Origin of the sequence: Bacillus sp. FSL R5-0585, from assembly GCF_038004545.1 — a bacterium.
In the GTDB taxonomy this organism is placed as follows: domain Bacteria; phylum Bacillota; class Bacilli; order Bacillales; family Bacillaceae_G; genus Bacillus_A; species Bacillus_A cereus.
The window spans coordinates 1,094,963-1,152,004 of record NZ_JBBORJ010000001.1 but is presented as its reverse complement, the minus strand read 5'-3'; the positions used below and the strand labels follow the sequence as shown (position 1 = coordinate 1,152,004).

Here is a 57,042-nt window from a genome sequence, read left to right as displayed (position 1 = left end):
TAATATCATCATATTCCGTTCAGGTTATGGAGATGGATTTTATCCTTCCTATTGGGGAATTGATGAAGCAGGAAAAATCGTTTCACTTGTTACTGATTTTCAAGTGCTACATGAGGAAAATTGAGGACAACATCAATAATGATATAAGAGTAAATATTTTTTCTTTTACAGCGTCAAATATTCCTCGTCTAATATTTGTATATAACTCGTAGAATAATCTCCTTATATACTACTGGTTCTAATAAATAGGGTTATATTCTTAAGTGAATATAACCCGTCATTTTATCATGATAGAGGTGAACTTCAGACACTCTACGCTCCGAAATTACTTTTTCTACGATTTCCTGGCGATTATATTCTACCTGCACCGTTTCACAGTTTCCCCAATGAGTAGGAGCGGATTTTTCGTTTGACTCAAATACATCTAGAAGACGATTCAATATCTCTTCCTCGTTAAATGCTACAGTCGGATACATTGCGATTGTAAAATAATTCAGTTTCATTTTTTTGTTCTACAATATTCCCTTGTTCATCATATTTTTTAAAAGTCATTTCACGTCCCGCAATACATTCAGACTCATGCTTCTTCATTCCGTTTTGAAAAAATTCAACATGGTAGCCTTCAACCGTGCTTCTATTCATATTGCTGATTCTTTTTATATTTCCATTCATATACAACTCCACATACTCTCCTTGTTTAACACCATTTTCTACATAGAAATAACATTCTATATTTCCATTCTCATAAACATCATAAGCTAAGCCAGTAAACAATTTTTCTTTACCATCATCTGCACACTCTACTATTCCTAGCCCATAAGGTCCCCCATATTCTAAACACTCTTCAAACTCAAGGCTATTCTGTATTATATACTCCTTCGTTAACACACCATTTAACATTTTCAATCCTCCTTTACAATATTAGCTAATGGTTAAGCTCTGTTTATCTGTTTATGTAAAAGTAAGTTTTTATCGTAATACACTTCTATTTTTATTGTGTAATTTCTATATACAACGAGCGGGATTTTCTAATATTTTTTTATAACGTATATATCCATCAATATATAATTTTAACTTTTAAATAAATATTTTTTCTAATTTTTAAATTCACTCCTCAATTGCCTAATGAACTAATAAATCCCCTTAGTTATTTTTCATTTTGCACAGTATGTATTAATTACGCACAAATAAAAAAACTACAGTCTAAAAGTATATCACTGTAGATTCTTACATTTACTCTTCTTGATAATGCACTATATCATAGGGATAATGTGGTGTCTCTTTCAAAACTGCATTATCTTAAGTCTATTTATAGTACTTAATGCATCTTTCTTGGAAAGGGATTCTATCATCAAACAGCACTTCTTCTTGCAGAAACTTTATTATATCCTCTATTTTCGCAATGAATAATGCGAAAAAATCGCCCGAATTAGGATATGAAAATAGTCCATACCCCTTTGGTGACAGTATTTTGTTGACCTCCTGGATCTTTTCCGGTAAAAATTCATAATTAAATGCTTCTAATTTCTCGAGTTCTTCTTGTGTCGCTAATTCAATTTGGTGGGCAAATTCATAATCAAGAATAAAATTTACAATTTCTTGGTATTGCTCACCTTTATAGTCAACGTATAAAAACTGTTTCGTCGTCAATCCATATTTTAATAGGTCTTCATGTAAGTCATAACTTCCTTGCTCCTTCAAAAACGTTTCCAAATCCTTGCTATCAGGAAATATAATCTGCGCTATTTCTTGATTAGGCATATTAGCTTCCTCCCTTTTATTGAAATAATTCTCCATGCTTGTTAGGAATATATTCCGGGTAGTTTTTACGATAAAATTGATCAATCATCTGAAGCACAGGGTCCCACTCAGGGTATGGCTCACGTTCTCCAAATACCATTTTCGCTTCTGGAGTATTCATCAGAAAATTATCGAATTGAGTAGGTACTGGCAATCCTAGTTTTTTTCTTACATGGATCAAGAACAAGATTTCATAAGGATAAAATCCGAATCCAAAATCACCAAATTCACCTAGCTGTCCGATTTCAGAAGCTAATGCAGAATGATACTGAGACATGATCGAAATTAGATGTTCTATTTCTTCTAAATCACCAGTCGACCAACGTTCCAGCACTTCATCATAAATGTTTAGGTCTTCAGGGATTAAGTCACATCGCAGTTCAGCTTCCTTAAACTTATTAATCACGGCTAGATGCAATTTTTCATTCGTTCCCATGATGGTTTTATTTTTATACTGCAAGTACAGCTCTAACAAAAACCAAATATATCTATCCTCTTCATTGGCATCTATTAAATGTCCACCGAAGTGATGAGCCATAAAATCATATAATATATTTTCTTCTTTCTCCCATCCATACATTGCAAAATGAACTAATGTGAGGACGACTTCGCTAAACGAATATCCCAAGATCATTCTTGGATACCTTATTGTATAGAGATCCTGTCCCATGCATTGGTAAAATAAGACCTTCTGCATGTTTTTTAATCCTTCTGCATTGTTTCCACCGCTGATCAATACATCGTTTTTCCATAGTGACAAGTGATATGAAGAAATTTTGCTTAGATTTATTAATAGTATGTGATCTTTCTCTGTTTCATTTTGCTCAATAATCTTCTCAATCTTTCTTCTACTGACATTATATTTATCTTTAACATCTTCAAATTTGATTCCATCCACAAAATTTTTGCTATATCTTTTAAAAGCCATTTCTAACTTTTTTTGATTCATAACTGCATCCCTCCTATGAATACATCTATTTTCTTCTTTAGCCTTTCCCCTTAATTCACTCTCACCTTCAACGAGCTCATATATTTCTATACAATTTGTATTATCTATTCATTCATATAACTTATCACCAGACACACTTTTCTGTTCAATCCAAACCTCGCATTTACACAGTGCATCTCTTTCAGTAAATTAAAGCAATAGAAACTATCTTTAGTTTTTTCTTCTTCTCTTATTTTTTACCACAACTGTTTGCTAAGTGAACATGTTCATTAAAAATGTTGTTGTTAATTTGTTTTTCATATTTCTTTAATTCTTCATTGATTTTACTGCCAGTTTTACTTTCAAAACTTTTCTCTAATTCTGCTGCTATATCTCTTAGACTTGTTTGTAATTCATGAAATGCCCCTATGTTTTTTTGAAGAGCATATGTATCTTCTTTTATAATGTCTATTGATTTAAACCCTACTTCTGTTTTTAACACCATACGCTGCATTTCTCTTTCAATCTGTTTTTTAGCAGCTTGTAACTCCTCAACAACCTGATCTGCTAAATCTACTGTAACACTTTCGATTTGCTTTTCTATCTTTTTAATTTCCCCCATAAAATCCATCATATAATTATCTCCTTATCTAAACTGAAAATTCCCCGCTAATTGATTATCTTTATCCCTAAGTGAATTTGCTGCATCACTAATTTTGTCCCCAAATCTACTTAAACTTTTTTGTTCTTTTCTTAAAAGATGAATTAATTCTTCTGCCATGTGTACATCGTGAAAATAGTCATTTCCACCTTCTTTCGTTTTGGCAATTCGTGAGATGGCTTCATCTATTTCATATGCTTCTAATAGATGATATTTCCCACCTGGCCCTGTTTCATATTTTAATTGACTTTTCAACTTTTGAACCGCTTCAGCTTCTCTTCTTTGAAACTCTTCTATTTTTTTTGCTATATCTGATAATCGATTACTGAGCATTTGAATTTTTTGTGCTTGTCTTATAATATCTTCAGGTTCTAATTTTAATATTGGACTTCCATTTGAATGAAATGCTCCTCTAAATGTATCTCTACCGTGTCCTTCCATAGTTAAACGTGTAAAAAAATCTTCTTTTGTATCATTCTGTCTCACTGTAAATTGCTTACCAATTAGAGGCGCACCGAATTGAGTATGGTTACCAATTGGATCATTCTCATGTGTATAATCCGTAGCTTTGTTTTCCATTTCCCCTCTATCTACTCGTTTTTTTGCTTCAGGACTTAGCAAACGATAAGGATTTGGTGCAGCCCATGTAGTTGCATAAAAATTCCGTTCCGAAGCAACATAATCAGCTTCTGCGCCTCCTTTACTATGCCCTGTAGCATGCACATAAGTTGGCTGATATGTTTCATTTACTTTATCTACCCATTCCAATCCGGTATTAAAAGATGTTGCAAAATCTGGTTTTACTGTTTGACTATTACTTGGAGTAATTACTTTAGAACGTGTTTTAATTCCAAACGTAATTTGATCGATATCTGTTTCGAAATCTGCTAATTGCTTAGGCTCTGTTCCACGAAATGCAAATACTATAGTTTCATAGTGAGTTTTATTCTCTTTATAATCATTTTTCGGCACCACTGCAATAGCTTGTAATCCATTTTTCACTTTTTGACAATCTGCATCTATTGATTCTATAACTACCCATCTTTTATTATGTCCTTTTATTTCTGCTCCTTTATGTAAAGTTCGATCATCATAAACGGCATCTGATAAATCGAAATAATCTTCCTCTGTCGCAATTGCATTCTTTTTAAATTCACTCATATGTTTCAACTCATTTCATGGTATATTTTAACTATATTGAAATATAAGGGGATTTTTTATGAAGAAAAAATTGGTAATTATTTTATCCATTATTTGTATTATAGCAGGAGGGTATTTTACAATGGAATACTTAAAACATAAAGAAAAAAAAGAAATTTTTTGGAAAGTACAAGAGGCAAGAGTAACGAAGTATATTCATTATAATGTTAAAGATGTTAAATCTATTACATTTACAGAACGTGAAACTAGTCCTATGGGAATTCCTAGACTAAAAGGGTATATAAATAATAACCAACAATTAGATTTTGTAGCTCGTATTAGTACGACAGAGAATTTCGAAGATAAATTTGACTGTTCCGGGGAATTAGGAAAACTTATAAAAGACCCTGAAAAATCCGTATCCGAAATTGAAAAGGAAGAGAAGGAAGAGAAAGAAAAGAAGTAAGAATAGTCTCTGCACTACTCTTGTCTTCCCTATCCCATTTTAAGAAGAATGTAATGGTAAGTTTTTTATAAGGGGATTTTCTAATGAAGAAAGTAGTTATTTTGATTGTATCTGCTTTGGTGCTCATAGCAGGAGGATTTTTCACTTTGGAATACTTAAAACATAAAGAACAAGAAGAAATTTTTTGGAAGGCACAAAAGGCACGTGTAGAAAAGTATATTCGTTATAATATTCAGGATGTAAAATCTATTACATTTATAGAACATAAAATAAGTCCAATGGGAATTCCTTCTATAGAAGGATATATAAATGATGATAAAGATCTATGGTTTGATGCTAGTATCAGTACTACAGAAAACTTCGAAGATAAATTTTCACGTTCTGGAGAACTGGGAAAACTTATAAAAGACCCTGAAAAATCCGTTTCCGAAATTGAAAAGGAAGAAAAGAAAAAAATCCAAGAGTAGTCTTTACGATTACTCTTTTGTTTTCCTATAAAAAATAAAACAAAAGTTGATTATTTGTAATATAGTAATAGCTATTTAACTATCTATAAGATAATTTTTTTATATTTGATAACCATATGCCTATCAATCCCATTATTTTAGTCTTATTTTTTTTCCAATCTTTATTATCTCTCATCTATCTTACGTTTTATATATGCAGCGATTTCTATTCCCTTGTTTAGCTATGTCTCTTACATTGGCAGAAACATGAATTATTCAACCGAAGATTTATAATCACTCTTTACATTTTTTAACCCTTCTATTACATTATTTATTCTTATCGATAAATCTTTTATTTCCTCTACTGTCAATTCACCTTCTGCCTCTTGAAGATTAAACATACTTAGCCTCTTTGTTATACCTTTAATACGTCCAACAAAAACCATATGATGATTGACTGCTATTTCTCCTATGGCAGTATCAACGATAACATCTTCAATCTTTCCTACATTATTAAATTCATCCGCTAGTTTTGCTATAGCATATCGATACCCTCTCTCTTCATACGCCTCCCGAATTGCATGAAATAATTCATTATACTCCCAATCTTTCATACATCCTCCCTCAAAAAAAAATCCCCACGCTTATGTGAAAATAATCTTTCAACACAAATATGAGGACTTCCTTATTTCATTACTATACTTTACACATTTTATTCGTTAGAATCTTCGTCTTTCAATTTATATACTCTATCTCTTTTCTCATCACTTTTGACAAAAATAAACTTTTCTTCTTTAACAAACCCTTCTAATAGTAAGCATACTTGCCCATATGCTTTAGGCTTATTCGTTGTGAATCTCTCATCTGATATTTTACCAGCTCGTATTAATTGTTCACATAACTCAAGTGCACTTATTTCTTCAGAATTAATTAATTCTAAAATATCCTTTTGTAGGGGCGATAAAGGTACGGGAATCTCAGCTACCTCCACCTTTTCTCGTTTGTTTTCTTCTTCAAATAAATCTTCGAATGAAATTTGATTCATACTTCTTTTCCTTTCTAACGATTGATTTGTATAACATGAACTGAATCCTATAGCGTATGTATTATTATGTTACCTTTTTTCATAAATCCCAAACTCATGTACATCGTTTCATATAGTATATTTTGATTATACCAAATATACGTTCTGTTTTCTATTGTAGAATTCGTTATAATAGGAATGAAAGTAATTATGAACATTTTTCTCGTTGTTAGTTGTATCCCTTCTGTAAAAAAATAGAAATAAAATCTATAAATTTGTATAATAAAATAAGAAGAGTAAAATTTTATTATAGAAAGGTTCTGGTAATATGTTAGGTATTCATGTTGAAAAAACAAAAGATGAACTAATTATTTCATGGCAATTCTCTAAAATTCATATTCCATTATGTGAAATCACTGAGGTAACGGAAGATAATACATATGCTGGTGTTGAAGAAAAAAGCGCAATCCGAATTGGAACAGCATATGGTACAACTGATCGTATTTTAATTAAGACAATAAAGCAAAATTATTTACTATTCACTACTAATAGAGTATCCATTTTAAATAAAATAAAAGCTTAATTGTTTTTCTTCCTATATTTAAACGTTAAACACTTTCATTCTATTATAGGAAACGCTACAAAAGGTTCGTTGATTACTCCTGCTCCTAATTCGGAAGCATATGGTGAAACTATATAACACAAACACCCTAGCTCTTCGCTAGGGTGTTCTTAGTTTTATCTATAATACAGTATTTCTACACTTTTTATTTATTTTTATGAACTCCTTGTAATTGACTAAGAACCTCATTGGCAGTCCTCTCAACTCTTTTAGGGTTATCAGCAATAATTTCATTAAGTAAATTAATTATCGTTAGTTGTATATCATGATTCATTCCTACAAGTACTTTAGCATACTCACTTCTATATAAATCACTATTTAAAATTCTTTTGTTTAGTAGCATTGCCCACTCTTTTGCACTTTCAACCATTGCAAGAATTATATTTTGCTTTTTATAAAAACTTCCACCTTATTTTTCCTCTATCACTATCTGTTAGTTAATTCTTTGGCAATCATTTCAGCTTTATGTAATTCTTCTAATAATGTATGTGGATAATCATTGTGACTGTCCATATATGCACGTACGCCACCCACAATGGTTATTCCCTTAATATCCTCGTTATTCTCTAATATTTCTAACGCTTTCTTATATCTTTTATATATTAATTGTAAAATACCACTATTAATATCTTTCACATAGTCTTTCTCCAACTTATGTATCACGACTTTTACTTGTTGAATTAACTGCCTTTTCTTGTTCACTATGTCCTCCTAATTCTTTAATTCTAATAGTATATATATTACATAATCTTTTTACATTGATTATTAAACTAATTAGATTTAAGTATGAGATCAAATTGTATATTCCCATATTGTCATTCATACAAATTCACCTCTGAAAGATACTCATAATTATAGCCAACTTTACAATTACCATCTATCATCAATAGATATTCTATATTGATAAACTCCAACAAATTCTAATTCGTTACTTTTAAATTTAACCTTTCTTTCCTTAGCATTGTATTCCATATTGTATATTAAAATGGCTGCGTTCAATTTCTTTTCACAGTTTGTATAATTAAATTGTTGAATAAGTTGATCAATGTAAGAAAAATCTTTCAATAAATCCTTTATATTATTTTTTGATTGACTAACCCATTCCTTTTCAACTAAATCGCGGTCGTAATAAATCAAATTAAAGTCCTTTTCAAAATTAGAAGATATACTATCTCCATCTTCTGTATACTCAGTATTTGTATAATTCAAAAATTCATCCTTACTCTCAAAATTTCCAACCCATATGGATACTTTCTCTTTCATCATTCTACTACCTTTCAATTCACATATTCTATTATAGATAAATTACCAAACCATTTGTTAAACTCTCTGTTCCTCATTAGTAGTACTGGAATTCTCCTAAACCGCTTCAAAATCAAAATCAAACGAACCGTCTTTTACAAAAAACTTTTACCTATAGTTAAAAATTTAGCACTCTAACTCTACATATTTCTTAAAATTCTAATTTTTTCACTCATAAATAATTTGATTAATCCCAGCAACACTTCACTTTTTTGATACAGAATTATTATTTATTTCAAACGACTATACGGACACTATTTCTACGATAACCTTTTAATCAATACTAGATATTTTTAAAGTATCCCCTAATTCTCCTAACTGGTTTATTTTTTGTAAAGCTAATTCAACAGGGATACCTTCCATTAATACAAATGGTAATTGTTTTGAGCCTTTTAATAAATCAAACAACCCTTTTTTTATGATGAATACCTCTTGTATTTTCTTTAAATCCATAGCCCCTCTTATTGGTGGTTTAATTAATATAAGATTACAAAACTTCCCCTTACATACTTCCCGCTCTTCATTCATACATTCAACATCTATCGCGCCGTCATTTACCCACTGTATAAAATTCTCACTTACTACAGTAGCATAGTTCAAATCCACAACTCCTGAATCAACTTGTACTAACTTTGTTGCATTTTCATGTGTAGCCATTAACAGTAATTTCCCTCCACCATTACTTCCTATAGCAACATAACCCTTTGCATACTCACGGACTTCATATGTTTTATTTCTTTCATGTATTACATCAACTCCAAACAGAACGACTCCATTATCATTTACAAATCCATTTGTATGCTTTATTAATTTCTTATAAGTATTTGGGAGTACTAATCCCATTTCCTCTTCAACTTTTTTGATCTCAGTTTCATCAACTGGAGAATATAGTTTATATGTCAATAATTTTTTAACATCTATCATATGAATCCTCCTAGTTATTTTATATTAATATTACTAGCTCCTATATTGGTAACTTCACTTTGCGATTTTTTCGAAAAATCTTAAATAACAACTTTTTCAAAAAGCCTTCAATATTACATTCGTAACATGTTAAATTAATCTATCATAATAAACCATTACTTTCTAATAACTGATACCAATCATCCTCTTTGCTTCCTACGGTTTCACTAATTCCTCCAAATTGAACAAACTTATTACCTAATTCACAATATCTTTTTCCTACATAATAATGTTGTAAGAAATTATTAAAATCACCATATAACTCAATAATAAAATTTTGATTAATTAAATCTCCATACAAACAAGAAACTTCTCCATTCACCTTATTAATAACCAATGGATATCTTTCAATTTTCCCTATACAAATCCACTTATCAGCACCACCCGGCATGTCCTCCGTATAAAATTGAATACTTTCGCGTTTTAGATGACCATATATAGTAATTACTCCACCGTTCAACATTTCATATTTTTTTATAATACAATTATAATCTTTCAAAGGGCCTTCTTCTAATCTTTCATCAATCTTTTTTTCTACCTCTATAATTTCACCAAAAAGCAAACAAAATGGATCATTATTTAAAATATCCTTAATTAATTCTATTTTTTCTAATACTGATTTCTCCATTTTCTACTCCCACTCATTATCTATTTCACTAAGATATAACTATTACTGTACCCCTTTTAAAGGTTATTATTTTTCACTTTCTCAAACCACTCATCAGCAAAATCATTAGCCGTTTTTATATCATCGTTTGTATGAATTAAATCATACTCATATTCAGCTTTAAACTTACCACTCTTAGCATCGTATATTAATTTCATCTCAGTTGGCATATCTTTTTCGTATTCTTTGCATAACATTTCAATTCTTTCGATATCTTCACTTATAATTTGTAGAACCTGAAACATTCGTTCTGGAGATACATCATATCTTTTTTCTCCATTTTTCAATGCATCATTAACCTTGTGACACTCTACATACTTATTGTTAATGAAATAAAAGAAACTACTAGAAATCATATCTTCTTCACATGAAACATACACATATACTTTATCAGCTCTATTTTCAACATATTCCATACATATGGATACCATATCAGCTTGCAATTCACTAAACCTTTCCTCAAATTCTTTCATATTACTTTTTCACTCCTTAGATTAAAATTCAAATAGCAACATCTTGATACCCCACTTCAGTTACTTTTTCATTTAGTAAACGTATTCCTAATCCATTCTCTGTATCCCACGTACAATCGAAAGTTATCCCAATATCTCGTTCTTCATGAATATCTCCATATGGGACTACAATTCCAACTAAAGTGATCCTCCTAAGTAATTGGTCAATTGTTTCGATATACGGATAATTTTCATTAAATCCAATATCATACCCTAATTGTTGACGCTCTTGCTTGTAATAGTCTAAAATCGCTTGTAAAAAACCGTGCTGCAATTGTTCCCAATTTTGCAATAATGAATTATAAGCAGTATATTGTCCTTCATCAAACTTACCGTCTTCTTCACCTTTCACTATCAATGCTATTTCAACTTCTTTTCCACAAAATTCAACGTTAATGTCCTTAACCCATCCATATGTATACTCAATCTCACCAAAAACTGCATCATTTATAATCATTTCTAACTCTCCCTATTTACTCCCTTGGATTCATATCGATTTCTCTATTCGTATGAAAGTTACCCTCTGATATTAACTGTTTTTTCCAGTCGTTTCTATACTCAGTATAGTACTATCAATTGCTAATTTTTCAATGAGTTTTTTCGCCTTCCCGTATGGAAATCTCTCTACTAATATATAAGGCAGATTTTTTGAACCCTTTAGCAAATCAATTGCGGAAATCTCAAGCCCTAATATGTTCTTTATTCTTATTAAATCTTTCAAACCTTCACTAGGAGTTTTCACTAACACTATATTACATATATCAGACGACTTATGTATCGCTTTCTGTTCTATTTCACTTACACAACCACTATTCACCCATTTTTTAAAATCAGCGGTAATTACAGTAGCATGGCTTGGATTCATATCCCCAGAATCAATTACTACCACCTCTTTTTCCTCTGCATGTTGAGCCATTAAAAATACATTACCCCCACCGTCATCACCAATTGAGACATATCCCCTCGCATACTCATCTACTTCCCAAACCTCGTTCCTTTCTGCAATATGCTCCGTACCATAAATAAGTAACCCACTACCGATTGAAAAGCCATTTGTACATCTCAATAATTCCTTATATACATTAGGTAATGTAACATTCATACGATTTTCTACTGCTTGAATTTCAATATCACTCGCTGCTGACTTTTCTATCAAATCTGGAATATTAAATAGATTAATCATTTAATAACCCCTCCTAAACTATCAAGATATTTAAACGTATCGCCTGTCATCTCTCTATAATCATTTCGCAATAGATTTCATGAAATTCATAAAGTATGTCGGTATGTAAGCCTTCATTTTTCATTTGGTAAGTAGACAATCATTTTCCCTTTCATGTACTCACCTTTCCATCCACAAGGCCATCCTCCCATTTTATATACCTTAAATACCTTTTCATAAAAATTATCTACTTTTCCATTTACTAAACGATTTATTGCACACATCTCAAGGTCTCTTTCTACTTCTTCGAGAATATTTATATAATCAATAGAAATAAACTCCTGATAATAATTATAGTTATCAGAAAAAACTTCATATAACATATCTTTTTTTGATTCCATATTAGGGTTATAAGTTCCTTCTAATAATTTTGCACTTTCATCCGATTTCATATCATCCCAAACGATTTGGGTAACGTACAAATCTTGAGACCAAGCCAATTCCTGTGCTTTATCAAAATCATGAATCATTTCAATGTCATGTAATAATTCATGTAACTTTATATCATCCCTATCAAATAAGCTTCTTTTTTGTATATACTCGATAACTTCCTCAACTAACTTAGTATTTTCACCATACTTCATCCCTGTAGCCACCTTTCGCGTCCGTCGTCCTTCGTTCCCATTCTCCATACTGTATTCACTTATGGATATTCTTTTGAATTTCATTGATTTTTTATAAGTATCTTTACTCATGCAGAGCTGCCTCGAAACCCCAATGCCCTAAAGTCTAATCAAAAACAACTCTTAATCCTAGGTTTTACGATAAATAAAAAGAATCTATTTTGAAAAAAGATTGATCAAAATGGATTCTTCTCCAGCAGATTTTTTGTTTCGGCTTTATAAGAATTCGAGCATTTTCTGCCTGTATTGCTCCATCATCGTGCCTGATTATTCTCTTAAAAGTGAAGAGTTGCTATTAAACTTTCTTAATATACTCATACACTTCTTTAGGTTTTATATTAAGCATGTGGGCAATTTCCGTTATTTTCTTTCCTTCTTCCTTCATCTTTTTTACTTTTCTCTCCATTGTTTGCTCATATTCTTCTGCAATATCAAATAATGGACTTAATAAAGAGTGCCATATTTCAAAATCAGTAAATTTATTTCTTTCCAAAAACTCATTTAACAATATATCCAATTCTTTAGTTAGTATCATTCTTTTACCTTCTAACACTTGTTTCTCAGTTAGAAAATCACCTATATCTTTCATAAAATTAATAAATGATTCCATGGAATCTGCAAGAAAATCACCACCACTCCAACTATCCATTCCGTGCATGAGGGAAGATATAGGGTATCCTTCTTCACTTAAGTCAATAATAATTGGATCTCCACACATAGTTTCATATGCAATAACAATCCAATTTGCATCCCAAGTATCTTCCTCATCGGTTACAAGGGAGTTTCCATCGGTGTCAATGCTGTATCCTACTTGAAATTCATCTAATTGCTCAAAAGAACATACATCAAAATTCACATACTCTCTAATTTTTTTATGCTCTAAGTTCATAAGTTCTAAATTTCTCTTTACCTCTACTTTTTGATGATAAGAATTAAATTGTATCATTGTCATTTTTACTCCATCCCTATTATTACATTAAACTTCTAATCTTCATAAATTACCGATCCCATATACTTCAGGCTTCTACCATCCAGTTTTGCTTCTTCAACAAGTTCTTCATATTCAAAATCATATAACCGAATGATAGTATTGTATTGTTCTTCTAAATTTTCACCATAAAATTCTATAAGTTCACTTATAATTGATTCAGAATACGAAGCATTCTGTAGTAATTCAGACAAAGAAGATGTAACATGTTCATTATATGTACATTCTAATAAGTCTTGGTTATACTCAATGAAATCTATTTGAAAACCAGTCATAAAACGCGAAGGGATTCTGTTCCCCTCATTATCATATTTTATTTCTACATACTTTTTTAACACCATTTTGCTAGTACAACTTCCAAACCAAAGAGAAACAGCTCCTGGACTTTCCATATTAATCCTCCTTTCCAATTTTTCTATGTTCTAATGGTAATAAATCAGGCATACTGTTTCAGATATAATGTAATCAGCTTCTTAAATTCTTTTTACGCAGCTAAACCTTTAACTTTTTAAAACTTTCAGATACTTAGTATTCTTCGGATTCCCAAAGCATCTACCTTCTGATTTTTTATTGGCAATACTAAAAAATTCTTTTGCGGTTTCTAAATCACCTAATTCAAAAGAAACTTTTCCTGCAATAAATTCCTTATCACCAGAATCTATACGTGCAAATCCAGTTAAAAATATTTTATCTGCCCACTCCTTTGCTTTTTTTAAATCATTTACCATAAAACAAGTGGAGATAATATCCTTAACTAAATGGTAACTCTCTTCACAATAAATACCTTTAGGGTCAGGGATTATATCCCATGCCTCTTCTAATAACACAATAGAGTCATTATAGTTACCATTATTGAATTCTTCATTGCTTTTTCCAAAAGACTTTCGAATTCTTCTTTTATATGTGATTGTAAAATAGCCATATTTACCCTCCTCAAATCATATCCTTAATCAATTCAAAATACTTATCATCCTCATTAAAAAAGAGTTTATAGCCTTCTAAAATATATGCTCTTAGCAAATACTCTCTAGCTTTATCAAGCTCCCCGCACTCGAATAAACTCTCTCCAAGTCTCAGTAAAATAAATGGATTTGAAATACCATCCGGACAGTTTCGTGCATTATATAAATTACTTTTCGCTTTCTCATACTCACGATTTAAAAAATAAGTATCTCCTAATGCTGTATAAATCCATGTACTTGTTTCCCAATCGGTCTTCGGTAACGGAACCAAATCCAGAGCAGCGATATAGCTCTCTATTGCTTTATCATCTTTTCCTTTTTCAACAAAAGCATCTCCTTCGTTACATAACCTCACAATTTGGTCATACACTTGATCGTTGAGTTCCAATATAAATCCTCCCAATAATTATTTATTTGGTGGCAAGTAATTTTCATTTAACTTTGTACCTGCGAATCGATTTAAACTATCATGGTCTAATACATAATTATTGGAGTCTAACATCCATTCTCTAACCTCTGGGGACTCCGCTCCATAATATCTACCTGTATGTACTATTCCACCATGAAACTGAATCAGTTAAATGAGCCAGATCTGCTTGATCTAGAGGATACCATTTATTATCACTTGCCATAAATTCTAGTTCACCATCACTTTTTGTACGGATTTTTGATGAAATTGAATTTTCCATTCTTTCTATTTACTTCTCTACCCATATTGTAGCCATTCCCAGGCGTATTCCTCATTAGGTCGATGCCATTTTCCATTTGCATCTTAATAATAGTCTTTAAGTACATTACTCGTACCCTATGGAGCACACTCATGAAAGTTTACTAAACATGGTAATTTTATAATTTAAACCTTATCACCAAGATGTTTGTCGTTCTCGTGGACAAATACTATAATAAAAACACCTTTACCTAGTTACGCTTCAAAGCCAATTACAATCCATTCATCTACATAACCCCAAAAATCGATATTATATTTAGGCTTTAATTTTGCAGACCAGAAGGTAGCAGTGTTATCAATACAATTATTGTAATCTATAGCTACGTAACTCCCCATACCATTAGTGAAAAAGCCAAACGATGAATCTAGGTTGATTTTTATAGGCTCTTCTAAATCATCAATAATACTCCATTCAATATCCTCGTCCCCAAGATATGTTACTAATTCAAGTGGAACTAAGCCCATTGATTCACTCGCATAGTAATAAAATCCATCATGAACATTTTCATAAAAGCTTCGAATTGAAGCAGGTATTTTATCCCATGCATCCTCTAATTCTATGTTTTTTTGTCCCTTTTGAGGATTACACCCTTCGTAATATAATATGTCTCCTTTGGAATTTCTTATTGTGTATAAAATCGAATAAGCTCCTTCTACATCCAGAATTTCAACATTTGTTAGATGTTTATTTAGATAAGAGATCGTATTCCGTAATTCAGTCCCTACATTTCTCCCCCATATGTTCAGAAGTAAATCAATTCGCCCTTTAATATCGTCATTATAAAACAGTTCTCTCCATTCAATTGGTATCTCATTATCACCCAGTCTACTAATTTCATCGATTGTTAATATTCGAACATTTTTATTGTACCTTTTTAAATAAGTAAGTTTTTGATCCATCTCCCATTTTTCATTGTTTATTAAAGTCGTTAATCTGTTTTTGTATCTTTCTTTCAAGTTCTTTTCCTTTAACCAGCATTTATTTGAGCTAACCGATCCTGCTTTATTTAGATTTTTATACGTTCCTATGTCACCTTCTCTTGGTAACAGTTTTTTGAAGCTACTTCTTTTACAATACTACCTGTTCCCTTAACAACACACCTTTCCAAGTTCGAGGTTCTACTCTGCATACTGAATACCCTCCTTACAGGCCACAAGAACTTCCTTTTACAATTTCATTAATTCATACTTCTACCCCTTTAATGAAAGAAGGTTTATTATCGAAATATTTCGCTAGTTTATTTTTAATTATATAATACTACCAATATATGTTAGCCTTAATTCTTAAAAATAATTAAATTTATAAAATGCCTATGTATAAAAAAAGCACTTGTTGCCTTTCGTAGACAATCAAGTGCTTTAAATTTATATGTTTTTAAGTAGTATTTAATTTGTAAGTTTTTTAGTAACAGTTCGACAGCCTTTACATGTTGTGACAAATACTAGGTAAAACTTACAAGTTTATATAAATGTATTCTACTTGTATTTATTGCTTAATAAATATAGAATACACTATTTTATCCTTCCATTAACTTCTTCCTCATTTTATGTGTTTCTAAATCTGCTAATCTAACAGGAATAGGTAAACGACTTTCATTATTAATACAGTTCATAACAATTTCAGTACTTGTATCTAAATCAATCCAGTTCCCACAAGAAACAAAAATAGGTTTAACATTTTTGGTCGTTCTTAAAGTTCGACCATAGACTTCATTATTTATTACAATATCAGTGTAAGATCCTTTTAGATTCTCTGGCATAATAAAATCTACATCTCGAATTTTAAGATAACTTTTTGCTACACCAATGGTTGGTTTATTTAGAAGAAAGGAAGCATGAGTAGCAATACCCATGTGACGATAATGTAAATATCCATTACCATCAAAAATATATATATCTGGTTGCTTTGTTAGCTTTTTAACTGCCTCTATTATTAAAGGTAACTCTCTAAATGCAAGGAAACCTGGAATATAAGGGATTGGTATTTCTCCATAACTGTATACTTTTTCGACAACTTCCTTTGTACCATAATCAATGATTACAATACAACATGTACCATACTTAGTTTTATTCACATCCCAATAAGCCAAATCTACCCCTGCGATAAATTGTATCTCTTCTATTTGAAAATTATTTTCTAATTTAATTCTAGGTGATAATTCACTTTGGATTTTTGAAAACTCTTGTATTAATTTCTTTTCATCAAAATTATTCATTATCATCACAATCAGATAATCGGGTAATTAGTCCTAATTCCTCTTTTGTTGGAGCAACTTTTTGCCTAATTATATTCCCTTGTTTATCCCATTCAGTATATTTTAAACAAACGCCAAACTTAAACGTTCCTTCATATTTGAGTTCTTCGCTTTCATACCAAATTTTTCTTATACCTCTTGTTTGTCCTTTTATCATGTAATCTATAGATTTAAGTTTCCCATTATGGTGAAATTTAACATAATTACCTTCTTTAAAACCATTCTTATAATAACAGTAATACGCTAGATTCCCATTTTCATATAACTCATAAGCTAATCCAGTAAAAGGTTTTCCATCTTCATCTTCTGGGTTATCCAGCACTTCATCGCTGTAAGAGGTAAACCATAGTTCCTCATCAAAATCTATACCCTGTTCTAATACATATTCTTTACTTAATACACCCATCTTATTTTCCAATTTTTCTCACCTCTGAACTAAATTCAAATCCTTCAGTAATAAAATTACAATGTGGACAGGTTGGCATCATCATACCAGCCGGTTTCAATTTCTTACCAGATCTTACGACGTGGGTAATAAAATCTGTTGGCTGTGCGTTGGGATTCGCAAGTAATGCCATGCCTGATTCAAGGAGTATACCTCTGCGTGGGAACCTGCTCCATACGTAAATTTATAACCATCTCTAACACTACTAGGCATGTTCTCTATCCGATTCCTAATAATTGGGTGCAATGTAACTGGAATATCACCGTCAGTATTGTTAATTCCAAAATAATATTTTCCAGTATTTTTATCAAATGTTCCTGCAACCGCTGAACCCATTTCGTTTTTGGTTAGCCCTAATGTATTTAATCTTTCAACCTCTTTTTCTACAGCACCACGTCAATTAATTCTATGATTTAATTGACGTGGAGTAAATCGACCATATTTATTACGCAAGTATTCTATTCTACTTAATTTTTCACTACTATTAGAAACTTCACCCGTACCCTTAACCCCACCACTCTCCAAATTCGAGATCCTACTCTGAATACTCGCCTTTGAGGCATCATGGGCTTCTTGGAATTTCCCGCTATAGTTCGTTCCAGATCTAACGACACTTCCATCTGGCAGTATTTCTACACCTTTAAAGATTTGGGATACGGAGTCCGCACCTTTTGCTAATGTATTTTCAATTTTATAATACTGGTAATTTCCGTTAGGTTTAATTCATAAAAATAATTTTTAAACATTTATAACATGCCTATCTAATAAAAAAGCGCTTGATTGTCTTTCGTAGACAATCAAGCGCTTTAAGTTCATTTGTTTTTAAGCAGCATAAATTTATAAATTTTGTAGTAACAATATGACACTTGTTATACTTCATAACAAATACTATCTAAAAACTTACGAGTTTGTACGAGTTCGTTAGTTTCATATACATTCCGTGGATTTATATTCATCGCCCAGTAAAATGTCATCTCACCTAAGCTCGCACGTCTTTTTCTATTCTATCATTGCACACAGTACTCCATGATGGTACAACCATCATGGAGTACTTACTTTTTAACAGCCTATTCATTCTTTTTCTTCACTTCTCTTATACATCTTTAACTTTAATACCAAATATTAAGTCTTGTTATATTACTTACAAAGTCATTGTACCAAGTTTTATCGTAGTACCTCTAAAAACTCAGTAAAGTTATCTACTATTTTATAAAACACTGGTTCAAACTCTCCTGACTCTTCATGAGACCATACACACACCGATGGATTCTCTTTATTTTCTCTAAAATCCAAGCATACAAAATCCCCTGCAAATATACTAGCTATTGGTAATACCTCTGCACCTAATAAATCTTCATTATCAGTTAATCTTTCCTCTATCTGTGAAAATACAACATCAATATCATAGATCCCTTTAGGGTTATTTTCAATGTCATCCAGCATACATAAAAACCTTTCTATCGCATAACTACGATTATCACATACAAATGTAGCTTCTTCAACTTCTGCACCATTATACACTTTAATAAAGTCCAAAAATGAACCTGGTAGTTTTAATCTCCAAAAATTTTCATGTTTTTTTATTAACTCTTCTGAAGGTAATGGTTTTACAATAGTATCCTGTTTTATTTTCATGTTTTTACCTCTTTCTTTAGTTTACTATCTAGGAGCATCGGCCCACATTCCGGCCGACCTTCCACCATTGTGAATCGTAATATTGTGTATTCCAAAAGGAACCAACTCCATTTTACCCGGTACTTCAGTATGATGCCATGTCATACCTTCCGGTCGTCCACCTATTGCATTATCGAGCCATTTAAATTGCTCTTCGTCTGACATTAACCATAGTTGCTTTGTCTCTACAACAAGCCCAGCACTCTTAAAATCGGTAAATCCGTATCTCATTCCATCAGCTTTAATAACCTTCACATCAGGAACCAAACCATCTGCAACTGCTTTTTCCTTAATCATTCTTTTTTGACGAGCCGTTAAATTAGCTCCACCGTGAAGTGACTTATTCCATGACCACGTTTTATTTGATATAATTTTTTCACTGTACAACTTTACATAATCATTAATAACATCATCAAATTTCTTAGTCCCATTTATAAATTCATCTATATTATTTAAATTAGCCTTATTGACTATCTTACTGGAATTACCCGTACCCTTAACCCCACCACTCTCCAAATTCGAGATCCTACTCTGAATACTCGCCTTTGAGGCATCATGGGCTTCTTGGGATTTACCGCTATAGTTCGTTCCAGTTCTAACGACACTTCCATCTAGCAGTATTTCTACACCTTTAAAGATTGGGGGTACGGAGGCCACACCTTTTGCTAATGTATTTTCAATTATATAATACTAGTAATTTCTGTTAGCTTTAATTCATAAAAATAACTTTTATAAATTTATAGTATACATTTCAATTAAAAAAGCTCTTGTTGCCTCAAATAGACAATCAAGTGCTTTAAGTTTCATATGTTTTTAAGTAGCATAAATTAGTAAGTTTTGTAGTAACAGTATGACACCTTTTGTACATCATGACAAATACTATGATAAAACTTACGAGTTCGTTAGTTTTATATACATTCCATGTGTTTATATTTATCGCCCGGTAAAATGTCATCTCGCCTAAGCTCGTACTTCGTTTTCTATTCTATCATTGCACACAATACTCCATGATGGTACAACCATCATGGAGTACTTACTTTTTAACAGCTTATTCTTTTTCTTTCCACTTCAAAAATAAATTCTTTTTCGTTTACTTGTCTTATGTGAATTCTTTAATTTCTAACCCTAATTGTCTATACCTTTCAATACTAATTAACCCTCAAATTATAGATTTCCTGCTAACATTAAAAGGATCTACGTTATTTTCCTCTAACAAATCTTCAAATTTTTCTGTTCCGTATTTTACAAAACATTCATATTCCGACTGGGAAATAAAGAATGCTAACAAAATTTTACCATCTTGATCTTCACTTCCAGTACGTACATCACCATATTCTTCTGGAAAAGCGAATGGTTCAGTAAAGTAAACTGCACTTTTATTATATTTTTGAACAAATGATTTATCAATACTTTCAATACCACTAATTGCTGTTCCTCGTCCTATTTCTATTCCATTACCTATACAATAAAATAAAGCACTTGCAAGGATATACCCTGTACTATTAAATGCCCCATCAACTACCATTGAAATTTCAACATTATCCCCTACTATTTCTTCATATTTACTGAGTCCAAGTGTATTAAAAACTAAACATTCTTCAAATACATTTTCATATTTTAAAATTTGCATACTCGGAAGCTCTTCATTATTTTTAAAAACCTCTCGGTCTATTGGATCACCTAAATATTTACTATAATGGTCATAATAAAGCTCTCCGTAATTTATCATTCTTTTATCTCCCCTTTATATGTTCCTTCTATTCCTTCAAATTTATGACTTATATTACATTCATGACATTGAACCCTTAGTCGAGCATTATATTCATCCAATACTTCTTTTCGTGTTGGTTTTACTTCACCTGTTTTCATACTTACAACTCTTTCTGCCCAAGTATCTGGATAATGATCTAAGTCATATCCAATTCTTTTTACTGGTCCATTTTTAGTATTAATGGTAATACTATCTGGAATATCTTTTCCGCACGTGGGACAAATCATTTTTCCTGATGCATTTTTTGGTGCTTCACTTTCTGCTTTAACACGAGTACCTTTTCTAAAACTACTTCTCTTATACAAACTATCAGTTTTTTTAACTTTTGTACTACCTTCACCCGTACCCTTACTAGCAAGAGAAGCCTCTACACCCTTAATCTTATCATCTATAATCTTATTACTTTCTGTATGATGCTTATTCACCCAGCTTTGGAAATCTGTACCACCTTGCTTAGATATTAGTAAGCCATTTCCATCAACTTCAAAACTTGCCGATTTGGCTGTCCTATCATCTATGCTTTTGGCTATTTTTTCGCCAAATTGATACATCTTTTCATTTCCGGATTTCTCCATTTTAAGGCTCGCTAGTTTCAAACGGTCAAGCATAATAGCTTTATTATCACGCAATGATTGTACCACATTATTTCTACGCTAAAACGCAAAAAGCACTTGTTGCTCAAATAGACAATCAAGTGCTTTAAGTTTCATCTGTTTTTAAGCAGCATAAATTTGTAAGTTTTGTAGTAACAGTATGACACCTTTTATATGTGGTAACAACTACTACGTTAAAATTTACGAGTTTGTATGAGTTCGTTAGTTTTATATCCATTCCATGTGTTTATATTCGTGAACCAGTAAAATGTCATCTCGCCTATTTATCATACTTTTCTCACAAAACCTGTATTAAAACAATATGTCTTGATGGTACAACCATCATGAATTTTGAATTTCAAGTAAGCATTTTTAATCGTTCAGACATAAATACTTTATAAGAAAACAAAAGCACTTGTTACCTAAAAGGAAATCAAGTGCTTTTTCTATGCATAATAGGAATTCTTGCAACTCTAAACTGCAAACATCCTTTTCTAATTTGATAACTCTAATCAAAAAAAAATTCATAAAATAATAGAGTAATAGTTAATTTTGTATTTGTAATTCCCTTAAAACTTCTGTCCGCAAATCACTCGCAATATTCCCATTCTTATAATCATCCAATAAAAAATTTATTCTCTGAATATAACTATCTGAATTCTCTATACATTTCGCGAAACAATCCATAAAATGGTCTACTAATGTATCATCAACTAAAGCAATTGGTTCTGGATAATATTTGACACCTTCTCTTTCAAATGCTTTTCTACTAGTATAAGCAACTGCATCAATAACACAGTTCCAAGCTATGACATCTGTTTCATTATCTGACATCTCTTGAATTATTGTTATACCATTTTCCTCATTATCTAATAATTCATAAAGAATATCCCCTATATTTTCTTTACCTTTTAGCCATTCCCAACATTTAAATATAACTTCCTGGGCTAAAATTTGATCTTCCTTTTGAGAAAATACCGACAAAACTTTTTCTGAAAGTCCAAGAAAAAATATTACTTTACCATCTTCTGTTAAACTACTAAAGTTAGTATTAGCCATAATTAACCTCCAACTAATCAATATACTTTCCATTTTTAATCATTAGATTAAGCCTACCAGTTACTTTAATGCTTTCATCGGTTTCCGATGTTACTTCGATTTTTAGATTAGGATATTTTAAACTTAATTGCTTTAACACACCAGGCGGAACTTTATCGTTCGCTAATCCTTGATAACACTTTCTACATACACCTGAAGGATTCGATTGATGAAGTTTTAATGTTCCTGTTACATCTTCTGGTTTTATACCTGCCTTTATTACTGCTGAATCAAATTCATTCAGAACCCCTTCCTCTGCATGCCTAGTGAACAATGGGTTAGTCCCTGGGGCTTTAATATTCCTGTCAGGCATTACTTCATCTAAATCAGGTAATCCAGCTTCTTTTCGTACTTTCGGCGATCCTCCTTCAAAATTCAAATCTTCTAATCCTTTTACATCAGTTTTTCCAACTGCCACTGTTTCAGTTTCTGGAACATTCCATTTTTTCCTTAGTGCATCTATATCAGTTTTACCAATATCAATCTTACTTTCTTTACCCGTACCCTTAGCCACACTACCTTCCTTACTAACTCCTGAACCACCACTACCCTTAGCAAGTTGATAAGCGTCATCCTTAGCTGCCGTACTTGCTTTTGAAAACTTTCCAGCTACTTCTCCAACAGTTGAAGATTCTATATAAGGAAGCCTCATTCCTATTCCAGTATCCACCATCCTAACTGCTACTGGAATAGGAGTATTTTTCATAGCATCTAGTGCATTTTTTAAAGTCTTATTTTCCTTAAGCGATTGTACCACATTTTTACCCAAATTTGGATTAAAACCAGGCATTCCTTCTTTGAATTTTAATAATTTCGCTAAATCAGCTAATTCACTCGTGCCTTTGAATGCTTTTACTCCTTTTCCTACCGCTCCAACAACTGGGATTGCATCTAATCCGCCAAAAATGATGTTTCCTACCCGCTCTTCTTGGCTCAATTTCCTATGTGTTCCCCAGTCTTCTCCGTCGATACCGCTTTTTATTTGTACACCTCCGTATACTACTGCGGCAGCGGCCCCGAGTGGTGGACAAAGGATTGTTGTGATGATGATTCCTACGCCTATTCCTATGTCTCGCACCATTTCTAGTTTTTTCTGTTCATCTTCTATCGATTTGTATTCAAATCCTCGTGTGGATGGGACTACTTTCTTGTATTCTTCATAATTTAATTTTGCATCTGGATTTTGTTTTTTTAGTTCTTTGTATTCTGCCCTAAGTACGTTATCAAATGCAGGAGAATCTCTAAAAATATCTTCTACTGTTATTTTATCTTTCTTCTTCTGTATTGTTTGTGGTACACTTCCGTAGCCTGCATGCGCACCTGGTAATACTGTCGTTGTTGTAGAGCCAATTCGGTTATTTGTTTCAAAACTGAGAATAGATGTATCTCTCATTTTTTGAGCGAATTTATCCATTTCTACTAAAAAAGGTTTATCTATATGTTCAGAGACTAATTGCCCTGCTTCTCCGCAATATTTTTGTAATGTCGTATAACTATCAAGTAATTCCCCGATTTTTTGCGATTGATCTTTAGGATTAAAATGTATACTACCATCCGAGTCTAAATCTCGTATTCTTCCATCAATTCTTTTTAATGATTCATTTGCTTCCCGTAATTTCATGAGTGCATCTTTTGTAATTCGATTCATACCATCCCCCATGTTTTGCCATGGTTCAGGTCTATATTTCACATCCATCTCGTTTTCATCCCCCCAGCCGTATGGTGATTTCTACAACTTACTTAATATTTCACGTAATTGTTCGTCCTTTTCAAGCATTTCTACACATACATTCCCTACAACTGTCGCTGACCTAGAATAGTGTTCAGCCAATTCTAGTGTTTTGTGTAATATATCAGGATATTTTTCAATTACTCTCATCGCTTCACCTTTTTGATAAAAATCACAGCTTAATAAACTCTCAATATTCGTTCCAATGACGTCTACATGGATTTTATATATATTTTCTAACTTCATTACTATATCAAGTAGTTCTTGAAAATTAACTAATACTTCTTCTCCACCACCAGAACCACTATCTCCCATTGATACTTGCATTATTGAATACCTCCTAACGAGAATTGTCTCGGGTCAATTAACTTTTTATATGGCATTTTTAACACGTCATACAATTTCTTATTAACCGCATAGAGGCTCACCCAGTCATATCGATTACGATCTACATCTATTTGAACGAAATCTTCTCCTTCAGTGAAATATAAGAAACATTCCCATTTTCCTCCTCTATTACTTCGAGGCCTCGTATACGTTTCTATCGCTATAACGTCTTTATTTGATAAATCTTTTTCCTCAAATGTTTGTTGTTCTTCTTCTGTCATTCTCTTTGAGAAAAATGTATCTTCTATTTCCCTCGGTTCTCTAAATAAGAAGGGTATGCGTGTTAATAAGGAAAAATATACGTCTGGCTTTGGTATGTAGTCAATTTCGTATTTTTTATTTGGCTCTATTTCTGTTAATACAGCCACTCGGTCTTTATCCTCTTTTAAAAAGCCAATTAATACATTATTCATTCTCGTGTATTCATGACAATTTTCATATTCCTTTAATAGTTCAATTATTTGAAAAGCTGCAGGGGTAATTCCATTTTCACTTGTAAGTAGGCCTTTTTCTTTTAAACTCGTAGTTGCTTTCGTGACACATTCTGCATCAAGTAAAATAATTGCGTCACGGTTTGGCAATCCAAATATATCGGTAACCCCAGCTGCACCTGCGAGAACATATAATTCAGCAGGTGCAAAACTCATTTCTTTCCCCATTCTTTTATCCCTCGTTTCTCCATCACAGTTGTTTTATCGCCCTTACTTCCGATTTATCTCCGTACGTTTGAATGCTTTTATCTAACTCTTTCAAAGCTTTCGTATGTCCTTCAAATGCCTCTACCATTTCTGAATTATATTGAATGATCAAATCAAGATAACTTAAAAATGCATCTCTCGTTTTTCCATTCCATTTCGCACCTGTGACATATGCTTTTAAGTCTTTCGCTTGGTTTAAAGAATCCTTCATACCATTTTCAATGTTTTGTGCGTAAGAAATGGCACTTGCAGTGTTACTTCCTATAATTTCAACCTCTTTACCACTCATGTTGGTTCCCTCCATTCTTTGTATGCTTAATGGATAAGTTTTTCAAATTCCTTTTTCTTTTCTTCAAAAGCCTTGGTCGCTGCAGCGTATGCTGACGCTTTCTCTGATTCTGCTTTCGCTTTATATTCCAAATACTTTGCATAAGCTGTACTTTTTGCAGATCCAACATCGCTTAATGCACTTTTAAAATAGGATACTAATGTATGTAATTCTTCATCCTTTTCATGACGTTTTTGTTCAAATTCAACTGCCGGAATTTTATTAGCTTCTAAGCCATTACTTTTACTCTCATACTCTCTCTTCGCTGATTCAGCCTCTTGAATGAATTGCTTTAACTCTCTTTCTTTATCTTTTAAATAATCATGTAAATCATCATACCGATCTCGTTTCCTCGCACTTTCTGTAAAACCAGACGCATTTAAAAAAGCATTGTACAATTCATCTAACATCTTTCTCCCCCTTTAGCACAATAACTATGTAGTTAAATTCGTATATTTAAACATGAATATTCATTACATTAAGAATTAACAAATAATTATTTTTACATATTGCTATTTTATCAAAGGGATTTTAACATTTCCATATTTTATGAATGGCTTTCGCATTTTTCTTCAATAAAGTGAAACTTTAATCAATATGACTATGTATTTATGTGCAGAAATAATAAAAAACACTGCCAGGCGCAGTGTTTTTTATTACTACCTTTTATCCAATTCATTCGTATTAAATCCTTGCTTGAGAGTAAGACCCGTTCTTTCTTATTTCATCAACAACTATTTCTGGATAATCCCAATGAAGCGTACGAGTAGGCTCCCTGATTCGTTATACTATTCCTTAGGCTGTTTTATTTCTATATTCATTCCAATATTTTGGCTCAGTCGCTCTTAAAAGAACAATAGAAAAAGGATCTGATATGAATATCAGATCCTTAACTTTAATTTCTTAATACATACATCTTTTTACACGATAACTGGTTCGTACGTGCTCAAATTATCATACTCAGTTTTTACAATACTAGGTGGAAGGTTAACACATCCTCAGATTCACCTTTTCTTGTAGCAGTGCATAATATTTAATAAAATTAAAGCATATTTTTACTTACCAGACTTAATTTTTTCGTTATATTCTTCTAAAGTTAACCCTTTTTCTTTTAGATAAACAGCAACTTCTTTTCCTACATAACGATAGTGCCATGGCTCATACTTAATGCCAGTAATATTCTCTTTATCTTTTGGATAGCGGAGAGTAAATCCATATTCTGCAGCATTCTTATCTAACCATTTGAATGCATCGGTAGTTTCAAATTTTGCATTTAAATCTTCTACAGTATTCTGCCATTCAACTGAAATAATGTCTAACGCTAATCCAGTATGATGTTCACTTGCACCAGGATACTGAAGATATTCCAATGCCTTAGCACTAGCCTCTTTATCCGACAAACCTTGAGATTTATAGCTTTTAACTGAAGCATCATAATAAGTTTGTTGTAATTTTATAGCTCGATAACCTGATCTTAAATAAAGATTGATTCCCTCTTTTTTTGCAGCTGCTACCATATCCTGATAGGAAGTTGCAATTCTACTATCTATTTTCATATTTGGCTTCGCATTTTGGGTGATACTTGTTAATTCAATTCCTAGTTCCTTTGATAACATATGCTCTCTATTTACAAGGATAATTCTCCAATCATTAACATCAGAGATAGGTAAAACATCTTTTTTCTTCGCATGTATTTCATTTTTATTTTTATCGTTATTATTAGTAGTTGCCTGAGATGTTTGCTTTCCACTACAAGCAGCAAGACTCCATCCCATTGCTAATACCAATGCTAAAATTATAAATTTTTTAATTGTATCTCATTCCCTTTTTGTTTATTAGTCTTTATACCAATTTCCCAACACGTCTCTAGGAATCTCCTTGAAATCCTTCAAAGAAACCGGGCCGACAAATTTTTTAATTCCATGTTTTTTAGAATTTTCATCCGAATAATCTTTTAAAAATTGAATTTTAAATTGTTTCTTACCATCAGCATAGTCGGTTACTGTCGGTACGATTGCCGCTTGTCGTATACCAAAAGTTTTATCTTCATACTTAACAAATTGTACATAAGATAATCCTCCAACCAATGTTTCTAATTTTTCTTGCGCAGAAATAAGATTTCCAAGAGAATAATAGATTAGCGTTTCATGTCCATCTTTATTTTGTTTCCACTCAATTGGTTGAATTACATGTGGATGATTTCCAATTACTACATCTACACCTAAATCTGTTAAATATTGAGCAACTTCTTTTTGTTGCTTTGAAGGTGTTGAGGTATATTCTACTCCCCAATGCACCATAACAATCACCATATCAGAGCTACTCTTTGCCTTTTCCACATCATTTTGTATCGCTTTTTTATCAATTAAATTTAAAGCCCAAGACTTATCAGCTGGAATTTTAATTCCATTCGTACCATATGTATAATTGAGTAACGCAAAACGAATACCATTTTTTGTAATCGTTTTTATTTCATTACGCTCGTTTTTACTCTCATTAATACCTACCGGGATAACATCCGGATATTTCTTCCAGTATTCTCTTGTATTCGCAACACCTTTAATACCCATATCCATAGCGTGATTTGTCGCTTGCGTCACTATATTGAATCCAGTGTCCACTAAAGATTGGCCTACTTCTTCAGGTGTATTGAAAGTCGGATATCCCTGTACTTTTAAATTATTTCCGGCAATCGGAGTCTCCTGGTTCACTATAGCAAGATCACTTGATTTAACAGCTTTTTTGATATTTTCATAAATATAATTATAATCATATGAACCGTCTTTTTGTTTGCCATCTTTAATTACTGCGTCATGATATAAATTATCACCCGTAGCTATTAAATTCACAACCGATTGTACTTTTTTATCTTCCGTAAAATTAGGAGACTGTTGGATAGAACTTTTCTCTACCCAATTTGGTGCTTTTAATGATGTATCTATATTGGATTCAGCCGGTGGTAACGAAGCTTTAGACGTCTTAACATCTGTATTACCACAAGCGGTTAAAAGCACTAAAAAAATAAGACATACTAAAAAAAACTTTTTACTTCTCTGTAAAGTATCTAACATGTGATCCTCTTTTCTGTTTTATTCCTTATAACCAGTTCTAACAAATCATTCTTTAAAACAACGTATTTTGGTTTTACCCTTAATTATGGAAGGACACTCTGTTACACCTGCTTCGGAATATACTAATAATTGTTTTCCGCTTTCTAGCAATCTATCGATTCCATCAGAAGTGATAGGTTACTAGAAAAAGATGATCCATCAGGATGTCGACTAGTTTGATATACCTATTCCAATTGCAATAACTCGTTTAATATTTAAACAAGATAGGAGAATCGTTCATATAGCCTCTTCTCTCGCTTTATGTTTAAAGTGCCTCCAAAAAAGGGATCGTTGCTGTACCCCTGTACATAGTGCGAAATTTTTGTAACTAATTTCTTTCATTCAAGCGACAAACATTATACCGATAACAATAAGTAAGACCCAAGAACTTATTTTACCAATATACGAAAAAAGTAGCAATCTTTTGTCCCATATAAAGAAGCCCATTAGGAGAAATGAACGAGAGATTCATTCTATTCAATTCCTTCATTGATTAATAAAAAAACAAGCCACCCAACTATTGGATGGCTCTATACTATAAAGAGAATTTGTTATTGGATTACTTCAATTTCCCTTCAAAAACAATCTTCCTACCGCACGGCTCAACTACTGTTTTGCCGTCTTTCTTTACTTCATGAAAGATTGGCTCTTCCATACGACGAGACGGAGCGTAGCCTTCTTGTTCCATACGTGCTAAGCAGTCTGTAATTGTTTCATTTTCAAGTACTTCAAATTTCTTTTTATTAGGTTGTTTTGTCATGCCCTAACCTACTTTCTATTTTTCTTGATGCAAATTGATTTTTCATGTAGACCATATATAACATTGCGAGAATTCCCATTATAATCATAACCGCAATAAAAAAGCTTGTATACTGTATTTTTTCTATAAATACGCCGCCTAATACAGGTCCCATAATACTTCCTAAACTAAAAGCGATTCCGGATAATATATTACCTGCCGGTAGTAAATGTCTCGGTAATAAGTCAGTCATAAATCCAAGCCCTAAAGAGAAGCACGATCCAATAACCATACCCGCTAAAAGCATGCAGGCAAAGACAATCCAGTAATATTGATCAAATACGGCGGCAAGTAGAAAAATGCCCGTACTTATGCTAAACGTCCACGTTAATATACGGTCCCTTCCGTATTTGTCACTTAATATACCGAGCGGAATTTGTGTAATAATACCCCCAACTGCAAATGCTGGTAATAAGAAGGATACATCTGAAACAGACCACCCTTTACGAAGTGCGTATACTGGTAAGTTACTGTTTAGCATTGCTTCAAGTACGCCATATGCAAGTGGTCCCAGCAGTGCAATCCATCCTAATCCAACAACTTGTTTATAACGAGAAAATGATGATTCACCCTTCGCTTCTCTTTCATCTTGCGCTGGGAATGCATTTTTTGTTGGAAGTAGTAAAAGCCAACCTATTAGACAAAGTATAGTAGATATAATAAATGGTGTTGCAAGACCGTACTGCACAGTGCTTGCTAAATACGGACCAACGGCAAAACCAATTCCGAAGAATACACCGTATATCGATACTTGTCTCCCTATTTTACTTGGGTCTGATGTTGTCGTGATCCATGTTTGTGTTCCGACATGAAGCATATGATCTCCGACTCCAACTAGAAATCTAAGGATAAACCATACCCAAAATGAAAATGTTTGTGTAAAAAAGAATAATGAAATAATAACGAGAAACCCACCTATAACAATAATCGGCTTCATTCCAAACCTTTGCATCGGTTTTTCAAGAAACGGCGAAATAACTAATATCCCAATGTACAATGCCGTCGCATGAATACCATTAATACTTGAACTAACCCCTTCTTGTTCAAAAATCATTGCAATGGCCGGTAAGAGCATTCCTTGTGACAAACCCGAGATTGCTACAATCCCAACCATAATCCAAAAAGTAAAACGCATTGACATCCTCTGTCCCTCTCCTTCTCACGCTTCCACTTTTCATTATAAACTGTTTCTTCAAATGCGTGTACGAATATTCGCAATAAAAAACAAGCTAAAAGAATGAACCTTTTAGCTTGTTATCTTATCCTTCCCAAACTTGCGCTTTCACATTGTAATGAAAGTCTTTAAAATATGGATTTTCATAAAATGAAGGTCCATATAAGTAATGTTGCATATGAGCTGTTAGTGGCTGCTGCATTTGTAAAGGAACTACAGCTGGTAAAACTTGCATATACATCGGATCTATCATTATTTTTGTATAGATATGATGATTATATGGCGAATAAGCGATTAAGGATGGTTTATGCATTGATAATCTCCCCTTATACATACAAATGTTATAGTATATGCAACACTTCTCATTTCGGGGATTATTTCTGTTCTAACCAATCCTCTACATGTTTTATAAATACATCTAAACAATCAATAAACGGCGAGTGTCCGCAATCTTCTAATACCTTCAACTCTGCATTTGGCAAATGTTTCGCTAATTCCTCACCGACTACTTGCGGTACGACATAATCTCTATCACCTTGTATGACGAGTGTTGGCGCTTTAATACGATGAATTTGTTTACTTCCCTCTACAACCCCATTATGTTCATCTGAAATATTAAATGTAATGAGTGCATAATTCACATCTACGAAATTACGTTGCGTTAACATATCATCTAAATACTTTTCATAACGATCCGGTTCAGGTTGATTATGTGTATATATTAATAGATTCCATACTGTACGGTAATATAGTTTGTTCATATTTTTTATCGCATCTAATACTGGAGCGATTTGTACTGGATCTTGCGCAATTTCTTCTTTCGTCTTTACTAAACTTGATACAATCGGCTGCCCATTCGTATCTTTTTTAAAGATTGGGTATCCTTTCATTCCTACTGATTCTACTAAAATTAACTTTTCTACAAAAGTTGGGTGATTCGCTGTAAATTGCATCGCAACGCCACCACCCATTGACCAGCCCATTAATGAAAATTTCTCTAGCTTTAACTCGTCAATAAATAATTTTACATCGTCTGCAAAGTCTTGTAATGAATCTATCGACTGATTATACGTTGATTGTCCAAACCCTCTTAAATCAAGAGCGTAAATATGGTATTGATCTTGCAACTTTTCAATAACTAAATCAAAGTGTTGTGACGATGTCATGTTCCCGTGAATGAGTACAAGAATATCTGTATTTCGCCTTCCAACTTCCTGATATGCAATCGTTTCTCCGTTCGATAGTGAAACAAACTCCATTGTTGCAGGCTTAATCATCACAAGTTCCCCCATTCTATTTAATAGAAAGAAAATTCTTTACTTAATTAAAGAATAGCACGTAGAATATACGTTCGCAACATAAAACCTATAAGAATTTTTTACATAAATCAACATGTCTATTACTAGACAATTATTATAAAAAAGTATATAGTTAGCTAGGTAACTAATTTGAAAGGATCAAAATACATGGACGAAAAACAACATTTTTTTCACATCGTCAGCCAGACTTCTCGAAAGTTTACGAAGAAATTTAATGAACGTGTATCTCCAACAGGGTTATTTAGTGCGCAATGGGCTGTTATTTTCCGCATTAATCAAACTGGTTCTTGTACACAAACAGAATTATGCCAGTATTTAAATGTTGAATCACCAACGATGACTCGTACGTTAACACGTATGGAAACGATGGGGTGGATTATTCGTACAGAAGGTAAAGATCGCCGCGAGAAGCTCATTTCTTTATCCGAAACAGCGATAAAGATGATTCCAGTATGGCAAGAAGAAGTTGATACTTTCGAAGAAAAAACGCTAGAAGGTATTAATGAAGATGATTTACATCAAGCATTTCAAGTGTTACAACAAATTATTAAAAATTTAGATTAAATTGGAGGGATGACGATGCAAAGTGAGAAACTTTGGACGAAGGATTTCCTCGGAACTTGTTTTAGTAGTCTATTTCTCTTCTTAACATTTTACATGCTTATGACTACTCTGCCTGTCTATGTTATAGACGGGCTAAAAGGAAAACCTGAGGAAATTGGTTTAGTTGCAACTGTGTTTCTTATTTCTTCTGTTTTATGTAGACCATTCACAGGAAAATGGCTCGATGATTTAGGAAGAAAGAAAATATTATTTATTTCACTTTCATTATTTTTAGCCGCTACTGTTATGTATTTCGGTGCGCAAAGTTTATTCTTATTACTTGCCCTTCGCTTCTTGCACGGTATTGGGTTCGGGATGGCAACGACAGCTACTGGTACGATTGTAACTGATGTTGCGCCAGCTCATCGACGAGGCGAAGCACTTGCATATTTCGGCGTATTTATGAGTCTGCCGATGGTAATTGGTCCTTTTTTAGGTTTAACAATTATTTCTCATTTTTCGTTTACTGTGTTATTTATCGTTTGTTCCGTATTTTCATTACTTGCATTTTTATTAGGACTACTTGTAGATATTCCACACGAAGCACCTGTTAGCAAACAAAAACGTGAAAAAATGAAATGGAAAGACTTAATCGAACCATCTTCTATTCCAATTGCACTTACAGGATTTGTTTTAGCCTTTTCTTATAGTGGTATTTTATCCTTTATTCCTATTTATGCGAAAGAACTCGGTTTAAGTGAAATTGCAAGTTACTTCTTTATTTTATACGCACTTGTTGTTGTCATTTCTCGTCCATTTACAGGAAAGATTTTTGATCGCTTCGGTGAAAATGTACTCGTTTACCCTGCTATCATTATTTTCACAATCGGAATGTTCATATTAAGCCAAGCACAAACTTCATTTTGGTTCCTTGGCGCAGGTATGCTAATCGGTTTAGGTTACGGGACATTAATTCCGAGTTTCCAAACGATTGCGATTTCTGCCGCTCCAAACCATAGACGTGGTTCTGCGACAGCTACGTATTTCTCATTCTTTGATAGTGGTATTGGTTTTGGTTCTTTCATTTTAGGTATTGTCGCAGCGAAATCCAGTTATCATAATATGTATTTTATCGCAGCTATTATCGTTGCGTTCACTTTACTTTTATATTATGGATTACACGGACGAAAACAAAAATTCAAGAAACAACCTACAGACGGAAAAATTTCCGCTTAACGTTAATAAGGAAAGTAAACTTCCCCGTTTACTTTCCTTATTTTGTATTTCTTTCAAGACGAGCGTATACTTATAGTAGAAATAAAAAGGAGGGCCATATATGAAACTAAAAAGATCTCCCCTACTCTTACTTATACTAACATTCATATTTGTAATTACAGGGCTTGGGTTTACTTACTTCAAACAAAATAAAACGACCCCATCAAAACATAATGTGACAAAAGAAAACTGGTTAAATGACCCTTACTTACGTTGGTCATATACCCATATGAAAGAATTCACTTTAGTTAATAACGTAAAAAACAATCCTGACCAAATTGCTCACTTCCCTTCCGCATTGCAAAACTTAGACGATTTTGCTGTGGAGCGTAGATTCGGAAATACAACTCCTCTAAAAAAACTTTTAGACGATAACAAAACAGATGCTTTTGTCGTTGTACATAATGGACAACTTGTTTACGAACGATATTTCAATGGGTATAAACAGAATGAACCTCATGGTATGGCATCATTAGCAAAAGTCTTTACCGGGGCAATTATACAATCTCTCGCTGAAGAAAAACGTATTGACTTAGAAAAAACAGCTGACACTTACATAAAAGAATTAAAAAACACACCGTTCGGTAATGCCACACTTCAGCAATTAATGGACATGCAAGTTTCAGCTGAATATCCTACTCATGGATATGAGCAGCCTGGGCTAGAAAATCAAGATGCACAATTATATTTAGCTAGCAATATTTTACCCCGCGGCAAAAACTACGACGGTCCGATGAAAATTTATGATATGTTACGAGAAGCCGAAGAAACTGCACCGCCTGGTTCTTCCTTTTCTTACAATAACGGATCAACAGAAACGCTCGCTTGGATTATTAGAACTATTACTGGTAAATCACTAGCTGAAAATGTAAGCAAACGAATTTGGTCTCAAATTGGTATGGAAGAAAACGCGTATTACGTTACAGATGAAACAAAAGTAGAACAAGCTAGTGCTGGATTAAATGCAACTGCTAGAGATATGGCGAGATTCGGGCAATTACTATTAAACAACGGGGAATATAACGGAAAACAAATTCTCCCTTCTTCTATTACAGAAAGTGTAAAAAATGTACAAGAAGGTGAACTTGAAATTAGTAGTGGCGCTTCTATTTCTTATCATAATCAATGGTGGATTCCCCACAATGAACAAGGTGCTTTCGAAGTGTTAGGTAGTTACGGACAAACACTTTACATCGATCCGAAAGCAAATATGGTAATCGCCCACTTCTCTTCTAACGCAACGCCAAGTAATGAAATACATTCGGTTTACTCAAATATGTATGTTGATATTGCACATTATTTAGAAAAGCTTCCACAGTAGTGGAAGCAGGAGTTTAAACCTTGCACAGTTATGACTATTCAATTGAACACTCGATCTGTTGTGCTAAAACGTCAATATAGTAAAAAAGGATCTCTCTTGATATAGAGAGATCCTTTTTTTTATTTCTTCTTCTTTTCTGTCGGTTGGCTTTGTTTAGCGAAATTAGATGAATCATCGAAATTTGGTTGCTTTTTACCTGCATTATTACTTCTACCTTTTCCCATATGTAATGCACCTCCCCTCATCCTTACTATTCCCAATAAAAAACTCCTCTTGCGTTCAGGAAAAAATTTTTATTGTCGCTTATTAATAATGTCCAACAGTTCTCGTAGTACTTCCAACACTCTCGGTTCTGCCATACCATATTGTATACTTTCAACCATAATGTTAATGGTGATCATCATGCTGAGCTTGATAAAGAACAGCTTGTGGATAAAAAAACCGTACATTCCATACATGTGAAAGAAGTTTTAGTGGTATTTTGACTCATCCAAGCATATAAAGTAACTAAATACTTGCTTGGTACCTATTTGTTTGTTGCACAAAACCAACATCCCTAGTAATCTCTCGTAAGATATTTGGAGATAACAATCTTTAAAATTCTTAAGCAAATAATTGTAATTCATCAGATACAAGAATAGACATAAAAAAACGCTATCCTTTCCTATATATTTATAGAAAGAATAGGTTTTTTCATTTTAATAGTATTACTTGATAGTATTGGCATTCCTATTAAAGCTAATATACAAATAACATCAATAAACTTGTAACTATGCCGACCCAAATGCAAAGAATGAAACAATAACCCATAATGTCTTTAATTTTCAATCCCAGCACACCTAAAAGAGGTAATGCCCAGAACGGCTGAATCAAATTTGTCCATGCGTCCCCCCAACCTACCGCCATAGCGATAGTAGCCGGATCTACACCTAACTTCAATCCTGCCGGGACCTGCAGTGGTCCTTGTAAAGCCCATTGCCCCCCGCCAGATGGCGCCAATAAGTTTACCAACCCGGCTGACCAATATGTAAATATATCAAATGTATCCTTTGACGCAATGGATGCCATCCATTCAATGATTGAGCTTCCCAAACCTGAACTACCTAAAACAGCAATAATCCCTGCATAAAATGGAAACTGTAAGATAATTGGAGAAATGGATTGCGCAGATTCTTTGAATCCTTGTGCAAAGTTACCAAGAGAACCATGTAGGAGCAAACCAAGTGACAAGAAAAACAAATTAATGATATTTAAATCTAAACTATGACCGTTCATGAATTCATAAACACAATACAACGTGCCGATTGCGCCTAATATTATTCCTAAAACTGGTGTCCATTCCAGTTTTTCCGCAGGAGTTAAACTTTTTTGAGGAGGTTTTACAAAAGAATTTGTATCAGTTTCGATTGCTTTATAGCTGATAATCCCACTTTTTGGAGCCATAAGTACAATAATAATTGGCATCGTGATGAATAGAGTGAAAAAAATAATTAAAGTAGAGTAACTAAAGATTGTTTGTGAGGTAGGAATAATTCCAATCATATCTACAAGAAAATGATCCTTTGTGGCAATTGTCAGGCCAATAGAACTGGAGAGACCTGCGCTATATAAGGCTGTCGGAGCATAAGCAGCTGCTACAAGTAATGGAAAATGTGCATTCGCATTCTTTTTTGCTACTTCCTTTGCAATGATAGCTCCCACAACTACGGCTAGCCCCCAATTGATATAGTATGCAATTGCACTGATCAAAAATGTCATCGTATAGGCCTTTTGAGGTGTATCGGCTAACTTTGCAACAGACTGCAAGGCTCTATTAATAAACGGGACAGAAGCTAACGTCATCCCTGTAACCATTAGCAATACCATTTGCATTGTAAACGTTAAATAAGTCCAAAACCCATCCCCCCAAGATTTTACGATTTTGTACGGATTTGAGGGATTCATCAACAAAGCTATAATGAAAGTAAATAGAGTGAGCAGCACTGCAATAACAAAGGCATCCGGGACATATTTCTGAGACCATCTCGAAAATATATTTGCACATCGTGTAAGCAACGATTCTTTCTTTTCTGGTTCTGAATTTGTCTCCATTAAGGAATGTTTCATAAATATTCTCCTTTCTAAATTTTAATAAGGTAAATATAAATAACATTCCACAAAAGAAAATAAAATCCTTTTGCACTTGCTGCATATTAATCAACTAGATCAATATTCAAATACCGTTCCTTTCAACCTTTCTGGGCATTACCAGCATTAGCGATAGCTGGTTTAGGTGCTCGTGACATTATGGGATTTTGTGTTGTGGACTTACTATATGCGGGTTTTATCATTGTCTATGCTTCTTATTTATTTAAACGAAAAGCTAGTTTTATACTAGCTTTTTTACATAATAAATCACTTATTTCCCACGCAATTTATAATCTTCTCCCACTCTAACTCCGTAAGATGTAATGACTCAAATGCAAAAAAATCTTCGCAAATTTTTCCGATCAGGTGTGGATGTTCCCTCAAAAAATTCCACTGTAACGCTTTAGGAAGAAAATGCATTTCATATTCTTTACTTCTCCGTACTACCTCATCAACTTCTCTTTCACAAATTCCTCTTATTAAATAATCATTTCTTAACTCTATTTGAATTTTTTGAAATGTATCGCTGCATTTTTTCAATTGAAGTAAACACGTAACATACTTCCGAAAAAGTTCGCCATCATACTGAACACAGTTTATAATACGATCGACTTCATTCATAATGTACGAGCCTTTTCTTCTATTTGTAATAACCATTTTTCACGCTTTGATACTTTACTCGTTTTCACAGATTGAAACACTGAACGTTTTATATCGCGAATGCCACAAAAACGTAAAACACCTCTCTTCATCATAATCCAATCTGCTGATCGATATAATAGTGCGACGTACCATAACGGTGAATCTAGCGTATTAATCACCCACGCCTTCTTACCTTTCAATAAGCCTTTCGGCAGAGCCCCTTCATATTTATAAGCAAATCCAGCTACGAAAATACGATCGATAAATCCTTTTAAAATTGATGGCATCCCCCACCACCATATTGGATAGATGAATAGAAGTGTATCTGCTTCTTCTACTAACGTTCTGTACCGAGCTGTTTCTTCTTCATTTACTAAATCACGTCTTTTCTTCTCTTCATTAAATACGAGGACTGGATCAAATTGTTCTTTGTATAAATCAAGCAGCGTAACTGAATGATTTGTTTCCGGTAGTCCTTTTTGCACATGATTGAAAATCGCCGCGTTAAAACTTGAAGGATTAGGATGAGCGTATACAATTAGTACGTTCACTACATAACAACTCCCTCTATACGTTAAAGTTTCCCCTTCTTTAATAACTTCTCTACAATTTGTACGTTTTTCGAACTTTGCAATAATCGATTCAATAATATAAGTAATTCTTCTTTTTCTAAATCTTTCAGTTTCTCTTTAACTGCACTCTCACCAGCACCTTGAATATCATAAACAACTGCCGCCATATGCTTACAAAGATTCTCATATGGACATTCGCAGCTACTTTCTGAAAAATCTTCGAGATCGATAACTACTTCATAATTTCCTGCATTTCCAGTAACGAAAGCAAACACTTTTTTATCATGTATTTCAACATCTTCTACATGTCCATCTTCATAATATTCATATCCCTTATCTACAATGTACTTTGGGATCCATTTCGTTATATCTTTTAATAAGTAAGCGTACATAATTGTACCCCTTCCTTTAATTCCCTTTTGACTTCAAAAATCCTGTATGTTATTCTAATAACTGTCAAATAGCAAGTCTATATGACAAAACGACTGACACCTATTCGGCGAAGGTGTCTCTTTTCATTTGCAGCCGATATGAATTGCCTCTTTCAGGCACATTCAATTTTTGACACTACACACTCAACACCATTCCCTGTATCAGGCTGCTTTAGCAGTCTTTTACTCTACATACTCCGTTATTTTAAGAAAAAAGAGAGCTTAGCTCCCTTTTCTCGCCTTATACAATACCCCTTTTTCAGCATAGAGATATTCATCAGCTAATGTAATTTTCCCATCCAGTTTTAGTTCGTCTAATAATCTTGATAAATAAAATTGATGCAACATCTTTTTCGTGAATTTTCCTTCATGATGCGAAACGATATGTTCTTGAATATCTAACAATGATATCGGCTTATCTTGCTCTATCATATATTCATAAACTGTACTACGCAGTTTTACGTATTTTTCGAGTGTCACAGTAATGCGCAACCCCTTTCTTCTTAATATAAATTTTCGTAATCGGTTTTTTTGCAATAAAAAAACCTCTCCGATAAGAAGAAGTTACGTATATATCTTCGTCTTATCTCCCAGAACAAATATGTTCTGCTGGAATTAGCACCTGCATCGCGGTTGCTGGGTTTCATCGGGCCAGTCCCTCCACCTCTCTGGATAAGAAAATATTCACTTAATTCTTACTATACGTAATTCCACTTTAATTGTCAAACAAATATAATAAATATAACAAATTATATTTTCTTCCTTACTGTTCATACTACCCATATACGAACATGCAAGGAGGATTATGAAATGCATCAAAATGCTCGCGGATATGTACAAGATTCTTTTCAATCATTACAAGAAGCTAAAAATTGTTTAGAAGAAGCGCTCGAAACAGTTGAAAAAGATTTTAATCGCGCTCGTATTGAACAATCACTTTATGCTGTTGAACAAGCTATTCAACGTTGCGAGTACACCGTTCACATTTTAGAAAAAGATTAAAAACTTCCCATCAATTGATGGGAAGTTTTTTCAAATGGCATACTTCATAATTATTGCCGTTATGATTAAAAAATATACAGAATTAGCAATTTCTAAAATTCCTACTTTTATAATAGAAATTTTTTTGCCATACAACATAATTGCTCGAATGACACTTGGTATAAAAATAAGAGAACACCACGGATTAATCGCAAATACAATTATCGTTAATACGATATGATATCCCCAAGATATAAGACGATACTTCGGATTATTTTTTTCACGAATCATCGTTTTCACATAGAACGTACTACCTAAAAAGTATAAAAATGAAATAAGTGCAATAAATATAGCTGTATGATCGATTTGCTTCATTGAAAAGTAATAACTAATTAACCCACCGATACAAAACACAATAATCGCACAAATATCATTTAATAGTGCTCTTTCATTTTTTTGACGAGCGTAATACATATTCACTATAAATAATGGAATCATTACTATTACGAATAAAAGAATTCGCCACTCATATAATAAAGAAATCGTCCCAAATAGGAACGCAATAATAAAATAAACAATGGCAGCTTGTAAAAACTCTTTTTTTCGTCTTTGCTTTATGTACGTAAGAAATGGATACGTGGCTAAATAGATAAAGAACCACGCTAAAAACAATGGAATATGATAAATAGTAGGTTTCCCAAGTATGACACTTAATAAAAAAGGAATAACAAGCATAGCCCATGCACCATGTTGCTTCGGAATAACTAACTTCATTAACTATACACCTCCCTTTTGAAAAAAGTTCTCACCTACAATTATACAAATAATTTTATATAATAGCGGATGCATATTGAATCGATTTTTTGACAAAAAAATGCTCCTTACATTATGTAAGAAGCATGAAAGAGGCAAACGAATATGTAAGTCGCGACCCTACCTTATATGAGTATGCTTTTCTATGTCACGTTATGCTCATCTAATATACCGTATTTCTTTTTAAATCTTGTAAGAATCGTAATCCATGAAGTACTAAATAGTAATAAGAAAATAACATTCGAAATCGCATGGCTCAAATCAAAGTAAAAACTTGCGATATAATACGAAATGACAGTTTCCCATGTTGCTTCTCGTATAAAACCGAGAAGGCCCCAGAAATTCATAATCCAGCCAAATAAAAAGCCAACAATTACTCCGTAAAGAAGTCTCCCCCATAGCTTTTTCATAAAAAATGTATTACGAAGTAAACCTGCTATAAAACCAATCATGCCCCACGAAAACATTTGCCACGGTGTCCATGGACCTTGTCCCAAAAAAATATTAGATACGATTGCTGCTGTAGCACCAATCATAAAACCAGTTTCACTTCCAAATACAATTGCAGAAACGATAATGACAAAAGAAGTTGGTTGTACACTTGGTAAAATAGAAAATGGTACCCGGCTTACTGCTGCAATTGCCGCTAATACAGCAACGAGAACAATTTCACGTGAAACAAACGCCTTTCTTTCAAAACGGATATAGAAAGGTAACATAATAACCGCTAATATAAACAAACTACTTAACATGTAATAACCGTCCATGACAAGTGTCGTAAAGAGTAATGTGCCGATTATTACTGCAAAGATACATATTATGAATGCAACATATCGTTTGGACAAGCTTCGTACACATCCTCCCACGTTAATGCATATGGCAATTCTTTTCGAATGAATCGATTAATAGATGTTGTATAAAAGAAGTTGCCGCTAAAAAATTCTTTCGGTGCATCATTCATAATGACTGTTCCATCAAATAACATCATACATTGATCCACGTATTTCGCTGCAAACTCAATATCATGCGTTGCCATTACAATTGTTGTACCTTCTTTTTGTAGCTTCCTAAATAGCTCTCCTACTCTTTCTTTCTTCCATGGATCTAATCCCTTTGTCGGTTCATCCAGTAATAATAAAGTCGGCTTTGATAACAACGTCGTACATAACGCAAGTAATTGTTGCTCTCCTCCGCTACAATCGTGCGGATGGCGTTCTTTAAGCGAATACAACCAAAACTGTTTTAGCGTATCTTCTGCTATTTCTTTTCCTTGTTCTCCATATAATTCACGCGCACGTTCATAAACCTCGTCCCATACTGTATCAAATGTAAAATGGTAATACGGATGCTGCGATACATACCCAATACTTTTAAACCGTTCTTTCGAATCGATTTTATGTATCACTTTTCCGTTCCACTTTACTTTTCCTCTTCTCGCTTTTTGTAATCCTGCTAAAATCGTTAACAGTGTAGACTTACCTGTACCGTTCTTCCCAACGAGCGCTACCCATTTTCCTTTTTCAATCGAAACTGATAAATCACGTAAAATAAGCGGACTATTTTTTTCATATTGGAACGAAATATGCTCTGCGCTTAAAATTACCTCTTGCTTTTCACTTTGTGCTATTGGGTCATTTACATATGATATCGCTGCAAAATCATTCATTTTCATTTGCGCCTCTCGCACTGTAAACGGAATATCTCTCACATTCCACTCTAAAAATAGCCTTGGAATTTGCGGAATAAATGGACGGAATGTTTCTACTCCCCACATATCCGTAATAACAATTTTAGGACTACCATCATACATAATACGGCCATTATCCATACAAACAACGCGTGTTGCAAGCGGGATAACTTCATCTAAACGATGTTCACTTAAAATAATCGTAATTCCAAGTTCTTCATTAATCCGTTTTAATAATCCTAAAAACTCTTTTGCAGCGATTGGATCTAACTGCGCTGTCGGTTCATCTAATAATAGCAATTTCGGCTGCATAACTAATACCGCAGCTAAATTGACAAGCTGCTTCTGCCCACCAGATAACGTATGAACAGATTGATGCAATAAATCTTGAAATCCTAAAAAGCTAATAAGCTCTGCTATTCTTTTTTGAATAATATGTGATGGTAATCCGATATTTTCTAAAGAAAATGCTAATTCTTGAATCACTGTATCCATAACGATCTGGTTTTCTGGGTTTTGAAATACCATCCCAATTTCTTGGGCAGATAACAAATCAGCTACTTCCTCTATTAAAACACCCTCATAAAATATCTCTCCAGAACGCGTACCAATTGGAAGTAACTCCTTTTTAAAATGTTTTAATAACGTCGTCTTCCCAGATCCCGATCCTCCAGCAAGTGCAATAAACTCACCTTTTTGAACAGAAAGAGAAATATGCTGTAACGCGTATTCGTTTTCATCAGCATATACAAATGATAAATTGTTTATTTCTGCATGCGCCACCATATCCATTCTCTCCCTTCCATCATAATTGGTAAACTAATAAACAGTGTAAATAATACAAACATCATTCCATCGTATTGCTGGAATAAAATAGATTCGACTTTCGGATAAATAATCAATTTCCCTCCGCCATAATTACTACATACAATAGCAGCTATAAATAAAATGATTAAATAACTGAGCGTATACCAATCACGCCTCTCCATTCTATAGCGAATATACGTCGTACGCTTCGTTACACCAAATCCACGAGCTTGCATAGAATCTGCCGTTTGCAGTGCATCTTCTAATGAACAAATTAATAATACTTGCAGCAATTGCATACCATTTTTGACGCGTTCAATTATCGCACCTGAATCTACCTGCACACCTTTCGTTTTTTGGACGAGTGTGATTTTCTTTAATCGTCTTATAAACAAAGGAACAAATCTCACTGTAATCATCGTTAACAATGCAACTTTCGGTGAAATTCTTGAAAACAAATATAAAAATTTATGACTGGAAATAATATCATTGTATGACGCAAACGTAAACATAACTGCAACTAGTAATAACCCCATTACTATTCCAAACATAATCGCCTCAAGCTTAATACGGCTATCACCTAACCAAAATAACGTAGTTCGACCTCTATGCGTTAATAACGAATTAAATAAAATTACCATAAAAAAGAAAACAATTGTGCTCGGTAGCATCTTTCTTATCTTTTCGCTATTTCCTTGCATCACATTTAACATAATAATTAATACTATTGCTCCAATTAAAAAAAGAGGATGAAGACACATCGTACATAGTATCATCACCCCGATATAATAGAAAAAATTCACAAAAGGATGTAAAGAAGAAAAACTTATTTTCATAGCCCTTTACCGAATGCCTTTCTTATTGTAATACGTATACCCACTCAATTGTATCTCCTGGTTTTACCGTAACTACACCAGCACTATGGTTTGGAAAAGCACCGTTCACACGATATTTCCAACCACTAGTATCCGAAATATCTTTTTCATATAAATCATTAATACCTTTTACATAAATACTATCTCTAGATCCGCTTGCATCAACATCTAATCCTGTACGTTGCAATACTTTATACACTGTATCGCCTTCTTGTACATCCATCTTTTTCGCACCCATTATATATCCGTTATTTCCTTTTACCGAGATTGTTACTTGTTTTGCTTGTGGTTTAGGCGGTGGAACCGGATCTGGTTTTCGTTGTTCAGAATTTGGAACGGTCGGAGTCGGTATCGTTTTCTCCGCTTTATTCGGATCTTCTTTTTGCTCCTGCTTCAGTGTTTCTTTCGGCTGATTCACAACCTTTGCTTCTTCTTTTACTTCTGGTGCTTTCGGTTGTTGTTTCTCTTCTTGTGCTTGTTGCTGCTCTGGTTGCTTATTTACAGCCGGCTGTTCTTTCGGTTGTTCCTGTTGTTTCTCTTCTTTCTTTACCTCTGGTTGTGCCTGCGGCTTTTCCTCTTTCGGCTTCTCTTCTACTTTTTGTTCTTGTTTCTCTTTCTGTTCTTCTTGCTGCTTTTGCTCTGATTCAGCTTGCTTTTCTTCTGTTTTTTCTTCCGGCTTCACTTCATCTTTTTGTTCTTCTTGTTTCGCTACCTCTTCTTGCTTCGGTTCTACCTTCTTCTCAGGCTTTACAGCTGCCTCTTCACATCCGGCAAGTAGCCCGAGCGAAAGCAGTAAAGAAATGAACCATTTCACCTTACTCATCCTATCTCTCACCTTTCATACGAAAATTAGGAGCAAATAATTGCTCCTAATTTTTTGTTAAGCTGCTTTACGTCTCCATAATACATATGCAGAAGCAATACATAATACACCCATACCTACTTCTGTTGCTGCACCATGAGAAGATGCTCCTGTTTTTGGTAGACTGTTACCGTTTCCGATTTTTTTATTCTTAACCGGTTCGTTATCTACAACTACTTTTAGATTTTCATCTTTTGTTTCTTGTTGTACTTGTTTTTGTTCTTTCGGTTCTTCAATAACTTCTTTTTCTACTACATTATTTTCTGGTTCAACGACCTTTTCTGGCTCTTCAATCGGTTTTGGCTTAATTACATTACCAGCGTCTACATTAGACCAATCATAAATAGATTTTCCCATTTCCTTAAATTGAAGTAATGCTAAAAGAGCCTGTTCTGTAGCCATTCCGTTACCATTTTGATCACTTGGTAACCATTTAAATTCACCATTTGAAAGTTGATATGATAATAGGTTTTGCATTGCCTTATGAAGACGATTTTGATCTACATCTTTAACAAGCGATAATCCAATAATTGCTTGCGCAGTACTATTTGAATTTTCTTGTCCATCAGCTGAAAAACCGCCATTTTGCAGCTGTTCGTTATATAAATACGCAACAGCTTTTTGTATAGCTGGTTTCACATCTGATCGCTCTTGATAAGGAGCTAATGCTGATAAAACCATACCTGTTACATCAACGCTACTAGCACTATCTTTACTACCTGAACTATTATAAGTCCATCCACCGTCTGTATGCTGATTATTTAACAGTGCTTCCACTAGAGCAACTCTGTTCCATTTTGATTCAACTGGAATCTCATACTTTTTCGTATCAAATGCAAGTAAAGCAAATGCATAACCTGTAACAGAATTCACTTTATCTGACTCATACAATTTTTGAACTAAATTATGTCCACCTACATTTTTAGGGTCTGCACTCATTGCATTCATCATAATAATTGTTCTAGCTAAATCTGTCGCTGAAAAACGATTAATGCGCTTTTCTACTTTTTCAGTTACTGACTTAACATAATTTAATTTTGCCTCAATTGGCACATTCTTTCCAGAACGAGAAAGCGCTACAGCTACCCAGTCACTTTCAATTCCATCTTGTAACATCTTATCTGATGTTTTAGAAATGGCTTCGTTTAATTGTGCACTTGGATTTTGAATGTTCTCTTGCTTTGGTTGTTCTGGTTTTTCATCATTTGTTTTTGTACCATCTGGTTTTTCTTGTTTTGAACCATCCGTCTTTGGTTCTTCTGGTTTTTCTTGTTTTGGATCATTCGTCTTTGGTTCTTCTGGTTTTTCTTGTTTTGGATCATCCGTCTTCGGTTCTTCTGGTTTTTCTTGTTTTGGATCATCCGTCTTTGGTTCTTCTGGTTTGCCACCGTTAGGTTCTTCTGTTTTACACGTCCCGAACTTATCTAACGTTTCTTTCAATGTTTCCTGGCTTATATTGCTCCAGTCTGAAACAAAGCGAAAGACAACAACATCTCCAGATTTTAATTTATAACTATCTGCTCCGACTTCTGCAGACTTATCATTTACATCATATAGCCAAGCACTTGTAGCCCCGGCCATTAAACCATCGATTTCTTTTACATATGTTCCAAACGACATTGTTTCAGATTCTACTTTGTCCCCCATGACCTTTTGCAGCAAACTTAAAGCTGTTTCCCCATCTTTAATTTGCTCTTCTTTCGGACATAACATAATGCCCTTTTGTGATTCCCCAATAATTGCAAGTTTTGCTGTATTTCCTTCAGCAAACGTAATATGTACTGTATTCGCAAAAGAAACAAATACAAGTGTCACTGCCATTAACGACGTAAGCAGCCACTTTTTCAACATTGCCATCCCAAAATTTCCTCCCTTACTACCATTTACACAAAAAAAGGCCCTTCAAGGGCGTGCGATTGACACTCTCTTTTTGTAAGTGTCGAACAAAAATGTACAACACCTCCTACCCGCATTATTCGCGGCTATATTTGTATAGGAAAAATAATTTTGTTTATGAACGTATCATTGTGATAACATTCACTTTTCTTGGCACAACTTACTTCCATTTAAGTTATCGTAAAACGATAAACCTATACATTCTGTAAATTTTAAATTTCTGTATTATTTTACTATTGACAAAGAATTTTGTCCATGCTTTATCGGATTTATTTTCTAAGAATAATAACTTATTAACTCTTAACGATGTAAACTCTTTTCACTAATAATGACGCCATCTTCATCCGCATAAACATATTCATTTGGATTCCAATCCACTTGTCCAAAGTGCAATGAAATATTTCGTTCTCCTTTTCCTTCTTTCACACTTCTATTTGGCATCGTTCCTAACGCTAAAATACCAATATTAATATTCTTTAGTTCACTAGAATCACGAACATACCCATTCACAATAATTCCTGCTAGCTTTCTTTCTTCCGCAATAGCTGCCAAATTATCACCAAGTAACGCACAATTAGTAGACGCTCCGCCATCAACAACTAATACTGTTCCTTCTGGTAATGTTTGCAATCCTTCCTTCACTAGTACATTATCATCTTTCACTTTTACAGTTGCAATTTTCCCGTGGAATTGTTCTTTCTTCCCAAAAGACCGAAAAGACTGGCGACATATTTGTAATTCCTTTTCAAATTCATCACATAGATCAGTAGTTTTCCACATCTTGTTCCCTCTTTTCCTTTTTCCTTCTACATAACATATTCTTGGCTTATTATCGTTTCCCTGTCTAATATTGCAATAATTTGTACGTGCGGGAAAAGGATACAAAAACTATTGCCTTAAGAAGCTACCTTTATTATAATCTATTTCACAGATTAAATTCAGAATATTAAAAATTAACCAAGTGAAGAAGGAGGGATTTTATGCAAATACAAACTGAGGCAAAAAAACAACCTAGTAAACCAAAGTTTAAAATGCCTGATGCGTACGTACTGCTATTTTTTATTGCCTTACTTTGCGCCATTGCTACGTACTTCGTTCCTGCTGGAGAATTTAAAAGGGTTACAAACGGGACTGTTACAACGACAATACCAGGTAGCTATCATTCTGTTCCGCAATCACCTGTAGGATTTGTTTCTTTTTTTACCGCTATTGAAAAAGGAATGACACTTGCTGCCCCTATTATCTTTCTAATTTTATTTACAGGTGGAGCCATTGCAATTCTTGAAAAGACAGGTGCCCTTGACGGTTTAATCTATCATGTTATTAACAAATTTCGTAATCAGCAATTATTTTTCATATGTATTGTCGCCGCACTCTTTTCCATTCTCGGAACGACTGGCATTATCGTTAACTCAGTTATCGGCTTTATCCCTATCGGCATCATCGTTGCACGCACGTTAAAATGGGACGCTATCGTCGGTGTAGCAATTATTTATTTAGGTACTTATGCTGGTTTTAATGCTACTATTTTATCTCCCTCACCTTTAGGCATTTCACAAAAGATCGCAGAACTTCCGATGTTTTCGGGAATTGGTTTACGCACAGCAATTTATATATCTTTTTTACTTGCTACCATTCTATATATAAATTGGTATGTAAAGCGCTTGAAAAAATCGAATAAAGGAAGCATCCTTGGCGACAACTGGTTTCCAAGTAACGCTCTTTCAAGCGAAAAAGAAGCAGAGAAAAAGGAAGTTCCTTGGACGATACGTCATAAATTAATTTTACTCGTTTCAGCTTTATCATTAATTGCATTTTTAATAGGCGCTTTTCGTCTGCATTGGACGGACGCAGAAATGACCGCTACTTTTATTTTCATAGCAATTACAGCCGGAATAATAGGTGGCATGAAAGCAAACGATATCGCTTCTACTTTTCTAACTGGCTGCCAAAACCTTATCTATGGTGCTTTAATTGTCGGAATGGCTCGCTGTATTTCAGTCATTTTAGAACAAGGCAAATTACTTGATACTATCGTTAACCAGCTCGCACAGTCTCTTGAAGGACAAAGCCCTGTATTTGGCGTTATCGGTATGTACGTAAGTAGTGCTGCATTACATTTCCTTATTTCATCCGGGACAGGAGAATCGGTTATTTTTATTCCGATATTAGCTCCATTAGCTGATTTCATGCACATTACACGCCAAGTTACAGTACAGGCTGTTATGCTCGGAGAAGGTGTAGTAAACTGCTTAAATCCAACTTCCGGTGTTTTAATGGGCGTTCTCGCAGCAAGCGGGATTTCTTATGGAAAATGGATTCGTTTCATGGCTCCACTTGCACTCATTTGGTTTATCATTGGACTTGTTTTTCTTATTGTTGGGGTGAATATTGAGTGGGGACCTTACTAAATACTTAACTAGATAAATAAGTACTATCGTTCCATATAAATATCTATTCTATTTCCCTCACTAGTCCTATAAAAATCATTTATTCTAGTAAAAATATAAGAAGGGATTGATCATAATGATCAATCCCTTTTATCAAAATATAATACCTTTAAAAATCTTAGTTCCAGATTTTATTTACCCATTCTGGATGATCAATAAAAGGATTGCGGTTATGTTGATATTTTGTAAAAATCACTTCATTACGCTTTCGCTCTAAATCATCGACCGGGTCTTGTTCATTCCATTTTAATAAGACAGATAGTTTCCCCATGTATGGATCTTTATTGTTATTCACTTTTTCATTTAGTTCTAAATCTATTTCGCCGTTGTCTCCCTCGTAACGAACAGCCATATAAAACAGCATTCTAGCAATATCTCCTTTTACACTATCACGAGGTTCCCAGGAATCACTATCATATTTACACTCTGTCGCTTCAGAATGATTCACACCACCATTATCAAAATCTAGATTTCCACGTGAACTATTTACAGATACATCCGTCGCTCTTAAATGATGTAGATCTGTTCCAGGTCCTGCAGTCGTTCCAAAGTCACCGTGAGATTTTGCCCAAACATGCTCTCGGTTCCAGTTATTTACTCCTGATCCATTCGTAAGTTTCCCTTGCGAACGACCAGTATATAAGAGTATCACATTATTTTTATTATTTGGATCTTCATCAGTATCTCTTAACGCTTCCCAAACCGCACTGTATGATAACTTTGTATGATTATCAATAATATTATGCAGTTCCTTCTTTAATTCTAACCCCGTTTTTCCTATTGCGTTATTATAATATGTATCGTCATAATTTTTTACAATAATCTCCTGTGCTGATGCAGGAACCACTTCACCGTGTATAGTATCTGTGAATGATAGAGATGCAGAACCTAAAATAAAAAATGAAGATAGTGTAACCATAGCAATCTTTGTATTTCGAAACTTCATATACCCATTCCCCTTTAAAATATAATTTAAAGCTATTAACTAAAAAGTGCTTTCTAACCCCCGAAACCTTTTAGAAACCCATACCCCTTTTCTGTTTATTTAATACAAGACTCTATCCAGTCTGTATCACTTCTAAACTTTTTGTTTATTCACATTCCAAACAATTTCACTTTTTACAAGGAATATCCTTTTCTTATAAAGATTATTAACATATTCTTTACAACTAAAAAGTAGTTTAATATTAACTTATAAATTTAAATTTATTTATGCAATAATGCATATTTGATAAATACTTTAAAAAACAGTTTGAATAAAATGCATTCAAAGAAAACCGTGCCACAAAACAGATACGGTCTAAGACAGAAATAATAAAAATTAAGATGATAGCTCGACTTTTCCCTTTTCCATAACTATCTTTATTTTTGTGTAAAACCATTCTTTCTCTGAATAATACGTACAAAAATAGATTGGATACCATGTAGGCACCAATCTATTTTAATTAAAGAAACTGTGTCAATTCTGAGTTCACAACACGTTGTGCAGTAATAATAACATTTTCAGCTGTTAGTCCATAAACACTATATAGTCCACCAGGTTGATTAGGAACAATTTGAACTTCATATTCAAATGCTTGTCCAAGAGCAGGATGAACTAAACTTAGAGTTGCAAAAGTAGAAGCATTAGAATTCACATTGAAGTTTACCTGTTCAATTAATACTAATGAACCGTCAAGTCTAAAAACTCTAGCTACTCCAGTAAGTGGGCCCGCAGTACGGTTAAGGATCTTCACCCTAACTTTATTTGCATTAGCAGGTTGATTTCCTACGTTTTCAATTGGTCCTGTAGTAAGAGCCATATAACACCACCTCCATTATATTATTATTATATTCAATCACAAATATTAAAGTTATAATCTAATTACCCAATTTATTTAAAATAAAAAGAAGCTCCAAATTCTATTATATTTAGGTCATAGATATTAAACTTAATAAAATTAAATGCAGGAACATATTTGATATGTTCCTGCATTTTTAATGTGGGTACCGCTACATAGCCATCTAGCTAAGATTTTGAAGTACTTCAAAATCAAAAATCTCATCTCACCACAGTTTTCTATGGGAATCCAGTGAACAGCTTATTTACATAATTTTCATCATTGGAAGTAAATACCAATAACTAAGCGTATTACTATTCTTTAAATGAGTAACAGTTCTAAAATTGATTTTTAATAGAAAAAAAGGGTTACAGATTCGATTGTAACCCTTTTTCCAAATATTTTTTGTTTTATACGATTTCTATAATGATTACAGGACTGAAGTATGATTCAAAATAGCGTTGATTATATGATTCCAATCGTCACAGTGAATCTCGTGACCCGATCCTTCTAAGGGTAGTAACACAGCATGCGGTATTTCATTAACAAGAGCAAGACCATGCTCGTATGAAAGCACTGTATCTTCTGTACCATGGATAACCAAAGTAGGTATATTGATTTCTTTTAATCTCCCCTCATAAGAATCCTCACCTTTAAGAAGGGAATGATTAAACATACTGAGTAGATTATTTGCCCGTTTTATTTCGTTTTCTACCTGCTTATAAGCCCTCTTCTTATCGAATTTATGCTTTGAACCACAAAGTAATGCTGATCCTGCAACCAAGTAATTTGCAACAGATTCTTCATCCGACCAATTTAGTTTGGCCGCATTAGTATGGTAAGCGAGTATCTTTTCATCGATTGGAGGCAAATTTCGGTCGTTATCTTCAGAACCAAAAATACCTGATGCAATCAAAGTTATACTTATAACTCTCTCAGGGTTCCTTAAGGCTACAATTTGAGCAATCATTCCACCCAATGACATTCCAACAATATGTGCTTCGTCAATATGATATGCATCGAGTACCCCAATCGCATCATCAGCCATATCTACCACAGTATAGTGGGAACTCCCCGGTTCATAAGTAGTTGACCGTCCGACATCTCTATTATCATAACGAATAACATATCGGCCCGTATCAGCTAATTGTTGACAAAATTCCTCATCCCAATAAACCATTGAACACATGGCTCCCATAATTAGTAAGACTGCTGGATCTGCTGAATTGCCAAAGCTCTCTGTACATATATCAATTTTATTAATTTTAATAATCTTTTCAGTCATGATTAACTCCTCATTTCATTCGTATTTAGTTAATAAAAAAAGACACAACCAAATAAACCCACACATTTCGAAAAAAATAGTCGGGCATAACGAATTGTGTTTAAAATTAACGTAAACGAATGAACTTGATAATCATGTTCAACACTCTCCTATATAATGAAAATAAGGATAAAACCCTTATTTTCATTATAACATAGCTCTATCAGTAGTAATATAGGTTCATTTCTTCTTATTTTATAGTTAAAAAAGTAATTTTTACTGTATGAATCTGCACTCTTAGTTGAAGAAAAGACGATGTATACAATATCCAAACCTAATTAATATAACGTCTCATTATCAGTAGTTAATACATCTAGAAGTCTAAAAAATATCCTCCAGTTAAGTACTCTGGAGGATATTCATATTTACATAATCATTCTTACAAGAAGCCACACAAAATGAAACCTCTTTAGTACCCAAAAGGCTTACTCTTATCTATTAATAACTGTACATCGTCTTGCTCCTCTACAGATTAAACGCTCGGCTTCTCTTAATGAAATTGGAACAAGTACAGCTTCATCAACATCGTCTTCTACATCAAAAACCGCAAATGCTTCCCCACCTACGATTAAAACACAAATGAATTCTACTTCTAAATCATCATGAGACCTAGGAATACAATTGGAAATAGTACAACGTTGAATACCCCCTGCTAACAATGTTCTAGCTTCTTGCTCAGATATTCGAATAAAAACAAATTCCTCTATGGCTACATTTCCAAATTCCACTTCAATTTCTACTAGAAGAAAGAATCTGTTTCTAATTCTCACTATACAATTTGCTCCAATTGAAATAATATCTTCATTCATTCTTTTCACCTCCTTTAATACTATAAAATTCACAAAGAGGTGAAATGGTGTGGACAAGCAAACAAAAAAGTAGTTTTTTTGAAATGTGAGAAATCAGTTAACAACTATCATCAAAAAAACAGAAAAAATACCCTACACAACAGGAAGTTTTCTCTGTTTTTAGTCTGTATACGATATTCAAAATTAGTTAACATAACGTCTCATTATCAGTAGCAATGAAAAAGGAGAACCCTGCTCTCACAAGTGAAACTTCTTTTTTAGTTCTATGAATCTAGACATTTTTTATACATTCCTATCCTAACGCGGTTTTAGTGTTCTTGTTTGTTACTGGATTAACAAAAAAACTGTATAAAATCTTTCATACTTTTAGCCGATGGGGGCCAAAACACTGCCCCCCAATACGTGCTTTCTTAGGGTATTTCTTGAACCTCCATTAAACACTCTCCCGTCACTTGTCTATCTTTAAGAGTAACTTATTTAAAGTCCTCGCACCGAGCCTTTGTCCTCCTCCCAAAGCCAAACAAACAATTCAGATTACATGCCTATATCAAACTAAACATTCAATCTTTATCCAGTTTGTAAATAAAAAAGGACAATCAGCCCCATAATGGACTAACTATCCTATAAATTATTATCTAAATTCAATAAAGTGAAACTTTAATCAGTGGGGGTTTTGTTCATCCCCACTGATTATCAGCCCTCACCAATCGTGCTTTTACGGGCAATTAATCCCCACCTAATTTCTTTGCTTCCGCTGAATTTTGAGGTGAGGGTCTTACTTACTGCCCGGCGAATAGCGGGATAAAACCAGAACTTCTTTTCCTATGTATATTTACTTCGTTACCTCTCCAAACTGCGCTCTCGTCACTTTCGCCAAGTCATCAACTTTCAGCTCAATTTGTATACCAATTTTCCCGCCGCTCACTATCATCTTATCAAGTAATTGGGCGCTTTCATCGATACATGTAGAAAATAACTTTTTCATTCCAACTGGTGAACAACCGCCGCGAATGTATCCTGACACTTTCGTAATATCTTTAACAGGAATCATTTCAATTTTCTTTTCACTTACTGCTTTTGCGGCAGCTTTTAAATTTAGTTCCTCATCTACCGGAATAATAAACACATGATAATTTTTACTATTCCCTTGAGCGATTAACGTTTTATATACTTCTCTCACTTCTCGTCCAATTTTCTCGGCTACTGATACGCCATCAATTTTCCCATCGTCTGGATCATATGACATCATCGAATATTCAATTTTTTCTTTATCTAATATTCGCATCGCATTTGTTTTATCTTTTTTCATAACGTTCTCCTTAAAACTTTATTTCATATCATTAAGTTTTCCTTTATTATACACCCTTTTCCATTTCTCCTACATAACTTCACGTATTTTTCAAAACTAAAAATATTGATAATTCAAAAATCATCTGATATAATTTGGAAAAACTTACGTTAAGGAGAGATTTGTCATGCGAAATTTTAATACTTCTTTCCAACTTCATCATCATACGTAACGCCGTGTATCCGAAGAAAAGTTTTTCTTCGTGGGTACAGGGCTTTTCCTGTTGACCCACGAAGCGTTCATAAAGCTATGTGGGTATTTTTATACCTGCATAGCTTTTTTTAATTTAAAAAAGGAGTGATTATGATGGAAATGAGAAATGTAAAAGGAACGAAAGACTATTTACCAGAAGAACAAGTGCTGCGAAATAAAATTAAAAGAGCTTGTGAAGATACGTTTGAACGATACGGATGCAAACCTTTAGAAACGCCGACGTTAAATATGTATGAGCTTATGTCTTACAAGTACGGCGGTGGCGATGAAATATTAAAAGAAATATATACACTTCAGGATCAAGGGAAACGTGAGCTCGCCTTACGATACGATTTAACTATTCCATTCGCAAAAGTTGTGGCAATGAATCCGAACCTCCGCCTCCCTTTTAAACGTTATGAGATTGGGAAAGTATTTCGAGATGGGCCAATTAAACAAGGAAGATTTCGTGAATTTATACAATGCGACGTTGATATCGTCGGTGTTGAGTCTGTCATGGCAGAAGCTGAACTTATGGGTATGGCGTTTGAACTGTTCCGAACGTTAAACTTAGAGATAACGATCCAATATAATAACCGAAAATTGTTAAATGGTATTCTTCAGGCCATTAACATCCCTACTGAGTTAACAAGTGACGTCATTTTATCATTAGATAAAATCGAAAAGATTGGGATTGATGGTGTACGAAAAGATGTATTAGAGCGCGGAATTTCTGAAGAAATGGCTGATACGATATGTAATACCGTATTATCTTGTCTAAAGCTTACTATCGCTGACTTTAAAGAAACTTTCAATAATCCACTCGTTGCCGATGGAGTAAACGAACTACAACAATTACAGCAATATTTAATCGCCCTTGGAATAAATGAAAATACGATATTCAACCCGTTTTTAGCGCGAGGACTCACAATGTATACAGGTACTGTATATGAAATCTTTTTAAAAGATGGATCGATTACATCTAGCATCGGTAGCGGTGGTCGATACGATAACATTATCGGAGCTTTCCGTGGTGATAATATAAACTATCCAACAGTCGGTATTTCATTCGGTTTAGACGTTATTTATACAGCACTATCGCAGAAAGAAACAATCTCATCTACAGCGGATCTATTTATCATCCCGCTTGGGACAGAGTTACAATGCTTACAAATTGCCCAGCAATTACGTTCCACCACTTCCTTAAAAATCGAACTTGAACTAGCAGGACGCAAATTAAAACGCGCCCTTAATTATGCCAATAAAGAGAATATACCTTATGTGCTTATTATTGGGGAAGACGAACTTAGTACAGAAACCGTTATGCTGCGGAATATGAAGGAAGGTAGTGAAGTGAAGGTTCCGATTTCTTCTTTAAGTAGTTATTTATAATACGAACCACCCTCGTTTGGGTGGTTTTTCTATTTTATAGATACCTAACAATTAGTTTACATAAAATTATTATAATCTATTAAAAATACAAATAAACAATATCCAATTACCTGTTATTTTTGGTAATATATAGATATGAATTGTTTTAGGAGGATTAACTTTGAAAACCTACATTCAAGCACTAAAGTGGACTACAGGGATCTATCATCTTTTATTACTTCCTTGTTATTATGTATTTCCAAGTCTTGTTAACCTATATGGGTTACCTTTACTACTATTGATTGTTTTTCATATCACTACTATTTTATTAGCTAAAAAAGAAGGCATGAATACGTACCCTCAGTATATCGGTATTATCGTTACTCTAGTTGCCTTCTTTCCTTATATAGACATCTTTCTACATATGATAGCAGCCATTTTCCTTTTATTAGATGCTGCTTCT

Annotated in this window: 67 protein-coding genes, 6 pseudogenes and 1 riboswitch (2 of these 74 only partly in view); of the genes and pseudogenes, 12 read left to right on the top strand and 61 right to left on the bottom strand. The window is 33.6% G+C overall.

All coding sequences use genetic code 11. The annotated features are described in order from the left end of the window. Positions 1–124: the 3' end of a DUF4241 domain-containing protein gene (locus tag MKY38_RS06075; protein WP_000040620.1), read on the top strand. Its footprint begins 494 nt before the window's first position; only the last 124 of its 618 coding nucleotides appear in the window; its start codon lies off the left edge, out of view; the stop codon is at positions 122–124. 127 nt (positions 125–251) lie between these two features. Here the strand turns inward: MKY38_RS06075 and MKY38_RS06070 are convergent, their stop codons facing one another. The 6 genes from MKY38_RS06070 to MKY38_RS06045 all read right to left on the bottom strand — a co-directional run bounded on the left by MKY38_RS06070 (position 252) and on the right by MKY38_RS06045 (position 4,550). Further along, positions 252–503 (bottom strand): hypothetical protein, encoded by a 252-nt coding sequence (locus tag MKY38_RS06070; RefSeq protein ID WP_196477566.1) that lies wholly within the window; start codon positions 501–503, stop codon positions 252–254. Further along, positions 454–900, bottom strand: coding sequence for a toxin-antitoxin system YwqK family antitoxin (locus tag MKY38_RS06065; RefSeq protein ID WP_086408869.1), 447 nt, complete (start codon positions 898–900; stop codon positions 454–456). The genes MKY38_RS06070 and MKY38_RS06065 overlap by 50 nt, the downstream gene beginning before the upstream one ends. Positions 901–1,305: 405 nt before the next feature. Beyond that, on the bottom strand, positions 1,306–1,761 hold the full coding sequence (locus MKY38_RS06060; protein ID WP_001133582.1) for a hypothetical protein: 456 nt from the start codon (positions 1,759–1,761) through the stop codon (positions 1,306–1,308). A 16-nt stretch (positions 1,762–1,777) separates the two neighbouring features. Beyond that, positions 1,778–2,749 (bottom strand): hypothetical protein, encoded by a 972-nt coding sequence (locus tag MKY38_RS06055; protein WP_199697721.1) that lies wholly within the window; start codon positions 2,747–2,749, stop codon positions 1,778–1,780. 229 nt (positions 2,750–2,978) lie between these two features. Next, entirely contained in the window at positions 2,979–3,362 is a 384-nt protein-coding gene (locus MKY38_RS06050; RefSeq protein WP_070180312.1) for a hypothetical protein, read from the bottom strand. Positions 3,363–3,374: 12 nt separating this feature from the next. Continuing rightward, positions 3,375–4,550 (bottom strand): cytoplasmic protein, encoded by a 1,176-nt coding sequence (locus MKY38_RS06045; protein ID WP_341048383.1) that lies wholly within the window; start codon positions 4,548–4,550, stop codon positions 3,375–3,377. 58 nt (positions 4,551–4,608) lie between these two features. Here MKY38_RS06045 and MKY38_RS06040 point away from each other — a divergent pair, with 58 nt between their 5' ends. Both MKY38_RS06040 and MKY38_RS06035 read left to right on the top strand, forming a co-directional pair. Then, positions 4,609–4,995, top strand: a complete 387-nt coding sequence (locus MKY38_RS06040; RefSeq protein WP_070180314.1) for a DUF1433 domain-containing protein — start codon at positions 4,609–4,611, stop codon at positions 4,993–4,995. An 83-nt stretch (positions 4,996–5,078) separates the two neighbouring features. Continuing rightward, on the top strand, positions 5,079–5,462 hold the full coding sequence (locus MKY38_RS06035; RefSeq protein ID WP_016124882.1) for a DUF1433 domain-containing protein: 384 nt from the start codon (positions 5,079–5,081) through the stop codon (positions 5,460–5,462). A gap of 251 nt (positions 5,463–5,713) precedes the next feature. Here MKY38_RS06035 and MKY38_RS06030 read toward each other — a convergent pair whose 3' ends face one another. Together MKY38_RS06030 and MKY38_RS06025 are read right to left on the bottom strand one after the other, a co-directional pair. Further along, the gene (locus tag MKY38_RS06030) at positions 5,714–6,055 is read right to left on the bottom strand and encodes an Imm3 family immunity protein (protein ID WP_070180315.1); all 342 of its coding nucleotides are present in this window, start codon (positions 6,053–6,055) and stop codon (positions 5,714–5,716) included. Positions 6,056–6,153: 98 nt separating this feature from the next. Further along, positions 6,154–6,486 carry a DUF3895 domain-containing protein gene (locus MKY38_RS06025; protein ID WP_199697725.1) on the bottom strand — a complete coding sequence of 111 codons (333 nt, stop codon included), beginning with the start codon at positions 6,484–6,486 and terminating at the stop codon, positions 6,154–6,156. A 307-nt stretch (positions 6,487–6,793) separates the two neighbouring features. Between MKY38_RS06025 and MKY38_RS06020 the strand changes: the two genes are divergently transcribed. Beyond that, positions 6,794–7,048: a SunI/YnzG family protein gene (locus MKY38_RS06020; protein WP_046945780.1), complete on the top strand. Its 255-nt coding sequence runs from the start codon at positions 6,794–6,796 to the stop codon at positions 7,046–7,048. A 184-nt stretch (positions 7,049–7,232) separates the two neighbouring features. Here MKY38_RS06020 and MKY38_RS06015 read toward each other — a convergent pair. The 35 genes and pseudogenes from MKY38_RS06015 to phaZ all read right to left on the bottom strand — a co-directional run. Continuing rightward, positions 7,233–7,457, bottom strand: a pseudogene (locus MKY38_RS06015) (Imm30 family immunity protein); the annotation flags it as partial. A 56-nt stretch (positions 7,458–7,513) separates the two neighbouring features. Then, entirely contained in the window at positions 7,514–7,789 is a 276-nt protein-coding gene (locus tag MKY38_RS06010; protein WP_199697726.1) for a hypothetical protein, read from the bottom strand. Positions 7,790–7,957: 168 nt separating this feature from the next. Then, positions 7,958–8,350 carry an immunity 22 family protein gene (locus tag MKY38_RS06005; protein ID WP_033694081.1) on the bottom strand — a complete coding sequence of 131 codons (393 nt, stop codon included), beginning with the start codon at positions 8,348–8,350 and terminating at the stop codon, positions 7,958–7,960. Between the two features lie 312 nt (positions 8,351–8,662). Next, a complete protein-coding gene (locus MKY38_RS06000; protein ID WP_199697727.1) occupies positions 8,663–9,313 on the bottom strand; it encodes an SMI1/KNR4 family protein in 651 nt (216 codons plus the stop codon). Positions 9,314–9,455: 142 nt separating this feature from the next. Next, positions 9,456–9,980 (bottom strand): hypothetical protein, encoded by a 525-nt coding sequence (locus tag MKY38_RS05995; RefSeq protein ID WP_199697728.1) that lies wholly within the window; start codon positions 9,978–9,980, stop codon positions 9,456–9,458. Positions 9,981–10,036: 56 nt separating this feature from the next. Further along, positions 10,037–10,492 carry an immunity protein YezG family protein gene (locus MKY38_RS05990; protein ID WP_000657446.1) on the bottom strand — a complete coding sequence of 152 codons (456 nt, stop codon included), beginning with the start codon at positions 10,490–10,492 and terminating at the stop codon, positions 10,037–10,039. Between the two features lie 28 nt (positions 10,493–10,520). Beyond that, positions 10,521–10,988, bottom strand: a complete 468-nt coding sequence (locus tag MKY38_RS05985) for a DUF6985 domain-containing protein (protein WP_199697729.1) — start codon at positions 10,986–10,988, stop codon at positions 10,521–10,523. 72 nt (positions 10,989–11,060) lie between these two features. Next, positions 11,061–11,714 carry an SMI1/KNR4 family protein gene (locus MKY38_RS05980; protein WP_000609054.1) on the bottom strand — a complete coding sequence of 218 codons (654 nt, stop codon included), beginning with the start codon at positions 11,712–11,714 and terminating at the stop codon, positions 11,061–11,063. Positions 11,715–11,827: 113 nt separating this feature from the next. Further along, positions 11,828–12,448: a cytoplasmic protein gene (locus MKY38_RS05975; RefSeq protein ID WP_445286068.1), complete on the bottom strand. Its 621-nt coding sequence runs from the start codon at positions 12,446–12,448 to the stop codon at positions 11,828–11,830. A 223-nt stretch (positions 12,449–12,671) separates the two neighbouring features. Beyond that, entirely contained in the window at positions 12,672–13,328 is a 657-nt protein-coding gene (locus MKY38_RS05970; protein ID WP_000177844.1) for an SMI1/KNR4 family protein, read from the bottom strand. Between the two features lie 32 nt (positions 13,329–13,360). Continuing rightward, positions 13,361–13,756, bottom strand: a complete 396-nt coding sequence (locus tag MKY38_RS05965; protein ID WP_199697731.1) for an immunity 22 family protein — start codon at positions 13,754–13,756, stop codon at positions 13,361–13,363. A 108-nt stretch (positions 13,757–13,864) separates the two neighbouring features. Then, positions 13,865–14,286 (bottom strand): annotated as a pseudogene (locus MKY38_RS05960) (hypothetical protein). Positions 14,287–14,297: 11 nt separating this feature from the next. Then, positions 14,298–14,714 (bottom strand): tetratricopeptide repeat protein, encoded by a 417-nt coding sequence (locus MKY38_RS05955; protein ID WP_000422367.1) that lies wholly within the window; start codon positions 14,712–14,714, stop codon positions 14,298–14,300. Positions 14,715–15,248: 534 nt separating this feature from the next. Further along, positions 15,249–15,953 (bottom strand): hypothetical protein, encoded by a 705-nt coding sequence (locus MKY38_RS05950; protein WP_000372269.1) that lies wholly within the window; start codon positions 15,951–15,953, stop codon positions 15,249–15,251. 617 nt (positions 15,954–16,570) lie between these two features. After that, on the bottom strand, positions 16,571–17,269 hold the full coding sequence (locus MKY38_RS05945; protein WP_033690210.1) for an endonuclease V: 699 nt from the start codon (positions 17,267–17,269) through the stop codon (positions 16,571–16,573). After that, positions 17,262–17,714, bottom strand: coding sequence for a toxin-antitoxin system YwqK family antitoxin (locus MKY38_RS05940; RefSeq protein WP_196478795.1), 453 nt, complete (start codon positions 17,712–17,714; stop codon positions 17,262–17,264). Before MKY38_RS05940 ends, MKY38_RS05945 begins: the two co-directional genes overlap by 8 nt. 1 nt (position 17,715) lies before the next feature. Beyond that, positions 17,716–17,886 (bottom strand): hypothetical protein, encoded by a 171-nt coding sequence (locus MKY38_RS05935; RefSeq protein ID WP_341050368.1) that lies wholly within the window; start codon positions 17,884–17,886, stop codon positions 17,716–17,718. Beyond that, on the bottom strand, positions 17,829–18,089 hold the full coding sequence (locus tag MKY38_RS05930; protein ID WP_230876905.1) for a YwqJ-related putative deaminase: 261 nt from the start codon (positions 18,087–18,089) through the stop codon (positions 17,829–17,831). Before MKY38_RS05930 ends, MKY38_RS05935 begins: the two co-directional genes overlap by 58 nt. Positions 18,090–18,236: 147 nt before the next feature. Further along, positions 18,237–18,476 (bottom strand): annotated as a pseudogene (locus MKY38_RS05925) (DNA/RNA non-specific endonuclease); the annotation flags it as partial. 441 nt (positions 18,477–18,917) lie between these two features. Next, positions 18,918–19,388 carry an SMI1/KNR4 family protein gene (locus MKY38_RS05920; RefSeq protein ID WP_000695050.1) on the bottom strand — a complete coding sequence of 157 codons (471 nt, stop codon included), beginning with the start codon at positions 19,386–19,388 and terminating at the stop codon, positions 18,918–18,920. A 24-nt stretch (positions 19,389–19,412) separates the two neighbouring features. Continuing rightward, the gene (locus tag MKY38_RS05915) at positions 19,413–20,084 is read right to left on the bottom strand and encodes an HNH endonuclease (protein ID WP_341048360.1); all 672 of its coding nucleotides are present in this window, start codon (positions 20,082–20,084) and stop codon (positions 19,413–19,415) included. Positions 20,085–20,586: 502 nt separating this feature from the next. Next, positions 20,587–21,156, bottom strand: coding sequence for a suppressor of fused domain protein (locus MKY38_RS05910; RefSeq protein ID WP_000611567.1), 570 nt, complete (start codon positions 21,154–21,156; stop codon positions 20,587–20,589). Continuing rightward, positions 21,153–21,842 (bottom strand): annotated as a pseudogene (locus MKY38_RS05905) (GH-E family nuclease); the annotation flags it as partial. The pseudogene MKY38_RS05905 and the gene MKY38_RS05910, both read right to left, overlap by 4 nt. Positions 21,843–22,337: 495 nt before the next feature. Then, complete coding sequence (locus MKY38_RS05900; RefSeq protein ID WP_078384807.1) at positions 22,338–22,850, bottom strand: Imm6 family immunity protein; 513 nt, start codon at positions 22,848–22,850, stop codon at positions 22,338–22,340. A 13-nt stretch (positions 22,851–22,863) separates the two neighbouring features. Beyond that, positions 22,864–24,585: a hypothetical protein gene (locus MKY38_RS05895; protein WP_341048357.1), complete on the bottom strand. Its 1,722-nt coding sequence runs from the start codon at positions 24,583–24,585 to the stop codon at positions 22,864–22,866. Between the two features lie 33 nt (positions 24,586–24,618). Beyond that, positions 24,619–24,945 (bottom strand): hypothetical protein, encoded by a 327-nt coding sequence (locus MKY38_RS05890; RefSeq protein WP_001198201.1) that lies wholly within the window; start codon positions 24,943–24,945, stop codon positions 24,619–24,621. Next, the gene (locus MKY38_RS05885) at positions 24,945–25,664 is read right to left on the bottom strand and encodes a DUF5081 family protein (RefSeq protein WP_000514117.1); all 720 of its coding nucleotides are present in this window, start codon (positions 25,662–25,664) and stop codon (positions 24,945–24,947) included. The genes MKY38_RS05890 and MKY38_RS05885 overlap by 1 nt, the downstream gene beginning before the upstream one ends. A 22-nt stretch (positions 25,665–25,686) precedes the next feature. Next, complete coding sequence (locus tag MKY38_RS05880) at positions 25,687–25,992, bottom strand: WXG100 family type VII secretion target (RefSeq protein ID WP_000014535.1); 306 nt, start codon at positions 25,990–25,992, stop codon at positions 25,687–25,689. A gap of 26 nt (positions 25,993–26,018) precedes the next feature. Then, a complete protein-coding gene (locus tag MKY38_RS05875) occupies positions 26,019–26,441 on the bottom strand; it encodes a hypothetical protein (protein ID WP_000883470.1) in 423 nt (140 codons plus the stop codon). 645 nt (positions 26,442–27,086) lie between these two features. After that, positions 27,087–27,818: a M15 family metallopeptidase gene (locus MKY38_RS05870; protein WP_000241986.1), complete on the bottom strand. Its 732-nt coding sequence runs from the start codon at positions 27,816–27,818 to the stop codon at positions 27,087–27,089. 48 nt (positions 27,819–27,866) lie between these two features. Next, positions 27,867–29,102 carry a CapA family protein gene (locus tag MKY38_RS05865; protein ID WP_341048355.1) on the bottom strand — a complete coding sequence of 412 codons (1,236 nt, stop codon included), beginning with the start codon at positions 29,100–29,102 and terminating at the stop codon, positions 27,867–27,869. Between the two features lie 598 nt (positions 29,103–29,700). After that, positions 29,701–29,901 (bottom strand): NETI motif-containing protein, encoded by a 201-nt coding sequence (locus MKY38_RS05860; RefSeq protein WP_000166303.1) that lies wholly within the window; start codon positions 29,899–29,901, stop codon positions 29,701–29,703. Further along, positions 29,885–31,081, bottom strand: coding sequence for an MFS transporter (locus MKY38_RS05855; protein ID WP_065224251.1), 1,197 nt, complete (start codon positions 31,079–31,081; stop codon positions 29,885–29,887). The genes MKY38_RS05860 and MKY38_RS05855 overlap by 17 nt, the downstream gene beginning before the upstream one ends. Positions 31,082–31,199: 118 nt before the next feature. Then, positions 31,200–31,427, bottom strand: a complete 228-nt coding sequence (locus MKY38_RS05850) for a hypothetical protein (RefSeq protein ID WP_065224250.1) — start codon at positions 31,425–31,427, stop codon at positions 31,200–31,202. Positions 31,428–31,488: 61 nt separating this feature from the next. Continuing rightward, complete coding sequence (phaZ, locus tag MKY38_RS05845) at positions 31,489–32,391, bottom strand: intracellular short-chain-length polyhydroxyalkanoate depolymerase (protein ID WP_006920435.1); 903 nt, start codon at positions 32,389–32,391, stop codon at positions 31,489–31,491. 189 nt (positions 32,392–32,580) lie between these two features. Here phaZ and MKY38_RS05840 point away from each other — a divergent pair, with 189 nt between their 5' ends. The 3 genes from MKY38_RS05840 (at position 32,581) to MKY38_RS05830 (ending at position 35,572) form a co-directional block, all read left to right on the top strand. Then, positions 32,581–32,997 (top strand): MarR family winged helix-turn-helix transcriptional regulator, encoded by a 417-nt coding sequence (locus MKY38_RS05840; protein WP_000343680.1) that lies wholly within the window; start codon positions 32,581–32,583, stop codon positions 32,995–32,997. Positions 32,998–33,012: 15 nt separating this feature from the next. Next, a complete protein-coding gene (locus tag MKY38_RS05835) occupies positions 33,013–34,212 on the top strand; it encodes an MFS transporter (RefSeq protein WP_001190318.1) in 1,200 nt (399 codons plus the stop codon). Positions 34,213–34,312: 100 nt separating this feature from the next. Continuing rightward, complete coding sequence (locus MKY38_RS05830) at positions 34,313–35,572, top strand: serine hydrolase domain-containing protein (protein ID WP_065224249.1); 1,260 nt, start codon at positions 34,313–34,315, stop codon at positions 35,570–35,572. A gap of 442 nt (positions 35,573–36,014) precedes the next feature. On the opposite strand, the pseudogene MKY38_RS29245 reads toward MKY38_RS05830, so the two are convergent. Together MKY38_RS29245 and MKY38_RS05825 are read right to left on the bottom strand one after the other, a co-directional pair. Continuing rightward, positions 36,015–36,163 (bottom strand): annotated as a pseudogene (locus MKY38_RS29245) (IS4 family transposase); the annotation flags it as partial. A gap of 147 nt (positions 36,164–36,310) precedes the next feature. Then, entirely contained in the window at positions 36,311–37,678 is a 1,368-nt protein-coding gene (locus MKY38_RS05825; RefSeq protein WP_000682890.1) for a short-chain fatty acid transporter, read from the bottom strand. 123 nt (positions 37,679–37,801) lie between these two features. Here MKY38_RS05825 and MKY38_RS05820 point away from each other — a divergent pair. Then, positions 37,802–37,926: pseudogene (locus MKY38_RS05820) on the top strand (TIGR00366 family protein); the annotation flags it as partial. Positions 37,927–37,966: 40 nt separating this feature from the next. Here MKY38_RS05820 and MKY38_RS05815 read toward each other — a convergent pair. The 4 genes from MKY38_RS05815 to MKY38_RS05800 form a co-directional block, all read right to left on the bottom strand. Continuing rightward, positions 37,967–38,320, bottom strand: a complete 354-nt coding sequence (locus MKY38_RS05815; RefSeq protein WP_070180332.1) for a group-specific protein — start codon at positions 38,318–38,320, stop codon at positions 37,967–37,969. Continuing rightward, entirely contained in the window at positions 38,317–38,892 is a 576-nt protein-coding gene (locus tag MKY38_RS05810) for an NAD(P)H-dependent oxidoreductase (protein WP_048534798.1), read from the bottom strand. The genes MKY38_RS05815 and MKY38_RS05810 overlap by 4 nt, the downstream gene beginning before the upstream one ends. A 23-nt stretch (positions 38,893–38,915) precedes the next feature. Next, entirely contained in the window at positions 38,916–39,305 is a 390-nt protein-coding gene (locus tag MKY38_RS05805) for an SWIM zinc finger family protein (RefSeq protein WP_044584692.1), read from the bottom strand. A gap of 261 nt (positions 39,306–39,566) precedes the next feature. Then, the gene (locus tag MKY38_RS05800; RefSeq protein WP_000171476.1) at positions 39,567–39,824 is read right to left on the bottom strand and encodes a hypothetical protein; all 258 of its coding nucleotides are present in this window, start codon (positions 39,822–39,824) and stop codon (positions 39,567–39,569) included. 100 nt (positions 39,825–39,924) lie between these two features. Continuing rightward, positions 39,925–40,023: riboswitch (SAM riboswitch) on the bottom strand. A gap of 131 nt (positions 40,024–40,154) precedes the next feature. Between MKY38_RS05800 and MKY38_RS05795 the strand changes: the two genes are divergently transcribed. Continuing rightward, a complete protein-coding gene (locus tag MKY38_RS05795; protein WP_000554032.1) occupies positions 40,155–40,346 on the top strand; it encodes a hypothetical protein in 192 nt (63 codons plus the stop codon). 30 nt (positions 40,347–40,376) lie between these two features. Here MKY38_RS05795 and MKY38_RS05790 read toward each other — a convergent pair whose 3' ends face one another. The 7 genes from MKY38_RS05790 to rraA form a co-directional block, all read right to left on the bottom strand. Further along, entirely contained in the window at positions 40,377–41,099 is a 723-nt protein-coding gene (locus MKY38_RS05790; RefSeq protein ID WP_157418634.1) for a YwiC-like family protein, read from the bottom strand. Between the two features lie 182 nt (positions 41,100–41,281). Further along, positions 41,282–41,983 (bottom strand): ECF transporter S component, encoded by a 702-nt coding sequence (locus MKY38_RS05785; protein ID WP_000044901.1) that lies wholly within the window; start codon positions 41,981–41,983, stop codon positions 41,282–41,284. Beyond that, on the bottom strand, positions 41,956–43,617 hold the full coding sequence (locus tag MKY38_RS05780; RefSeq protein ID WP_025708760.1) for an ABC transporter ATP-binding protein: 1,662 nt from the start codon (positions 43,615–43,617) through the stop codon (positions 41,956–41,958). The genes MKY38_RS05785 and MKY38_RS05780 overlap by 28 nt, the downstream gene beginning before the upstream one ends. Then, positions 43,590–44,468 (bottom strand): energy-coupling factor transporter transmembrane component T, encoded by an 879-nt coding sequence (locus MKY38_RS05775; RefSeq protein ID WP_048534803.1) that lies wholly within the window; start codon positions 44,466–44,468, stop codon positions 43,590–43,592. Before MKY38_RS05775 ends, MKY38_RS05780 begins: the two co-directional genes overlap by 28 nt. A 22-nt stretch (positions 44,469–44,490) precedes the next feature. Next, positions 44,491–45,330 (bottom strand): DUF4430 domain-containing protein, encoded by an 840-nt coding sequence (locus MKY38_RS05770; protein WP_048534805.1) that lies wholly within the window; start codon positions 45,328–45,330, stop codon positions 44,491–44,493. Positions 45,331–45,387: 57 nt separating this feature from the next. Continuing rightward, on the bottom strand, positions 45,388–47,226 hold the full coding sequence (locus MKY38_RS05765; RefSeq protein WP_001241088.1) for a DUF4430 domain-containing protein: 1,839 nt from the start codon (positions 47,224–47,226) through the stop codon (positions 45,388–45,390). A gap of 339 nt (positions 47,227–47,565) precedes the next feature. After that, entirely contained in the window at positions 47,566–48,045 is a 480-nt protein-coding gene (rraA, locus tag MKY38_RS05760) for a ribonuclease E activity regulator RraA (protein WP_000266037.1), read from the bottom strand. 200 nt (positions 48,046–48,245) lie between these two features. Here rraA and MKY38_RS05755 point away from each other — a divergent pair, with 200 nt between their 5' ends. Then, the gene (locus tag MKY38_RS05755) at positions 48,246–49,676 is read left to right on the top strand and encodes a YfcC family protein (protein ID WP_001166964.1); all 1,431 of its coding nucleotides are present in this window, start codon (positions 48,246–48,248) and stop codon (positions 49,674–49,676) included. Positions 49,677–49,833: 157 nt separating this feature from the next. On the opposite strand, the gene MKY38_RS05750 is transcribed toward MKY38_RS05755, so the two are convergent. From MKY38_RS05750 to ybaK, 5 genes are all read right to left on the bottom strand, one after another. Further along, positions 49,834–50,661 (bottom strand): endonuclease I family protein, encoded by an 828-nt coding sequence (locus MKY38_RS05750; protein WP_000672193.1) that lies wholly within the window; start codon positions 50,659–50,661, stop codon positions 49,834–49,836. A 499-nt stretch (positions 50,662–51,160) separates the two neighbouring features. Further along, positions 51,161–51,517, bottom strand: a complete 357-nt coding sequence (locus tag MKY38_RS05745; protein WP_001229415.1) for a hypothetical protein — start codon at positions 51,515–51,517, stop codon at positions 51,161–51,163. Between the two features lie 448 nt (positions 51,518–51,965). Beyond that, a complete protein-coding gene (locus MKY38_RS05740; RefSeq protein WP_025708764.1) occupies positions 51,966–52,820 on the bottom strand; it encodes an alpha/beta fold hydrolase in 855 nt (284 codons plus the stop codon). A gap of 470 nt (positions 52,821–53,290) precedes the next feature. Continuing rightward, positions 53,291–53,668 (bottom strand): hypothetical protein, encoded by a 378-nt coding sequence (locus MKY38_RS05735; protein WP_001001282.1) that lies wholly within the window; start codon positions 53,666–53,668, stop codon positions 53,291–53,293. Between the two features lie 832 nt (positions 53,669–54,500). Continuing rightward, complete coding sequence (gene ybaK / locus MKY38_RS05730; RefSeq protein ID WP_000710857.1) at positions 54,501–54,977, bottom strand: Cys-tRNA(Pro) deacylase; 477 nt, start codon at positions 54,975–54,977, stop codon at positions 54,501–54,503. 345 nt (positions 54,978–55,322) lie between these two features. Between ybaK and MKY38_RS05725 the strand changes: the two genes are divergently transcribed. Further along, complete coding sequence (locus MKY38_RS05725; RefSeq protein WP_044306793.1) at positions 55,323–56,600, top strand: histidine--tRNA ligase; 1,278 nt, start codon at positions 55,323–55,325, stop codon at positions 56,598–56,600. 160 nt (positions 56,601–56,760) lie between these two features. Further along, positions 56,761–57,042 carry the 5' portion of a hypothetical protein gene (locus MKY38_RS05720; protein WP_000860724.1) on the top strand. Its footprint extends 30 nt past the window's final position, so the window shows 282 of its 312 coding nt (coding positions 1–282); it begins with the start codon at positions 56,761–56,763; the stop codon falls past the right edge of the window.

Bases quoted from the DNA above. Each gene is read 5' to 3' on its own strand.
- MKY38_RS05725 (WP_044306793.1), top strand. From the start codon at position 55,323: ATGGAAATGAGAAATGTAAAAGGAACGAAAGACTATTTACCAGAAGAA.
- MKY38_RS05815 (WP_070180332.1), bottom strand. From the start codon at position 38,320: ATGAATGAAGTCGATCGTATTATAAACTGTGTTCAGTATGATGGCGAA.
- MKY38_RS05740 (WP_025708764.1), bottom strand. From the start codon at position 52,820: ATGACTGAAAAGATTATTAAAATTAATAAAATTGATATATGTACAGAG.
- MKY38_RS06030 (WP_070180315.1), bottom strand. From the start codon at position 6,055: ATGAAAGATTGGGAGTATAATGAATTATTTCATGCAATTCGGGAGGCG.
- MKY38_RS06000 (WP_199697727.1), bottom strand. From the start codon at position 9,313: ATGATAGATGTTAAAAAATTATTGACATATAAACTATATTCTCCAGTT.
- MKY38_RS05780 (WP_025708760.1), bottom strand. From the start codon at position 43,617: ATGGATATGGTGGCGCATGCAGAAATAAACAATTTATCATTTGTATAT.
- MKY38_RS05860 (WP_000166303.1), bottom strand. From the start codon at position 29,901: ATGACAAAACAACCTAATAAAAAGAAATTTGAAGTACTTGAAAATGAA.
- MKY38_RS05805 (WP_044584692.1), bottom strand. From the start codon at position 39,305: ATGTACGCTTACTTATTAAAAGATATAACGAAATGGATCCCAAAGTAC.
- MKY38_RS05855 (WP_065224251.1), bottom strand. From the start codon at position 31,081: ATGTCAATGCGTTTTACTTTTTGGATTATGGTTGGGATTGTAGCAATC.
- MKY38_RS05765 (WP_001241088.1), bottom strand. From the start codon at position 47,226: ATGGCAATGTTGAAAAAGTGGCTGCTTACGTCGTTAATGGCAGTGACA.
- MKY38_RS05950 (WP_000372269.1), bottom strand. From the start codon at position 15,953: ATGGATCAAAAACTTACTTATTTAAAAAGGTACAATAAAAATGTTCGA.
- MKY38_RS06025 (WP_199697725.1), bottom strand. From the start codon at position 6,486: ATGAATCAAATTTCATTCGAAGATTTATTTGAAGAAGAAAACAAACGA.
- MKY38_RS05940 (WP_196478795.1), bottom strand. From the start codon at position 17,714: ATGGGTGTATTAAGTAAAGAATATGTATTAGAACAGGGTATAGATTTT.
- MKY38_RS06055 (WP_199697721.1), bottom strand. From the start codon at position 2,749: ATGAATCAAAAAAAGTTAGAAATGGCTTTTAAAAGATATAGCAAAAAT.
- MKY38_RS05970 (WP_000177844.1), bottom strand. From the start codon at position 13,328: ATGACAATGATACAATTTAATTCTTATCATCAAAAAGTAGAGGTAAAG.
- MKY38_RS05850 (WP_065224250.1), bottom strand. From the start codon at position 31,427: ATGCATAAACCATCCTTAATCGCTTATTCGCCATATAATCATCATATC.
- MKY38_RS05830 (WP_065224249.1), top strand. From the start codon at position 34,313: ATGAAACTAAAAAGATCTCCCCTACTCTTACTTATACTAACATTCATA.
- MKY38_RS05775 (WP_048534803.1), bottom strand. From the start codon at position 44,468: ATGAAAATAAGTTTTTCTTCTTTACATCCTTTTGTGAATTTTTTCTAT.
- MKY38_RS05750 (WP_000672193.1), bottom strand. From the start codon at position 50,661: ATGAAGTTTCGAAATACAAAGATTGCTATGGTTACACTATCTTCATTT.
- MKY38_RS05755 (WP_001166964.1), top strand. From the start codon at position 48,246: ATGCAAATACAAACTGAGGCAAAAAAACAACCTAGTAAACCAAAGTTT.
- MKY38_RS05910 (WP_000611567.1), bottom strand. From the start codon at position 21,156: ATGATAAATTACGGAGAGCTTTATTATGACCATTATAGTAAATATTTA.
- rraA (WP_000266037.1), bottom strand. From the start codon at position 48,045: ATGTGGAAAACTACTGATCTATGTGATGAATTTGAAAAGGAATTACAA.
- MKY38_RS05770 (WP_048534805.1), bottom strand. From the start codon at position 45,330: ATGAGTAAGGTGAAATGGTTCATTTCTTTACTGCTTTCGCTCGGGCTA.
- MKY38_RS06070 (WP_196477566.1), bottom strand. From the start codon at position 503: ATGAAACTGAATTATTTTACAATCGCAATGTATCCGACTGTAGCATTT.
- MKY38_RS06060 (WP_001133582.1), bottom strand. From the start codon at position 1,761: ATGCCTAATCAAGAAATAGCGCAGATTATATTTCCTGATAGCAAGGAT.
- MKY38_RS06035 (WP_016124882.1), top strand. From the start codon at position 5,079: ATGAAGAAAGTAGTTATTTTGATTGTATCTGCTTTGGTGCTCATAGCA.
- MKY38_RS05895 (WP_341048357.1), bottom strand. From the start codon at position 24,585: ATGGATGTGAAATATAGACCTGAACCATGGCAAAACATGGGGGATGGT.
- MKY38_RS06005 (WP_033694081.1), bottom strand. From the start codon at position 8,350: ATGAAAGAGAAAGTATCCATATGGGTTGGAAATTTTGAGAGTAAGGAT.
- MKY38_RS05975 (WP_445286068.1), bottom strand. From the start codon at position 12,448: ATGAGTAAAGATACTTATAAAAAATCAATGAAATTCAAAAGAATATCC.
- MKY38_RS06040 (WP_070180314.1), top strand. From the start codon at position 4,609: ATGAAGAAAAAATTGGTAATTATTTTATCCATTATTTGTATTATAGCA.
- MKY38_RS06020 (WP_046945780.1), top strand. From the start codon at position 6,794: ATGTTAGGTATTCATGTTGAAAAAACAAAAGATGAACTAATTATTTCA.
- MKY38_RS05865 (WP_341048355.1), bottom strand. From the start codon at position 29,102: ATGTTAGATACTTTACAGAGAAGTAAAAAGTTTTTTTTAGTATGTCTT.
- MKY38_RS05840 (WP_000343680.1), top strand. From the start codon at position 32,581: ATGGACGAAAAACAACATTTTTTTCACATCGTCAGCCAGACTTCTCGA.
- MKY38_RS06065 (WP_086408869.1), bottom strand. From the start codon at position 900: ATGTTAAATGGTGTGTTAACGAAGGAGTATATAATACAGAATAGCCTT.
- MKY38_RS05745 (WP_001229415.1), bottom strand. From the start codon at position 51,517: ATGGCTCTTACTACAGGACCAATTGAAAACGTAGGAAATCAACCTGCT.
- MKY38_RS06045 (WP_341048383.1), bottom strand. From the start codon at position 4,550: ATGAGTGAATTTAAAAAGAATGCAATTGCGACAGAGGAAGATTATTTC.
- MKY38_RS05790 (WP_157418634.1), bottom strand. From the start codon at position 41,099: ATGAAGTTAGTTATTCCGAAGCAACATGGTGCATGGGCTATGCTTGTT.
- MKY38_RS05875 (WP_000883470.1), bottom strand. From the start codon at position 26,441: ATGTTAGATGAATTGTACAATGCTTTTTTAAATGCGTCTGGTTTTACA.
- MKY38_RS05980 (WP_000609054.1), bottom strand. From the start codon at position 11,714: ATGATTAATCTATTTAATATTCCAGATTTGATAGAAAAGTCAGCAGCG.
- ybaK (WP_000710857.1), bottom strand. From the start codon at position 54,977: ATGAAAAAAGATAAAACAAATGCGATGCGAATATTAGATAAAGAAAAA.
- MKY38_RS05885 (WP_000514117.1), bottom strand. From the start codon at position 25,664: ATGGGGAAAGAAATGAGTTTTGCACCTGCTGAATTATATGTTCTCGCA.
- MKY38_RS05985 (WP_199697729.1), bottom strand. From the start codon at position 10,988: ATGATTATAAATGATGCAGTTTTTGGTGAGATTGAGTATACATATGGA.
- MKY38_RS05935 (WP_341050368.1), bottom strand. From the start codon at position 17,886: ATGGCATTACTTGCGAATCCCAACGCACAGCCAACAGATTTTATTACC.
- MKY38_RS05995 (WP_199697728.1), bottom strand. From the start codon at position 9,980: ATGGAGAAATCAGTATTAGAAAAAATAGAATTAATTAAGGATATTTTA.
- MKY38_RS05930 (WP_230876905.1), bottom strand. From the start codon at position 18,089: ATGGGTTCAGCGGTTGCAGGAACATTTGATAAAAATACTGGAAAATAT.
- MKY38_RS05965 (WP_199697731.1), bottom strand. From the start codon at position 13,756: ATGGAAAGTCCAGGAGCTGTTTCTCTTTGGTTTGGAAGTTGTACTAGC.
- MKY38_RS06050 (WP_070180312.1), bottom strand. From the start codon at position 3,362: ATGATGGATTTTATGGGGGAAATTAAAAAGATAGAAAAGCAAATCGAA.
- MKY38_RS05825 (WP_000682890.1), bottom strand. From the start codon at position 37,678: ATGAAACATTCCTTAATGGAGACAAATTCAGAACCAGAAAAGAAAGAA.
- MKY38_RS05795 (WP_000554032.1), top strand. From the start codon at position 40,155: ATGCATCAAAATGCTCGCGGATATGTACAAGATTCTTTTCAATCATTA.
- MKY38_RS05920 (WP_000695050.1), bottom strand. From the start codon at position 19,388: ATGAAAATAAAACAGGATACTATTGTAAAACCATTACCTTCAGAAGAG.
- MKY38_RS05945 (WP_033690210.1), bottom strand. From the start codon at position 17,269: ATGAATAATTTTGATGAAAAGAAATTAATACAAGAGTTTTCAAAAATC.
- MKY38_RS05880 (WP_000014535.1), bottom strand. From the start codon at position 25,992: ATGAGTGGTAAAGAGGTTGAAATTATAGGAAGTAACACTGCAAGTGCC.
- phaZ (WP_006920435.1), bottom strand. From the start codon at position 32,391: ATGATTAAGCCTGCAACAATGGAGTTTGTTTCACTATCGAACGGAGAA.
- MKY38_RS05900 (WP_078384807.1), bottom strand. From the start codon at position 22,850: ATGGCTAATACTAACTTTAGTAGTTTAACAGAAGATGGTAAAGTAATA.
- MKY38_RS05990 (WP_000657446.1), bottom strand. From the start codon at position 10,492: ATGAAAGAATTTGAGGAAAGGTTTAGTGAATTGCAAGCTGATATGGTA.
- MKY38_RS05835 (WP_001190318.1), top strand. From the start codon at position 33,013: ATGCAAAGTGAGAAACTTTGGACGAAGGATTTCCTCGGAACTTGTTTT.
- MKY38_RS05735 (WP_001001282.1), bottom strand. From the start codon at position 53,668: ATGAATGAAGATATTATTTCAATTGGAGCAAATTGTATAGTGAGAATT.
- MKY38_RS05890 (WP_001198201.1), bottom strand. From the start codon at position 24,945: ATGCAAGTATCAATGGGAGATAGTGGTTCTGGTGGTGGAGAAGAAGTA.